The following is a 57,671-nucleotide window of genomic DNA, read 5'->3' as shown; positions in this document are numbered from 1 at the left end:
AGGGATGATCAGCAACAATCCGCGACTTAAAATAATAAAAACAGATTTTTTTGTTTGTCTTACGGATTGAAAATATTCCCCGTATACGATGTTATAACCTAAAAATACGTATTGCGTGAAGAATAAACTAATTCCTATTACCGTCATACTTAATAATTCTTCAGATTGAACGTCAAATAGACCGATAAGGTATTTCCCAAAGAATAAACCAATAAGTGTTGCAATAACACCGAGTACAACAGCTGTTTTAACTGCAATCTGTAACCCTTGTTTCAATCTTTCTGTTAAGTTTGCACCATAATGGAAGCTTGCGATAGGTTGCAGTGCTGCCCCAACGCCAAAAAATAAAAGTAACGTCATAGCATGAATACTGTTTACCATAGCATACGATGCAACGCCTTGTTCACCAGCATATTGAATAAAAGTGATATTAAATCCAATCGTTACAATCGCTACTGTAACCTCTGTCGTGAAACTCGGAAAACCAATGATCATAATTTGCTTTACAGTTTCCCATTCTAAATTGAGTTTCGTCCATTTTAAAATACTATTTTTTCTAAAGAAATGACTCAGTAGCACAAGAAAACCAATTGCCGCAGATAAAATAGTAGCAGATGCTGATCCTGTCACACCCCAACCTAGTACAAAGATAAACATGTAATTAAATGCAATATTTAATACCGCTGTGACAATAAGACCTGCCATAGCTAAATTTGGATTTCCATCATTTCGTATAAATGTACTCAAAATATTTTCTAATACATATATCATTCCAAATGTGAATAATACATGTAGATAATCTAATGAATACGGTAAAATGACATCATTTGCGCCAAATAAGTATGCTATATCTTCTATTTTCCATAAACAAATAATCATTAACATACTAACAATCGCAACAGCTACTGTCATAGATTGTGTGAAAATAGAGCGCGCTCGCTCTATTTTATTTTCTCCTAAAGCGATTGAATACAATGTAGCTCCGCCCATCCCAATCCACAATGAGATGGAGAAAAAGATAGAAAACGCAGGTACGGCAACATTTACTCCGGCCAATCCATTTGCTCCCACACCACGGCTCACCATAACTGCATCAATCATAATATTTACTGACATCAGTACCATTCCAAGTACCGCTGGAATTAAATAAGAAATAAATAAACTTTTCATCGGTTTTTTTCTCAAATTCTCAGTTGTTTCCATTACAAAACTCTCCTTTACGACTCTCTGTTCACATTGTAAACCTTCAAGTTACTTTAAGGTCAAGAGAGAAGTAAAAAATATATTTTGTTATGAATGGTGTTTTTATTTTTTTCTCACCACAGGAATCTGGATTTCTGTCACTTGCTCCTCTTGATTACTCGTTACAGACCAATCAATTAAAGCTAGTTCAATTGCATCACCACATATTTCATACCCATCCTTTTCAATAGCTAGTAGCAGCCTCTTGTAAGTCTTTCCCGTTTCTTCGTATGGTCCATGATGATACGCACACGCATATATTCCCTCCTCAATTACATCAGAAGTAGTAATTTGAAATGGCATGTAATCAAGAAGAATAAATACACGATTGTATGCTTGAAAATCATGTTGTAATAATGCATCTTTTGCTACCGTAACACCTATATCACCTGAAAATAAACTATCATCTACTTGTTTCATATTTTTTTGAAGTGAATGAATATAATATTCAAACATATCATCTGTTACATTTGGAGTAATAGGAAGAGCTGTAATTTTCCGGTTTGGTAATTTTGTAAAAATGACTGCATGATCATCTGTTTGTACAGCTTCTTTCATTAAATGAATTTTATGCTTTATTTTTGCTAACGTATATTCAATTTCCCTTTGTTTTTTCAGTAACATCTCTTCTTGTTTCTCCAATAAATCCAGCGCAAATGCTGGTGTTCTTTCATCTATATATCGTTTAATTTCTTTTAGCGGAATATTTAGCTGTCGCAAAAACTTAATTGTATCCAACATGGAAAATTGATCGATTGTATAGTAGCGATAATTTGTTTGCGAATCAACAATTGCTGGATGAAAGATTCCCTTTTCATCATAGTACCGCAATGTCGATTCAGGAATATTATGCATTTTCGCCATTTCTCCAATTGTAAAACGTTGATTTAATAACATATTTATGTCTCCGTTCGTTTCAAATTAACTATTCTAATAAAGTGAAACTTCCATCAGTGGGTTTTTTTTCATCCCCCACTGATGGTTAGTTGAACCAATCAGGCTTTTACGGGCAGTTATCCCCCACCTATCTTCTTCGATTCTCTCTCAATCTTGAGGTGGGGGTCTTATTGCCCACGAATAGCGGGATATAAAGCGAGCCTTTATCATTTTAGCCCGCTTTCTCATATTCATCGAATGCGTTCCATTGCTGCTTTCACTGTTTCTACAATAAACGTAATTTCTTCACTAGAAATTACGAGCGGTGGTGCTAACGTTAAAATGTTATTATAACCGGCTGTCGTCATACCGTTGCGGCCAATAAGTAGACCTTTCTCTTTACAAGCATTCACCACACTTGCAATTTTCTCTCCATCAATTGGCTCTTTCGTTTCTTTCTCATTTACAAGTTCAATTCCAATAAGTAATCCCTTCCCGCGAATATCACCTACGTATGGATGGTTACCAATTGCTTCTTTTAATTGTTCTAATAGGAGAGATCCCATCTGAGCAGAACGATCAATCAACCCTTCGTTCTCCATAATTTCTAAATTTTTAAGTGCTAAGGCACAAGCAGCTGGATTTCCTCCAAATGTATTTATATGGCGGAAAAATTCGTATTCTCCAGCCCCTTGGAACGCCTCGTAAATTTCTTTTTTCACTGCCGTTGCGGACAATGGTAAATATCCACTTGTAATTCCCTTTGCCATCGTAATAATATCTGGTTTTACATCATAATGCATAAATCCAAATGGTTTTCCTGTACGTCCAAAACCACAAATGACCTCATCACTAATAAGAAGTGTACCATGCTTTTTACACGTTTCATGAACAGCTTTCATATAATCTTGCGGCGGCATTAAAATACCTCCGCCTGTAATAATTGGCTCCATAATAAATGCAGCGATCGTTTCACTCAGTTCCCATGACATTACGCGGTCAATTTCCTTTACGCATTCCACCTCGTAAATATTTTCTTCTTCAATTCTCGGCATGCGATAACAGTCTGGTGGTGTGACATGTAAAAATCCTGCTACTAACGGTTCATATTGATATTTCCGCTGCGCTTGACCTGTTGCTGCCATCGCCGCCATTGTATTTCCGTGATAACCGCGGTAACGTGCCATAAATTTAAATCGATGCGTCTCCCCTTTATATGCATAATATTGACGAGCAATTTTAAATGCCGTCTCATTAGCCTCTGATCCACTGTTAGAGAAGAAAATAACGTATTCTCCTCCAAGCCACTCATTTAATTTTTCTGCTAATTGAATTGCCGGCTCATGTGACTGTGACATCGGAAAATAAGAAAGCTTTTTCAGCTGCTCATGTGCAGCATCAGCTAGTTCTTTTCTTCCATAACCACTATTCACACACCAAAGGCCACTCATTCCATCTAAATAGCGCTTTCCTTCACTATCCTCCACCCAACAGCCCTCTGCCTTTGTTCCAATCATTGTACTGCTCGGACTATACGGACGCATTCCATGCCATACATATTTTTCATCTTTAGCTAATAATTCTCCAATTTGCCTCGTTTTCACTATATATTCCACCTTCCATTACAACTTTTTATTTCTATAGCTGCTCGGTGCCTCATAATAGTTGAAACTTTTCTCTCACTAAACTTTCATTCCACAAAAATAATATAAATCCTACTGTATGAACAAAAAAATCCACAGTAAAAAATGATAAAGTGAAACTTCCATCAGTGGGGGTTTTTTCATCCCCCACTGATGGAAAGCCCGCCCAATCGGGCTTTTACGGGCAGTAAGACCCCCACAAATAGCGGGATAAATTTAATTAAGACGACAAATACAAATAGAAGTGCCTTCCCTTAGACGGAAAGCACTTCTGTTTCTTAATGTGCTGAAATATCACTAATACCATGTCCTGTATTCGATTTTACAAGTATTTCATCAAACTTCGCTGCATCTTCTTTCTTACTTGAGAGAACCGTTCCTAAATATGCTGCTAAAAATCCGAGTGGAATAGAAATGATTCCTGGTGTTGTATATGGAAATAATGGATCCCCAACAAAAATCGCTTTTCCAGCCACTGGATTCCATACATTCGGGCTCATTGCAACGAGGAGAATTGCAGAAGTTAAGCCAACAATCATACCACAAATGGCACCCGTCGTATTAAAGCGCTTCCAGTATATCGTAAATAAAATAACTGGTAAGTTCGCACTTGCCGCAACAGCAAATGCAAGCGATACAAGGAATGCTACATTTAACGTTTGTGCAAATAGTGCTAAAATAATGGAAAATACTGCAACTCCAACTGAAGCGTAACGTGCCATTTTTACTTGTTCTTTTTCCGTTGCTTTTCCGCGGCGTAAAATTTCATTATAGAAATCATGAGCAAACGCCGATGCTGCTGTTAAAACTAGTCCGGCTACTACAGCTAAAATTGTCGCAAAGGCTACTGCTGAAACGAAAGCAAATAAAAGATTTCCACCTAACGCTTTTGCTAACATTGGCGCTGCCATATTACCAGCTGCATTCGCTTTCACAATTGCTTCATTCCCAACAAATGCTGCTGCACCAAATCCTAAGAAAATTGTCATAATATAAAAAGCTCCGATTAGCCACGTTGCATATACAACAGATTGACGGGCTGTTTTTGCATCACGTACTGTAAAGAAACGAACGAGAATATGCGGCAAACCCGCTGTACCAAGAACAAGTCCTAAATTTAACGAAATTGTATCTAAACCATCTTTATACTTTACACCAGGATTTAAAAATGCTTCTTTCAATGGTGTTGCTGTCTTCATTTGTGCAAACATTTCTGTAATACTAAAGTTAAACTTCGCAAACACAATAACAGAAATAATAAAAGTACCAGCCATTAATAATACTGCTTTAACAATTTGTACCCAACTCGTTGCTGTCATTCCCCCAAAAATAACATATACAGTCATTAATGTCCCAACAATGAGTACAGCCGTTGTGTATTCGATTCCTAATAATAATTTAATAAGTGCTCCTGCTCCGACTAACTGTGCAATCATATAAAAAATGGAAATTGTCATCGTATTAAGCGCTGCTACTCCGCGTACTTTTCTAGCATCAAAACGCGCTGCAATCATATCTGCTAACGTAAACTTCCCGAGGTTTCGAAGCGGCTCTGCAACAAGATATAATACAACTAAATAGGCAACAAGAAAACCAATGCTATAAAAAAATCCATCAAACCCTGTTAATGCTATTGCTCCGGCAATCCCAAGAAAAGAAGCAGCGGACATGTAATCGCCCGCAATTGCCAAACCGTTTTGCCATCCTGTTAACCCACCGCCTGCTGTATAAAAATCACTTGCATTTTTTGTTTTTTTCGATGCATAGTACGTAATGACAAGCGTTCCAAGAACAATGACTAAAAATAAAGTAAAAGCTGTCGTATTCAATATTTATCCCCTCTCTTTATCCAAGTTTTCAAGAATTTGATTCGATAACCGATCAAATGATTCTGCTTTTTTACTGTAGATCATACACAATGTCCATGTCATAACGAACTGAGCAAATGCAAATATCCACGCCCATGTAATATCACCAAACGCTGATGTATTGAGCACCTTTGAATACGATGTTAAAATAGGCAAAGCAATAAAAAAACTGAAAAAGAAAATGCTCATCGGTACAATAAATTTTTTCTTTGCTTGTAACAAGTTTTGAAATTCGGCAGACTTCACTACGTTTGAGTAATTGATTTCACCATTCAATTTACGCGCAGATGTTTCTTGTTTCATTTCATACCTACTCCTTTCTTTTCAATCCAAATCTCTAAAAGCTTTCTTTCATAATTCAAAACACTAAATTTTATAAATATTCAGAAACTTAAGTTTATTTTAGACAATCTATTTTTGTAAGCAAAGATTTTTCGATAGACAAATTCTGTCATTTTTCTCCAAATTTCTAATATATTTTATTAAAATAAAAAGCAGTGCTTATCGCACCGCTTTTTCACCTTCTAAATTACGAGCTGTTTCGCTCGTTTCGACATCTTTTACTTCTTTATATGTCTTAAACAGAAAATCGTAAAATAGATTCGATACTCCAAACCAATAATTCTCATTTTTATAATGATGGAGTGTATGCTGCTTCTTTAGCCACCTTCCGTACGGAGTTAATGGGCGGATTGGCCTGTGAGCAATGTAATGTTTCCATTCATATACTAATAGCATAAAGATCATTCCAATTCCAAATGATAATGTCAGCGTAACGTTAGAAGTAATACCATATACAATACATAAATAGATCGCAAATCCAGGAAGACTATACCACACAGGTAAAAACAGTAGCTTTAAATCATTCGGGTATACATGATGATCATAATGAAGACGTTTTAACATTTTTAATAAAAATGGATTCTTTGGCGGTTTTAAATGGAATAAAAAACGATGTGTTACATATTCGTTAATTGTATAAAAGATAATACCTGCAATAACTGCAATAGCTGCAATCCATGTAAACAATTTCATGTTCAAAAACACGATAAAAGCAATTAAAACTCCAATCATAATGACAATATCGTGCTGAAAAAAATACTCTTTTATTACCCGTTTCATCCCCATTCCCCTCTCTCTTTTAGAAAGCGGCCGTAACGCATTGTTATGGCCGCTTTTTTATTTCTATTCTATTCCCATTACAAATTTGCTTGTTCCCTCATTTGGATAGAAAATATTGCTCGCACTGAATATATTCTGTTTTGGAATAATATGTTCCACTGCAAAAACTGTCACTTCTCCTCGTTGTACTTCTCCAATAATCAACCCTAATATTTCATGATTTACAGCAAATGTCGGTTGTTTTGTTTGAAGCAATCGTTCAGCTACTTGAAGAACAGCCTCGTATAATGGATTTCTGTCTGTTACTTCTTTACGTATTTTTGCTGCTAATGTAATAATAATTTCCTTTTCATTTACTGTGGTTCGATACATAGAAATCTCCCCTTCAATCTTATATAAACAATGGTAATGCTTTATATGCAATATTTACATTCCATAAAATAATTGTACTTCCATTACACCAAACCCAAAAACAAGGTTTGACGAATCAAAAACCTGCCATGAAGGATTGATGAAGTCCACCTATCTCTTCCTACCTTTATATTCGATATTTGAATGTAAAATTCCTTGTTTTACACTTTAAAATCCACAATAAAAATACAAATATTCTAAATATTTTTTAATCTATAAACATATAAAAACTATCTGAATTGACACCTTTCATTTTTAATTTTTCAACATATGCGTCGCTGCTATGTAGAACAAAACATGACCTGCTCTCGCCCATCTAAAAAAACTTTTTATTGATTTCTTAATTGCTATTCATATAGTGTAAAAAATTATTTAAAAATACAAAAATAAAACCGCTTACTTGACTAAAATCTCCCATTACATGTATATTTAAGATATTATTTAGCAGAATATTCGAGAATATAACAATTTCAATTTTATGAATTTGTAAATATTTTAGGTATCATTCACTAAATGAGAAAGTAATTATATTTAGGGGGCATTGTAGCATGCAAGGTAAAGTAAAATGGTTTAATAGCGAAAAAGGTTTTGGATTTATCGAAATTGAAGGTGCTGACGATGTATTCGTACACTTCTCTGCAATTCAAGGGGAAGGCTACAAATCTTTAGAAGAAGGTCAAGAAGTTTCTTTCGAAATCGCTGAAGGAAATCGTGGACCTCAAGCTGCTAACGTAGTAAAACTTTAATTTGATACATGATAGGAGGTTATCTATTGATAACCTCCTTTATTATTCTTCTGTATATTTCTTTTCCACAGAGCAAAAACTATGTGAAATGAGAAAATAAGGAGGAGAAAACAATGGGTTCACCTGTAAACGATTTTGAAGAAGTAAAATTCCGCGTTGAAACTGCTCAAAAGATGGTTGGTTCTGCGACGATCACAATGGACCCTGAATCATTGCAGCACGCTACAAATGCCGTTGAATCCGCTCGTCAGCAGCTCGAAACAATGAAAGAAGTAGCAACAGATTTAGATGCACCATTTTTGTTGGATCAAGAAGAACAATTAGAAAGATGCGAGCATCAATTGCAAGAAGCAAAGAATTAAAAAAACATCCAGAGAAGTTTTTAACGGGTTCACTTTTGAGGTGCAAAACGATAAAAAATGTACCATTTTTCATCGTAAATCGCAATTAAATATCAAGCGAATTTTCAGTATAAATCACAACAAAGAGCTTAGAAAATTCCCCTAAGCTTTTTGTCTATTTTTACTTATATTTATCTTCATCTAAATACCAAATTTAATTAATGGAGTAACTAAATTTCTTGAATCATTTCCACTCTGTTTCCGAATGGGTCTCTGAACTCAAAACGTTCAAAGCCTGGGATTGGTACTCCTTCAATTATCTGAATGTTATTTTGCTCTAACACATTTCTCCAGTACGATATATCCTCTACTTGATAAGCTATATGGGCTTTTGTTTTTAATCGATCAACACCTTCTTCTGTACCTATATGTACATCTCTATCTCCGACTTTTAACCAAAATCCTCCGCGTCCCTTTAGTGATTCGGGCTTTTCTTTCTCAGGTAGACCAAGAATTCCACAATAAAATTTTTTCCCCTCTTCTTCAGCACCTTTTGGAATAGTTATCTGAGCGTGATGCAAACCAAGAATCATAAAATCCACTCCCATTATCAATTGAAATTTGAATTCTTCTATAGCCAAATAATTTTTTTAACACTTTCTAAATCCTCTTTCATTTTATATCGCCAAATACAATAAGTGAAATATTGATTAATTATAATATTTGATAAGTATTACTTATGACTCTTTGGATTTTCAAAAAATATTTTTTCCAGAATACAACACTTATCATCAGTCTATCTTTTCTTGATAAAGTGAAACTTTAATCAGTGGGGGTTTTCTTCATCCCCCACTGATTATCAGCCCTCACCAATCGGGCTTTTACGGGCAGTTTATCTCCCGCCTAACTTCTTAAGAAAGGCGGAAGCGGCTCGCTCAGAATCGCAGGACGTTGGAGCACCCGACAGAGAGGCGCTTTTTGCCTCGTCCAAGGGAGCGAAACGACCGGAGATTCTAGCCACTGAAGCTGGACAATGTTTTCGCTGAATTTTGAGGCGGGAGTATTACTGCCCACAAATAGCGGGATAAAAAGTCGCCCCTTCAAAAGGCGGCTATTGTAATTGTTTTCCATACTCTTGTAACTTTTCTCCTATCGTACATTGCCGAATACAAAAGGAGTGAGCATAATATTTACTATGTTCTTTTCGAAAATGCTTTTGCAAAAAGCAACCATCGCAATATGTTTCTAATAAATCATTCACCTCAGTAATCAGTTGCTTACGATTCACTCCTTCTACACTCCTATTCGGTTATTTCTTTATGACTATCAATGTTCGTTCTTTCCAGTGCTTGTGTTGCTAATTGATGAGCTTCTTTATTTTGTTTCCTAGAAACCGGTTCACATACTAGTTTTATTTTCATCTGTTTTGCTTTTTGTTCAATCTGGTCTAAGTAATGAATTAAATGCTCCTCATAACATGGCCATTCACCCGCTAATTGTTGGAGAACTACTTGAGAATCACCATGCAGTATAACCGATTCATATTTAACCCCTAGCTCTTCTAATATGTTCATTCCATATAATAACGCTGCATATTCCGCTTCATTATTATCATCAATTCCTTCTATGTAAGCATTGCGGCGAATTCGATACAATTTTCCCTGTTTCTTATAATAAATACTTACCCCTACACCTGCTTCTTTTGTGTCAATATCATACCCTCCATCAAAATAAAGCGTAAGATCTTGCACTTCTTCTTCAACTTGTTTACTTAATTTCTTAACTTCTTTTAACGTCCATTCTACTCCCATCTCATCCTGAAATAACAATTCCTTCGCTCTCCCTGTTTTTTCAAAATCCGTTGCGAATTGTATTGCCTCTTCTAAACGAAGGAAATCTGTTTCCAAACTAGTCTCTAAACCATCTTTTGTTCGATATAACCAAGTAATTTTATATTTCATTTTGCTCCCCCCTTTTATATACAAAACCCATACACGTTCATACGAAATATTACACTTTCATTTTATCCTATTTTGTCTATCAGGACAGTATTCTATTCGAAATCCATAACGATCTCCGATATGAATTTATCTCTTTAAATCCCTCTTTTTTAGGCGGACATTACAAAAGGATGGTCATACACTATCCTTTTCTTTTTATGGAACGTATAATAAAAACATGAAAGATTTAGGAGGTTTATTCATGACAGCAACGATTCAAAACGAAAAAATGATCGTGTCCATTTCTGAAAAAGGTGCAGAACTGCAAAGCGTTCGTTTAAAAGAAGATCATACAGAATATATATGGCAAGGAGACTCAAAGTATTGGGGACGACGCGCTCCTATTTTATTCCCAATCGTGGGGAGATTAGTAGACAATACATATTATGTTAATGGTAAACCATATTCATTAACACAACATGGCTTTGCTCGTGATTTAACATTTACAATAAAAGAACAAAGTGAATCAAAAATTACATACGCAGTAACAAGTAATGAAGAAACTTTACAAAACTATCCGTTTGCATTTGAATTACTTGTTTCTTATGAATTAAATGAAACATCTGTATACGTAACATACGAAGTAATCAATTCTAATTCGAAAGAAATGTATTTTTCAATTGGAGGACACCCTGCTTTTAATTGTCCCTTATTACCAAATGAATCTTTCACAGACTACTACTTATCTTTCAGCACTCCAGAGCGCTTAGAAGCAAGTGTACTAGAAGGACCATTTCTTTCTAAAAATAAACTCGTAGTAGCCGAAGAAGCAACAAAGCTTCCACTTACATACGATTTATTTAAAAACGATGCACTTATATTTGAGAATATGAACAAAAATGAAATTACCATCCGTTCTCACAATCATAATAAGTTTGTCAAAGTATCATTTGCAGGATTCCCATTTGTCGGTGTATGGACACAAGGAAACGGTGCACCGTTCCTCTGTATTGAACCCTGGTATGGCATCGCCGATGAATTAGAACCCGCAAAAGACTTTAAAGAGAAAAAAGGAATTCAAATGTTAAAAGCGAATGAAACATTTACATGCTGCTATAGTATTACAATCGGTTAATTGGAGGGTTTCAGTTTGATTGAAGTGTACATTGATGGTGCATCAAAAGGAAACCCTGGCCCTTCCGGCGCTGGGGTTTTTATTAAAGGGGTTCAACCTCCTGTACAGCTCGCTGTCCCACTTGGGATTATGAGCAACCATGAAGCAGAGTATCATGCATTACTTGCTGCATTAAAATATTGCACCGAACATAATTATAAAATTGTATCGTTTCGAACAGATTCACAGCTTGTAGAACGAGCGCTTGAAAAACAATATGTAAAAAACCCATTATATGTACCACTTTTAGATGAGGCACTAAAAATGATCCAGCAATTTGATCTCTTTTTTATAAAGTGGATTCCAAGCAGCCAAAATAAAGCAGCCGATGAGTTAGCACGAAAAGCTATACAAAAAAATGAACGGAGGTAGTGTATTGAAAAAAGAGTGGATTGCTCCTCTCGCTTTATTGTTTGTTGCTTTCATTTGGGGAGCTACGTTTGTTGTCGTTCAAAATGCCATGTCATTTGTCGGGCCATTTTCTTTTAATGGTGTACGTTTTTTATTAGCCGGCATAATTTTATCCATGATTCAGCTCATTTCTATAAAAAAAATACCCATTAAACGCGCAGGATTTAGTAGCGGTGCTGGTATGATAGTAGGATTCTTTTTGTTTGTTGGGTATTTACTACAAACGTTTGGTTTATTATATACAACCTCTTCTAAAGCAGGATTTTTAACAGGGCTCAGCATTGTCATGGTACCCATTTTATCGTTTATCTTTTTAAAACAAAAAGCGAATCTATTTATCGTACTCGGAATTACAGCAGCTACAATCGGATTATTTTTATTAACAGCTGGAGACGCTTTTCAATTCAATACGGGAGATTTTCTTATCTTAGGTTGTGCTGTAGCATTTGCTGCTCACATCCTTGTAAATGGATTCTTTTCAAAAAAGATATCTCCGTTATTATTAAGTACTACACAAATATTAGCAGTAGGACTCTTCTCTTCTATTTGCGCTTTTCTGTTTGAAGATTGGGAGAAATTATTTTCGATGTCATTATGGACAAATCGCTCATTTTTATTTGCACTATTGCTAACATCACTTTTTGCCACTTCCCTTGCATTTTTTATTCAAACAACAGCGCAAAAATACACATCTCCTACCCGCGTTGCTATTATTTTTGCAATGGAACCCGTCTTTGCAGCAATAACAGGTGTTCTTGTTGCAAATGAGCAATTATCGATATCAGCTATCATTGGATGTATTTGCATTTTCTTAGGAATGATCTTTGTAGAACTACCAAATAAACGAAAAAAAGAAGTGCAGGCTGCATGAAGTTATGATTGTAACTTCTGCAAAAAAGCCATCGCGCTTTTTTTATCGGTAATTTCCTCTTCTTTTAATCGTTAAAATAAAGTGAAACTTCTTTCACGAATAGAAGTTCCACTTTATTTTTTAAGCACTCTTTACTCAATTACTCGCTGCTTTATATGATATATGTCTTTTTTCAATTTTTTCTTCAATTTCTCTTATATTTTCTTTATCATTCAATAATAATTGTTTATTTTCTATTAGTAACTGTTTAAAGGATTTTCTTATTTTTTTTCGCATCTTGATCTTCCTCCTTAATTATTACAAGCGAAACTTCCCTTAGTGAGAGTCCCTCGCCTATCTTCTTCGTTCTCTTTAAATCTTGAAACGGGTGATCACTGCTTGTTAATACGGGATACAAAATTTTATTTATATAAAAGATAAATAATTATCTGTATTGTATAATAATAAAAGATTCGTGTGAAATCCATTTGAAATTCAAATGAAAACTACGTATATTTTTACATAAGTTAGTATATATATCGTTCTACTAGTCAACTACCCACCACTTAAACGCTGGGCTTTTGCCCGTCACGCGCTTGAAGATGGGGACTTCTTTCGGAAATACGTTAAAACATAACTTTGCCAGCAGCTTGTTCACTATTCTTACTATCATTTTAAAGAAGTTAAATATTGCAGAAACCAGATATATAAATCCTTTTTATTTTTTCGACATCTAAGTCGCTGCTATGCAGAATACAACATGACCGCTACTTGTTTTCTCCCTTTGTTTTAAGCCTCGCATATGGCAGGAAAAGGCCCTGACCGCTTCTATGCATGGCCAGATGCTCTCGTCTCCCCCCAAAAAAAGGTTTTTTATGTCTTTTTATATAAATAATAACGCCCAATCAAACTCTTAATTTGATTGGGCGTTATCTATAGTCAAATATAAATCTTTTTCAAAAACCATTTTCTATAACATGTTTACAAACATTTCTGGTCTTCTCCAGTTCATTTGCTCACAAACGAATTGGATCTTTCCCTCATCAATTGTGTGAAAAGCTTCTTCTAATCGGCACGAAATTGGCACTTCACAATGAATTTGTGCAAGTTGTAGTGACATGTGCAAGTTGTCTAAGTCACTCTCAATTTTTGTACGCTGTGCTTTTGTTAATGATGTAATGTTTTCTAAGACACCTGCAACTGTTCCATGATCCTGTATAAGCTTATATGCTGTCTTTTCACCAATGCCTTTAACACCTGGATAGTTATCACTTGAATCACCCATAAATGCCTTTGCATGAACAATTTTCCACGGCTCTACGCCTTTTTCTTCCATAATTTTTTCAGGCGTGTAAAATTCATAGTTTCCAATTCCTTTTCGAAGAAGCATGACTGTAATTTTTGTATCAACTAGCTGTAGCAAATCTGTATCACCTGTTAAAATAAACACTTCTGCTTCATGTTGATACACTTTTGCTAATGTCCCGATACAGTCATCAGCTTCATATCCTTTCATACCAATAACCGGGATAGATAAATGTGCAGTCATTTCTTGCACTAAATCAAATTGTGGAATTAACTCTTCTGGCGGTGCTCCTCGATTCGCCTTATAGTTTGAAAACGCTTCTGTTCGAAATGTTGTACTCCCCATATCCCAGCACGTTACGATATGAGTCGGTTCAATTGTACTAGCTGCTGTTAATAAGTGCTTCATATAACCATGTATTCCGTTTGTTGGAATACCATCTTGTCTTTTCATAAATTGCCCATACACACTTGTTGCATAAAAGGCACGAAATAATAGTGCCATACCATCTACTAATAATACTTTTTTCATAATTCCTCTCCTAATGACAAAAAATAAAAACCTCACGTCATGACGCAAGGTTATATAATCAAATAATGATTGTAATTGTTATTATACAATGATTTGCTTTATTTAGCATCCATAAAGATTACTTACAACATTGATGTAATAATTCCACATACGTATTATTTCCAGTGGAAACAACAACTGCTTTTGCTGTTCCGCTAACAATGTGAGTACCTTGATAGCATAAATTTTCAAGATAAAGTGGATTATAATCTTTTATGCGTTTTAGCGGCATAAATCTTTTTTTCTCAATGTGATAGCAGCTTTCATACTTTTCTACAAGCATCTCTTTTCCCGTTAAAGGAGATTCATCAACTAATACATCTTTTGCGTAAATAATCCGGGCGTCAGCTGGTACAGTATCACCTGCAGAAAGACAAATCACATCTCCTGGGACCAATTCTTCTATTGGAATATTCATCATTTCAGAATCTGTATCTATCCCATTCACTTTATCATTTACTACTCTTAAAACAGCAACTGTTTTTGATGTTGTTACGTTCGTTTGATTCGCTTCCTTTTCGAACAGATTTACTTTTCCCATCAACTTCATCATAATATGAGTCAGCATAACTTTTTTATTCACATATCGTTCATTTTTCCCATATTGTACAATACGTCTTTTTGCCTCTTTAACAGAAAGGCCATTTCTTGTTGTTTTAAAATAAGCATACACAGATTTTACATCTCGAATCGCAACTTCCATCAGCATTTCATTATTCTGCTGTAAAATCTCTTGTACTTTTATCGTTTTTTTATGAGTTATATTATTTATAATTCCTTCTCGTTTGTTTACATATAACATCGTCCGTCTCCTCCCTCACACATGCAGGAAGAAACTCATTGTTTCTCAATTTATCCATTTACAGATATAGAGGGAGGAACAAGTCGTTTCCTACCTACATCACACATTCTATTTTCGAAATACCTGGGTAACGGAACCGAGTCCGAAGCTGACATTGCTCCTCACCTCCTCATATAATTATTTTTAGCTATGTATATTTAACATAAACCTGAATTAAAAAGACCTTTACCCGAGAGCGGGTAAAGGTCTGAACATACATAAATAAGCGATGTTTAGTTTCATACAACTACGTTTCAGTAGCCTATATTAAACACAATCGCACCTCTCCCTCGCCGAGCTTTAGCACTGTATAGCATAGGTTCTTAACCAGCTACATTAAAAAAGACCTTAATTCGATCATTCTTGTTGACCCATTGGCGTCTCTCGACATTTTTGGGCAGTAGCATTTCTCTATACAGGAGCCTCACCTAACAGAGACATATTTTATTACATATAAAATGTTACTCCTATTTAAAATAGATGTCAACACTTTGAATTCAAACTTTTCCTTATTACAACAAATATTTCCTAGAAAATGATTTAGGCCAGGAACTATTTCCTAAAGTAATGGACAGACTTATTGATTATGTATCAGAAGGATTAACGAATGAAAAATAAAAACCTTACGTATAAAACGTGAGGTTTTTAATATGTTAAACACCCAGCAATCACAATTCCGATAGAAATTGATAAAAACATAAGGAAAAGTCCGACGGCTTGGTTATCTTCTTCAATGCTTTGATTAATATTAAAACGCGGTGTGCACAATTCGGCTAAATAAAACACAACGATTTGTGCTAAAACTCCAATCGCTCCCCATAAAACCATATCCATTAGTGAAACAGAATGAGCAGCAGTAGAATACAAGACGACAGCAAGACCAAGAAGTCTTCCTCCAAGTGAGTAGCTTGCTGCTCGATTCCCTTTCGCCATTAGCGCAAATTCCTTTACTTTTGTTGTTACTTCCATAAGAAACAGACCAATACATAAAAGACCGAGCGAAACTGCTAAATAAAGTAAAAAGTTCATCATTTATAATCCTCCTTTTTAATCCCTACAGGTAAATAATAAGATTCATTCCCTGTAATTTTTTCACCAGCGCGTATACCAATACTACTTGGTTTCCCAGCAATTAAAAACGATCCAAACACATACGATAGCTCCTCGTTCCCTTTTTCAGTCTCAAGAGAAACAGCTGGAAGCTTTATGTATTTTTGAAACACAGGAAGTTCTTTTTTATACGTTTGATATGAATTTTGAATCACAATATTCGTGTCTTTGTCACGAATTGTAACCGTGTCACCTTCTCTACCGAACGAAGGTTTTTGCACAAAAGAACTTTCCCCTAAAAATAGATCTGGTTCTAAGTAAGTAGGAAGCATATATTCCTTAATCCATTGACGTTCCTCATTTGTATAAAAAGCGCCTATCTCAGCTAATCCCCAAATCAAGCATTGTATCGATTTCGGCTGAAGTAGAAAAGATGAAATAGGATTTATAATAAAGAGCTTTCCTTTGTTTACAAGTTGCAGTAACTCAATCCCTACAAAATCTCCAGTTTTAGGATCCCGGTCCTCAACTAAATCTTCAATTGGATATGTTTGACGATACAAAATATCAATTGGCACACCGTCTCTGTCGATCAAAGCATCTTCAGTAATTCTGAGTTCTGACATTGACATCATTTTGTTTTCAACCTGACATAGCTGACTCAAATACCTAGTAGTATTCCAATCTTCTATATGTTCATGATGGGCTGTGAAGACAACATTTGGCATTTCTATTCCTTTAGCAGCTTCCATTACAGCTTTTGTGATACCAGAAGACAGAAGACGTTCCTGATTCTCGTTTGGGTCATGATAATTTAATTCCTTGCATACTTTTCCATTCATTTGAAAGCATTCCACAATAAAAGTTGGGGTATCACTATTAAATTCCAGCATTTTGATAACACCATCTGTCACAGCAAAATCAAACCGTGAAATAACAGATTCAGGAAATAAGGATTTCATTCTAATAAAAGGTAGACTTGAAGATGGAAAACCAAGTTCAAGAAGCTGATCATCTGGCAAAGTCCGAAGAAGACTAGCAGTCTTAAAAAATACTTTTCCCATTCGTTCTGTTGCTAATTGCAAATGCCTAATCGTTTGTTCTGTTACTTCAAAAGCATGAAAAAGGCTATACTCACTCCCATATAAGTCAGACCAAAAGTGAGGGAACCTTGAATAAAATTGACTTCGTTCCTTTATGTAAAACGGCATGATTTAACCTCCGGATCCGCCCGTTGAACCGCTTCCAATTCCCCCTTTAAAATTAGACGAAGCTTGATAGGACTTAAATTCAGGGGAATTTTTGAAAGTTGATTTATCTTGATAATAGTTACTACTATAATAATAATGCCCATGATAACTCGAATGATTGTCATCACATCGCCACACTCCAAGTTCATCATCCCAATCCCAATCAGAACAACTCTTATTATTTGGTTTTGGAGGGAGATCTTTTGTACAACCAGATAAAGTGCTGGCCATGAAAGAAGTAAGAGCACCTGTTACTAACCATTTCGTTTTTGTCACCTTCCTACACTCCTTTATAAATTATAATTTTATTATAATAGAATTCATGATAAAATAGAATAAAAAGGAAGAGGGATTACTATTGCGGTTAGAATATCGGCTCAATGATGAAGCTAAACAATATCCTGCCTTATGGAACTATGCAGATATTTCGATCGCCGAAGCGGTCGCAAGAATGACTTGTGAGTATTTCGTTAAAGAAGAGGATACGTATGTTGTAACAGCGACCGCGATGGACTCTGACGGAACAGCAGTATTATATGTGGAAAAAGAAAAGTTCTTCGATGATTCCTCAGAAAAAACATATTCCCATATAGGTTTTGAGATTAGAGAACTACAAGGAATAAATTCGATTTTGATAGAAAGTAAAGATGTATGGAACCATGAAGAAATCTTAACGTATCTCCATTCAGATATTTTGTACGTTCAAAGAGAAGGGTTATTAATGGAATTTGCCCTAGACTCTAGGGAGATTGATGAAGATCGAAAGTGCTATGTTTATTATGGTGAATTTACTGGCGAATACAGATAACACGAAAAGTCCTATACAACCTTTCTAAACAAAATAAAAACCTTACGTATAAAACGTAAGGTTTTTTATATAGCCCCACATATGCCGTTCTCTTCTAGATGTCCAAAAACCCGCTCTCGCAGGTGGATGTCCTCAAAAATGCTTTCATCTTCCTTCTTAAAAAGATGGCTTGATGGCTACATTTTAATATTGAACTTCCGTATTACTATCATTGGTTTTAGACATACACAAGCTACGTACATCGCAGGAAGTTATTAATCGTAAGTATAAATAGAACCCCCGCACGTGCCGTCCCTCGTAAATGTCCAAAAACCCGCTACTCGCAGGTGGATGTTCTCACAGTTGCCTTTCATCTTCCTTCTCAAAGAAAGGCATGATGTTGGCCTCTAAATATCGAACTTCCGTATTACTATCATCGGTTTTAGACATAAATAAGTTACGCACACCGCAGGATGTTTTATTTATTTGTCGCTATCTTATCACATTGTTCGCAACGTGTAAAATATATTATTTTTTAGTATTTCTTGTTTGTGTCCCTATTGTAATACAAATTTTTTTAAGGTGCAATAGGCTACTGTTTTTCTTTCACAATTATATTTTCAGGATAAGAAATCCAATCACTCCAGCTACCTACATATAATTTTACATTTGTAAAACCAATCATTTTTAGTGTTAATACGTTTGGACACGCCGTTACACCAGATCCGCAATAAACAATCGTTTCGTTCTCTTTATCGAGATGGATAAAACGATCTTCTTGTGCCTCCTTCTCCTTCAAAGCACCAGACTCTGTTACACCATCTTTCCAAAAATAATTTTGCGCAGTTGGAATGTGACCAGCTGCTTTATCAACTAATTCTTCTAATCCTGCATAACGCTTTGGTTCTCGCGAGTCAATCAGTGTTATATCAGCATGTTTGCTAATTTTCGCTTGCAACTCTTCCATCGTTACGACAGTATCATGTTGTATAGATGGAACGAACGTCTTCGGTGCAAATACCGGTATCTCATTCACTATTTCAAAATTTCGTTCCTTCCACGCTGGGAAACCGCCATTTAGCACATATGCTTTATTATGCCCAAGATATGTTAAAAGCCACCATAGACGAGAAGCCATTGCTCCTCCTTGGCTATCATATACCACAACTGTCGTATGTTCATCAATCCCAGCTTGTGAAAGCTTTTGTACAAACTCTTCTATACTTGGAAGCGGATGACGCCCCCCATGCTTTGTAACCGGACTTGATAAATCTTTATTTAAATCAAAATAGAGCGCAGACGGAATATGTGCTTCATTATATTGTTCTCTTCCCCAATTTGGATTTGCTAAGTCAAAACGGCAATCGATAATTCTAACATGCTCATCTTGTATATGTTCATGTAACCATTCGACTGTAACAATCATACTTAACGACCTTCTTTCTCTTTTAAACGGCCTACGTATTCCATTACCATTTCTTCTGTTACAATCTTACGCTGCTGTGCAATGCCGTTCTTTGCAAGATCATTAATTTGTTTTGTTACCATATTAATTACATCAACAGAGAAAGGTTTCCCATTTGACGCAAGTGATACAGCTGCTTCAATCGCCGCTTCACGCTGTGCTTCTAACTGTAGAAATGCTTTCACCACTTCATTTTGTTTACGAGAATGTGCTGTAATTGCTTCATGTACTTCCATGTCCTCTTCCTCCTAATGCAAGTCCATTGTAAGCCGAATCATATCACGACATACAATGCCATTTTCAATAATCTCTTCTTCATAATGCTTTGAAAAGTAATCAAAATCAATAGAAAAAATACGAAATCCACATTTTTGATACAAAGCAAGCTGTGAAACGCTAGAATTGCCTGTCCCAATTTCAAGCGTGTGCATGTTTTGTTCTTTTGCAGTTATCATCGCATGCTGTAGCAACTGCTTTCCGATGCCTTTTCCCTGTTCTTTGTCAGAAACAGCAATATTCATGATTTCCATTGTATTTGGGCGCGTTTCTAACAACACATATACACCAATCACACGTTCAAGACGCTTTGCGGTATAAATGATGCCCCTATGAAGATACGATCTCAATTGTCGTTCGCTTGGATCGGCAAGTAATAATAACGAAAGCGGTGCTTCATTTGGTGAAACACGTTCAATTACTAATTCTCTCATAAAAATTCTCTCTCCTCTTTGTTCTAAACCATACTTGTCTTCCATAAGTAATACAAAGGAGGTCATCACTATGGACAACAATGAAAAGAAGTGCAATATAATCTCCATTGATGAGAAGAAAAAGAAAAACGGTACGTATTCCTATCCAAAATTAGTGATAGAAGGAAAACCATATGAGTTCACTTCCTTCGTCTTATGCGGCGAAACGCCAGATGGAAGACGTCTCGTCTTAACTCATATGGTTTCCTCAGATGAATTTGCTGGATTTGTAAAATCATTAGATACTGTACTACAAAAACGTATTGAACGTATTTTTTTCTCTTAATCCTTATAATCCTTCTACTTCATGTTCTATTTTTAGTAACTGCTTTTCTAATTCTTCTTTTCGCTGTTCGTATACAGAAACATCAATTGTTTCCAATAAAGCAAATAATAAACTTTCATAGTATTGTGCTATATCTTGCATTATAGTTGTTTTCACAAGTTCCCATCTATGAAGCCATTCTTGTTTATAATGATTAACAAATAGGTGTTGTTCTTCTGTTACGTAATCTGCTACAAACGGTTCTAACGTTTGCTTCATTTCTTCTTGCATCAATGCTTTATCATTTTTCTCAAAGAAATTTTTCTCGCTTTTAAAATGAGATAATGCTTTTTTAAATTGTATTGCTTCTATAGTTGGAAATGGGTTTTCATTCATAAGAACGCGATAATCATATGTTACATCTGTATGGATTACGAGCTGTTCATTCCTTGTAACACATTGCTCTGCTACACCTTCTTGCACATGTCTCATCGTTTCATTTATCCATTTTTCAAGACGCAGCGAAGTTGCACGCATTTCTTGCAATAAGTCATGTTGTAAGAAAGCTATTAACTCCATCATGCATTCTTGTAATTTTTCTTTCACATTCCCTTGTGTTCGCAAGGAAGCTGGATTAATAAATTCTGTAAACACATCATTGTATCGTAAAAATAAACGTTGCTTTACATAATATAAAAGTTCTTTCACTTCATTTTCCAACGCCTTTTCTTCTGTTAGAACGCTGTGCGAAGAGATCATGTGAAGCAGTTCTTCACGTTCTGCTTCATATTTTTGTCGTTTTTGTTCTTTTTCTTCATTTCCTTGCATTGCACTTTCAATCATATTTGCAAGAAGCTTATAACCATTTTGAAGTGCTCCGTATAAAGAATGAACTGATACAAGCATTAAATCTTTCATAATAAAGGAAGTGAAAGATTGTTCAAATTGCGCAAGGCCAGATTGTTGTAAAATGCCATACGCTTCTTTCGAAATATCTTTTCCTTGTTTTTCTTCCAATGCAAATAAACTAGATATTGCGAACAAACGCGGATTACGAATTCCGTACTGTAATAATTGATCGCTAATATATCCTTTTACTGTTTGCAACTCCTCTTCGGACTGTGCTAAATCAGCCGCATTAATTAAGAAGAACATTTTATCAAGTGCAAATGTATCTTTCACACGGCCAAGTTGAATTAAAAATTCTCGATCTGCTCGTGAAAACACGTGGTTATAATATGTTACAAATAAAATTGCATCTGCATTCTTTATATATTGGAACGCTACGTCTGTATGGCGAGCGTTAACAGAGTCTGCCCCCGGCGTATCCACAAGTGCAATGCCCTGTCTTGTTAACTCACAATCAAAATAAAGCTCCATATACTCTACAAAACATGATTTTTCTTCATTGGCAACATAATCAGCGAATTCAGCTAACGTTACCCGAGATTGTTCTCCTAACCGATGCTTTACTTCCGTATATCCATGCTGCACAGCGCGTAAAAAACTAAACGTTGTTTTTTGTCTACCGCTTGGTTCTGGATATTGCAGTACATCATCAATTTGCAGAAGCGCTTCTTCCAAGGAAGTAATATCACGATAAAATAATTTATAAACGGCCTTTAAATCCTCAAAAAGTGCCGTTTCTGATTTAAACTGTACAATTACCGTGCCATGCGGTTTCTCATCTGTTACTGGTAAAATTTGATTAATCGTTGCTGTTGTAGGATTAGGTGATACCGGTAATACCTTTTCTCCTAATAACGCGTTAGCAAAGGAAGATTTCCCGGCACTAAACGCTCCAAATAGCGCCACTGTAAACTGTTTCGCTTCCACACGTTTCCTTTTCTCCATGATTTCTTGTTGTACATGTTTAAGAGCTGGAATTTGCTGCAAAACATCTTCTGCACCCTTAACATGATCTATAATCTGGGCAATATTAAGCTTTGTTTCCATTATTGGTTCGGACTCATTGTCAATGAGTTCACCCGCTACTTCGCTTTGTGATTGTAATTGAAACTTTTCGTTTGTTACTTTCTTTGTTTGTTGTAAAGCTTTTTCTATATCTATACTTTGTGGAATAGAAAAACGATCGTGCCATATATCTTGTAAGTATGTTTGATAATGATCATACTCTTGCATGTACTGTAATTTTATTTCCCTAGCTTCTTTTACAGCTTCATATTGTGCTATTTCTTCTCGAATATGTTGGATATCTACTTGTACTTTACTGTGCAAGAGTGGCAAACTTTTTTCAAGTATATTCTGTGCTTCATGGCGATAACGTTTCTTCAGTTCATTTGCAACATCTTCTGTATAACGAAGTAAATAATCTCCAGTAAATCCAGCTCCTTGTTTAATAGTTGCTTCCAGTAATGCCGGACCAAAGTCTGCATTTAAATCATATATTACTTTTCCAAGTTCTTCTGTGAATAGCTCTTCTTGCTTTAAAAAAGATACAACGTACTCTTTCATATGAAAATCAAGCTGCGTCTCTACTGTTTTCTGTAGTGTTTCATAAAACGCTTCTAAACGACGCTGTTTTTCTTGCTCTGTTTTTCCTTTCGAAAACAGTAAACCAACTTTAAATTTTGTGAGCTTCGTCTCTAAATATTGATTTGCTAAATCACGCATTTCAAACGGCATTAAATATGCATTGTCTAAAATATTTTGCAAGCCGCTAAAATACTGATCTCTCATTTGCGTTTCTGCATTTGTAATATGCTTTTCTTTTTCTGCAAGCTGTTCTAAAATCGCCGTCACATCTTGCAGCGATAACATCGATGCTAACTCTTGTTGAAACGGTTCCAATTGTTTTTCATATTGTGAAAGTAGAAATGAGAAATGTTCTTGTAATAAATAAGATACTTCTCCCTCCATTCCTCTTTTCACATACACACTTTTTTCCTTTACTATCGAGGAAAGGAGTTGCTCTAGTTGACCTAATTCGTTATGTGAGTGATTCTGCATACGTAAAGACGTATAAAATATACCATCAACTTCTATATTCCAATTTAAAAATGATTGTGCTACGCTGTTTTGATATACCTCGAATGGTAATTCATTTTCTTTATGTTTATCAATTTGATTCACAACAAGATAAACGGTTTTGTTACGCTGTTTTAACTCTTTAACAAACTGTAAATTCACTTCCGATTGCACATGATTATAATCCATCATATAAAAAATAACATCAGCAAGATGCAATGTAGATTCTGTTGCAAGTTGATGGGCGTCATCAGTTGAATCAATACCAGGAGTGTCAACAAGAACAACGTCTTCTGGAAGCGGTGCATCAGTGCGATAAATATGAATACCGATTACTTCATCACCATTTTTGCAAAGTTCTTTCAACTCTTCTGCCGTATACATACCGTCATACTCGTATTTCTGTCCTGATTTTAAGATAACAACAACGCGATTCTGTCCTTTTTCTATCTTTACAACATTCGCGCTCGTTGGAATCGGACTTGTTGGCAGCAATTGATCTTTATATAAATAATTCATCATTGTTGATTTTCCAGCAGAGAAATGCCCGCAAAATGCAATCATAAGCTGCTCTTCTTTATATTTCCGTATAACTTCAAGCAACTTCTCACTATGTTCTATATCACCTTTTTTCTGCCATTCTTCATAATAACAAACCAGCTTTTGTATACTGTTTGTTTGCAATGTTTTTGTCATCCCCTCGTGCCCCTTTATTCCATGATGTTTCCATCTTATATATTACTAAATTTTCAGCATCTTCACAGTAAAAAAATAAAAAAATCCTTTTCATTCTCCGTGGGAACGAAAAGGATTTCTATGTATTATAGTTCATTATTTAGTTGCTCCTACTCGATGTAACACATGCTTTGCTACAACTGTATATAAAACAATTGTTCCTCCTAAAAATGCATATACCATATTTATCACACCTTTTTTTGATAATGATTATCAACCTTAAACATATTGTATCATTAAAGAGAATGGTTATCAATATATATTCCAAAAAGAAAAGCTCTCTTTCAGAGAGCTTTCATACTGCCTGTTTGAAAGGAGTCGTATATAGTTGTGCATTCTTATTATAACTCACAGTCAAATTGTTAACAGTTGAAAAATTTTGGAAATACATATATACAAGTTAAAAAACGCTATCCCCCCTTTTGCTTTGTAGAAGAACGAGAGCATTTGGCCGCACATAGAAATGGTCAGGACCTTTTCCTACCACATGCAAAGTTTAAAACAAAAGGAGTAAGCAAGTAGCGGTCATGCTGGATCCTGTACAGCAGCGACTTACAAAGACAAGCGGAAGCGGCTCGCTCAGAACAAGAGGGGGATGGTGCTTCTGACATAGAGGCGCTTTTTGCCTCGGCGGAAGACGCGAAGCCATCGACTGTTCTAGCCGCTGGAGCTGGATCATAAAGAAAAGCGAAGCCGACTGTTTAGGCAGAGTTAGACAAAGATGCCGAAAAATTAAAATGGATATATTTACCTTACAATTCATACTGTAATATACTTAAAGAAATATATATAAGGAGATGAAGTATGAACAGTATTTCACAAAACGAAAGAATTCATTCTATTGATATTATACGAGGGATTGCCATCTTTGGTATTTTCCTTGTAAATTGGCCCGTATTAGCTGGAGTCGATTCTCGAGATTTAACGACTGTTTACGAAGGATTTGATCGTTACATTCGATTATTTTATGATCTGTTTGTCCAAACAAAGTTTTACACCATTTTTTCCTTTTTGTTTGGTCTTAGTTTTTATATTTTTATGGAGCGTGCAGAACAAAAGGCACATCATCCAAAATTATTATTTATACGGAGACTACTTATTTTATTCTTATTCGGATTTTTACATTATGTACTACTTTGGGACGGCGACATTTTACATGATTATGCAATAAGTGGATTCGTGCTGCTTTTATTTTATAAAAAACAACCAAAAACTTTATTAATTTGGTCTCTTATTTTGTTAAGTATTTGGCAACTTTTTGTGTTGCTTATAAATGTTGTAATGCTGATTATTCCCCATGAAACACTTAACGCTTTTTCTGCTCCTGTCGTTCCATTGTTAGATTGGAGCTTGGAAGTCCAAAATCGCTTCACTGCTTTTTATTCAGAAGCAATTAGCTCCTCTCTTATCATGCTCCCTGAAACAGTTGGTCTCTTTTTACTCGGTCTGTATGCCGGAAAAAAAGAAATGTTTCGCCGCGTAAATGAGATTGATGCAAAGCTAAAGAAATGGCAAATCATTACCTTCCTTTCTACTTTGCCAATATGGGGGATTATTATTACCTACTTTACTATAAACAATCTATACGTATCGTTTTCAATGATTGCGTTTATAACGCTAAGCGGAAAGACTCTATTCATTTTCTATATTTTTACACTTATGCGTCTATTACAGCATACGAAATGGCAAAACATCTTCCGCCCTTTTCAATATGTCGGCCGTATGGCATTAACGAACTATATCTCGCAAACGATCGTCACGTTATTCGTATTTGGATTACTATTTAAAATGAATATCATGTTCCCACTATGGGGCGGTATACTTTTTTGCATTAGCTTCTATATCATTCAAATCTTTATTAGCCGCTGGTGGCTCTCTCGTTATCAATATGGACCGCTTGAATATATTTGGCGTCTTGGTACATATGGAAAAAGCATGCCACTAAAAAAACAAAGCAGTGTCTCATCTTAAGACACTGCTTTCTCTTACGCTTCAAAAACAGTACTTTGTATTGAAATCTGCTCCTCTTTTACTTTCGTTTGCCTTTGCGGAATCATATTAAACACAATATTTAAAAGCACTGCTGATGCACTTCCTAATACAATTCCGTTATCTGTTAAAATACGAACGCTCTCTGGAAGCTGTGAGAATAATGTTGGTACAACTGTTACACCAAGACCCATTCCAACAGAGCACGCAACGATTAATAAGTTTTCTTGTTTTGCAAAATTAACGTCGCTTAACATTTTAATGCCATATGCCATAACCATTCCGAACATAGCGAGCATAGCACCGCCTAGTACTGACTTTGGAATAATTGTTGTTACTGCTGCAATCTTTGGAATAAATCCAAGGACGATCAGCATACCGCCGCATGTGTAAATGACAACACGATTGCGTACACCAGTTAGTTGCACAAGACCTACATTTTGTGAATATGTCGTGTACGGAAATGCGTTAAAAATACCACCTAACACCATTGCAATCCCTTCTGCACGGTATCCCTTCGCTAATTCTTTTTCACCAATTTCTTTGTTACAAATATCAGAAAGCGCAAAATACACACCTGTTGCTTCAACAATTCCTACGCAAGCAACGAGAATCATTGTAATGACCGGCGTTAATTCAAATGTCGGTGTACCGAAGTAAAATGGCTGCACGCCATGAAACCAGTCTGCTTGTGCTACAGCTTGTAGGCTTACCTTTCCCATGAACGCAGCAATTGCTGTACCAAATAATAATCCTAATAGGATAGAAATAGAACGAATGAAACCATCAAAAAAACGGTACATGATGATAATAAATAACAATACTCCGAATGCTAATGCTAAATTAGATACACTACCGAAGTCTTTACTTCCTACACCACCAGCCATATCGTTAATTGCAACTGGAACTAATGTAACTCCAATAACCGTTACAACTGAACCGGTAACAACTGGTGGAAACAGTTTTACGAGTTTTCCAAACACACGAGCAAATAACACCACGAAAAGTCCTGCTGCAATAATAGAGCCGTATACAGCAGATACCCCGTACTGCTTACCAATTGCAATCATTGGTCCAACTGCCGTGAAAGTGCAGCCTAACACTACTGGAAGTCCAATACCAAAGAAACGATTTGTTAACGCTTGTAAAATTGTCGCAATGCCGCACATTAATAAATCAATTGATACTAAATACGTAAGCTCACGCTGATTCAATCCAAGTCCACCGCCAACAATAAGCGGAACGATAATTGCCCCGGCATACATCGCCAGCATATGTTGAATACCAAGAGACGCAATTTTAAGAGGATGTTGTTTCATCATTCTACCTCCGCTACCGCACGTTCCACAAAACGAACTGTCCCGTTATCAAGCGATGCAATTTCCGCAAGCGATTCTACATGAACACCGCTCTCACGTAATTTACTTCCTCCATCTTGAAATGCTTTTTCAATTACAATTCCGATACCTGCTACCGTTGCTCCAGCTTGCTCTACTAAATTCATTAAGCCAAGTGCTGCCTGACCATTTGCTAAAAAGTCATCAATAATAAGAACACGATCGTCTTCATGTATATATTGTTTCGATATAGAGATTTCGTTCGTTTCTTGCTTTGTATAGGAATATACTTTTGCAGTATACATATTATCTTGTAATGTTAACGATTTACGCTTTCTTGCAAAAACAACCGTTACACCAAATTGCAATGCAGCCATCACAGCTGGAGCAATTCCTGAAGACTCAATCGTCACGATTTTGGTAATCTTATCGTCTTTAAAACGCTTCGCAAACTCTTTTCCGATTTCTTGCATAAGCACTGGATCAATTTGATGATTTAAAAATGCATCTACTTTTAACACATCATCTGATAATACTTTTCCTTCACTCATAATTTTCTCTTGTAATAATTTCATAGTTTGTTCCTCCTCTTATGCAAATAAAAAACTCCAAAAGCAGCCTTCACCCAATACAAGTGAGGGACGTGCTTTTGGAGCTTTGCAAAAAAAGAATGCAACTATAGCAATATATTCGTCCTCACTCATAGTCGAAGCATTTACGGTGCCTCGGTAGAAACTTGCAGGCCATATCCCTGCGATTATATGAGTGTTGCTAACTTATTTATTTTATAGAAGGATTATAACGTACTTTTTTCACTTTGAAAAGCATCTCCTGAAAAAACACGTACAAATTTCACAAAAACACCTTTTTTGTTCGAGTTTTGAAAACTCTTACATTCTGTATTTTCCTGCTAAAGACTCGTTAAAATAATCGGCCCATCATTTGTAATTGCTATTGTATGCTCGTACTGTGCTGATAGCTTTCCATCCATTGTCCGTGCAGTCCAGCCGTTTACATCCACTTTCGCATACCGCATACCTACATTTACAATTGGTTCAATCGTTATTACCATCCCTTCTTGTAACACTGGTCCTTGCCCTTGCTTTCCAAAATGAAAAATCGCTGGTTCCTCATGGATTTCTTTACCAATTCCATGCCCTGTAAAGTCCCTTGCGATAGAGAATCCTTCAGAAGCTACATAACTTTCAATTGCATAGCCAATATCCCCAACATGATTTCCTGCTATCGCTTGTTCAATCCCTTTATATAAAGCATTTTCTGTTACTAGTAATAAATTTTCTGCCTCATGGGAAATATCTCCTACTTTATAACTCCATGCAGAATCAGCGAGTGCACCATTTAAATTTACTACCATATCAATTGTAACAATATCTCCTTCCTTTAAGGCCTGATCAGTCGGGAAGCCATGGCACATCTCATCGTTCACAGATGCGCATATTGCATATGGATAATCGTTATATCCTTTTTGTTCAGGCGTTGCACCATACTTTGCTAAATATGTTTCAACAAATGTATCAATTTCCAATGCTGTGATACCTGGTCGCAGCATCTTTGCAATTTCTTGATGACACGAAGCTAGCAATTTCCCAGATTCGCGCATCAAATCTATCTCTCTTCTCGTTTTTATCATATTCATACACTCTCTCCTCGTTCATCCTTCTATCCATAGGCTGTAAACTTCCATTAATAAAAGCTATCTAAATCCCATCATACACACCCTTCTCCATAATTTCAAAAAAGCTCTCACTTCACATTTTTTTCACAAATTCACATTCCAAAACTTGCAAGAATCCGCGATTTTACGTGTTCTCATCATAAGCATAGTTTTAATTGTATTAATGAACAATTTTTGAAAGCACCGCCCTCTATGTAGAAATTGTCAAAATATTTTGTATGATAGAAATGTAAAATTTACTTTCTCGAGGAGGGAGAAAAATGGGAGAGCGTAAACTACAGCCAGCCGAAAACAAACAACAAAAGAAAAATTCATTAAAAGGAACATTAATTTCTGTTTTTTTGCTCGGCTTCTTTTTAATCTTCACATGGTTTAGTGTATACCAAATTTTTTTAAATCGATTGTAACGTCATTGGTAAACAAAGGGGAGATTAGATATGCACTTGCATAAGTACGAAAAAATTTGGCTCATTTTCGGTGTTGGTTCATTATTTGTATTTTTAGCTGTAATTGGAGTCAGCGCGTTTTATATGGGAAACCAGCCGCCTAGCTGCTTAACGACAATCGATCCAGAAAAAGTTCATGCGACTGCTCCTTTTGATCATCCTGGTGTAAAACAAGTCGGTAAAGATCATTATCAAGTAACAATTGTCTCACAAGCATTTTCCTTTACACCAAATGTCATTAAAGTACCTAAAGGCGCCAAAGTTGACTTTGTTGTCGCAACGAAAGATGTTGTACACGGCTTTGAAATTGCGGGAACAAATGTGAATATGATGATTGAGCCCGGCTATGTGAGCACAGCTTCTCAAGTGTTTCAAAAAGCTGGTGAGTATTTAATCGTGTGTAATGAATATTGCGGAACAGGCCATCATATGATGAGCGCGAAAGTAGAGGTGACTGACAAATGATCGCACTGCAAGATAAAATAAGTAAACGAGATGCAAAATTAGCAATGGCTCATATACATGTTGCATTTATCGCTCTATTCTTAGGAGGATTATGCGGGCTATTGCAAGTACTTGTCCGATCTGGAAAGTTTAATCTTCCAGCTGGAATCGGTTATTATCAAGTGTTAACAACACATGGCGTATTACTAGGGCTCGTATTAACAACGTTTTTTATTATCGGCTTTTTATTTGCCTGTATGAGCAAAACAACGGGTACTCTTTCAAAAGGAGTGCGCAGAACAGGTTGGATTGGTTTTTGGCTTATGACAATCGGGACCGCCATTACTGCTGTTTTTATACTATTAAATAAGGCTACCGTTCTCTACACATTTTATGCTCCGTTAAAAGCTCATCCTGGTTTTTACATCGGTCTTACCCTCGTTATTGTCGGTAGTTGGTTTAGCGGTTTTGCAATGTTTGCTCACTATCACACATGGAAAAAACATAATAAAGGAAAGGTTGGTCCCTTACTGAGCTTTATGGCTGTTATTACAATGCTACTTTGGCTCGTTGCAACTCTTGGCGTTGCTGCAACAGCACTCGTACAATTCATTCCATGGAGCTTAGGCATTGTTAATAAAATTGATGTTCTTGTCAGCAGAACATTATTCTGGTACTTCGGCCATCCACTCGTCTATTTTTGGCTTCTTCCTGCTTACATGGCATGGTATGTCATTATCCCAAAAATTATTGGCGGAAAAATTTTTAGTGATTCTCTCGCTCGTTTATCATTTATTTTATTCTTATTATTTTCCGTTCCAGTTGGATTTCATCACCAATTAACAGAACCAGGTATTGACCCAGGGTGGAAATACTTACAAGTTGTTTTAACATTCATGGTTATCATCCCATCATTAATGACTGCATTCTCTCTATTTGCATCATTTGAACAATATGGACGTTCAAAAGGAGCAACTGGCCTATTCGGCTGGCTACGTATGCTTCCATGGTCCGACGCGAGGTTCTTTGCACCGTTCGTTGGAATGCTTATGTTTATTCCAGCAGGAGCAGGCGGGCTAGTGAATGCAAGTCATCAATTAAACCAAGTGGTTCACAATACAATTTGGATAACAGGACATTTTCATTTAACGTTAGCCACATCTGTCGTACTAACATTCTTCGGCATTGGCTATTGGCTGATCCCCCACTTAACAGGACGTGTTATGACAAAAGAAATAAATCGCCTTGCGATGATTCAAACTTGCATATGGACACTTGGAATGCTATTCATGTCCGCTGGGATGCACTTCGCTGGATTATTAGGAGCTCCGCGCCGCTCTTCTTTTTCCACATACGGCAATGCACCGCAAGCAGTTGAATGGATACCATATCAAATTGCCCAAGCAGTTGGCGGTACGATTTTATTTATCGGCATTATTTTAGCTATCATTATTTTCCTAGATCTTGCTTTCTTCGCACCAAAAGGCCATACTGAATTTCCAGTTGCAGAAGTATCTGATGCATCTGATCAACCACCAGTAGTCTTCGAAAATTGGAAACTATGGCTCGGTATTACAGCACTGCTTATTTTATTCGCATACACGATTCCGTTTATAGATATGATCCAAAATGCCCCGCCTGGTTCGAAAGGATTTAAATTGTGGTAAACAAAAAGCAGAGGGGTATCCCTCTGCTTCATTTCAAGCATAACGATTTCATCTCTGTACCTGATTATGAATTAACTCAACTACGAATGATAAGTCATTCATTTTTTGATTTCTCATCAATCATTCACTTCACACATTTATCCCGCATTAACGGGCAGTAATACTCCCACCTCAAAATTCAGCGAAAGCATTGTCCAGCTCTAGCGGCTAGAATCTCCGGTCGTTTCGCCCCCTCGGACGAGGCAGAAAGCGCCTCTCTGTCAGGGGCTCCAACGTCCTGCGATTCTGAGCGAGCCGCTTCCGCCTTTCTTAAGAAGTTAGGTGGGAGATAAACTGCCCGTAAAAGCCCGATTGGTGAGGGCTGATAATCAGTGGGGGATGAAGAAAACCCCCACTGATTAAAGTTTCACTTTATCCCGCAATATCAGCCGAAGTGAGAACCCCATCAACATTTCCGTCTACAATGATACAATGCCCCAAAAACATATCTCCATCAAAGAAGAACATCTCAAAATCACCTTCCGGATAAACACTTATGCTGTCTAGTTTCATTAAATCCATAAACATTTCTTTTGTAATCTCATTGATCTCTTCCTCATCATAATCCTGTAGCCAATCATTTGCTAATTCCACTAGTTCTTCTGAAGCATACATTTTAATTTTCTTGTTCCATTCATCCTGCTCCTTGAAAAGTGCATATGCTGTTTCCAACGCAGACTTCATATTATGCTGATCTTCATCCCAATCAAAATACAAATTACATTCTTCACCAGCCCAAGAAATTCTCTTTTCAAAAACTTTAACTCTTTTATTTAGTAAAAATTCGCCAAACATCTCATCATTATAGTAAACCGGCTTCATCGAATCTTGTAATATGATCTCCAACTCATCATCTCTATATAGTGTTTCCAGAACCTTGACAAGCATCATCGAATTTTCTGCTCTACGTACCTGTAATCTCACAACTGCATTCTTTTTTAAAACTTCTCTTGATTGTTTCAATTCTTCATCATCAACTAACCATTCAAGTCGTAGCTCTTCTTTTATAACAGTTTCATTGTTATATAAATCTTTCCACGCAATCAAATTAATTGACGCAGTCCATAAAATGTCGCTACCTGCTTTTCCCGCACCAATTCCCGATGCCCCTGTGACAACCGCCACTTCAATAACATTTTCTGTAAATTTTTTCTCGAATCTACTTTTTTCACTTAATTTACTCAATTTATCACACAATCCCTTCATCACGCTCAAGCACAAATCGTATTGAAAGTACTTTACGAGTTTTCCTGTTTTATTTTAATTGTACATTTAGAAACATATTCGATATATGTAAACTGGTCCCTGTACGTTAAAGAATCTCTTATTTATTTTACTATCTTTTTATTTTTAACTTGATGGACATGAGATCGAATAAAGTGAAACTTCCGTCAGTGGAGAGTTTTTTCATCTCCTGCTGATGGTTAGTTGAACCAATCCGGCTTTTACGGGCAGTTATCCCCCACCTATCTTCCTCGTTTCTCTCTGAATCTTAAGGTGGGGGTCTTACTGCCCACGAATAGCGGGATAAATCATTCTAAGAAACTCAAAGCAACTACCATTTGTCTCTTGAACAAATGTACCAACCGCTCCAAATCCCGCCTTTTTATATACTTTAATCGCTCTTTCATTAAATGTCGCAACTGATAGCGTTATATATTTAGGTTGATATTTTTTTACGCAAAACTCTAGACCTGCCTTTATAAAGGTCAAACCCAAGCCCTTTCCAGTCAAGTTTGGTTCCATTCCCAGCCCAATATCCACTGTATGTATATCTATTTTATTAAAACTAAAAAATCCAACTATTTCATTATTCTCACAAACAGTAAATGTGGTTTCTCCACGCTCTTTAGGATCTAAAAACTCAGCCAAATCCTCTTGATCAGCTTCCATATCATAAAAAGAATAATTGTCCCTATAGTGCCAATTATACGCAATTTCTTCTGCTTGCTCTTGTGTCATCACTTCAAAAATATAATTCACCTCTATACCTCCTTAAGCAACGCACATACAGTAAAATGCTAATTCATAAAAAAGAGCCACATATATGCAGCTCCTTTTCCTTTTTATAATTCATAAATCTCTTTATACTTCGCTTCTAAATAATCCGCTAAATAGTTCGCATTTAATCCTTCACCCGTTACATCTTGTAAAATTTCTAGCGGTTTTTTCATTTTCCCATATTGGTGAATGTTTTTAGTTAACCATTCACGAATCGGTGTCACGTTTCCTTCCGCTAGCAATGCATCGAAGTTCGGAATTTCTTCTAGCATCTTATGTTTAAATTGCGCTGCGTACATATAACCAAGTGCATAAGATGGGAAGTAGCCAAACGATCCATCTGACCAATGCACATCTTGCAGTACACCCTGCGCATCCGTTTCTGGACGTATACCTAAATAACTTTCCATTTTATCATTCCATGCTGCCGGCAAGTCTTTTACTTCTAATGTTCCATCAAACAATTCTTTCTCTAGCTCATAACGCACCATAACATGGAGCGGATACGTAAGTTCATCCGCTTCAATCCGAATAAAGGAAGGTTTTGACTCATTGATTGCATCATAGAATTCATCTACTGATACATCTTCAAATTGTCCATCACTAAATTGTTTCAATACATCATAATTTTTCTTCCAGAATGATTTATTCCGGCCAATAAAGTTTTCAAAAAATAGAGACTGTGACTCGTGAATTCCCATTGATGTACCACTGCAAAGCGGTGTTCCTTCTAATTTTTCTGAAATATTTTGTTCATATACAGCATGTCCACATTCATGAATTGTTCCGAAAACTGCCATGCGGAAGTCATTCTCATCATAACGAGTCGTAATGCGAACATCCCCTCTATTTAATGTAATTTCAAAAGGATGTATCGTTTCATCTAGACGACCGGCCTCGAAATTATAATTTAATTGTTTTAGTAACCCTAAAGTGAAATTCTTTTGTTGTTCTTTTGAAAAATGTTCAAATAAAGCATTTGTTTTTAATTCTTTATCGGACTTGGAAATTTCTTTTACAAGCGGAACAATACGCTCACGTAGTTGTCCAAATACATGATCTAACACTTCTACCGTAATACCTGGCTCATACATATCTAAAAGCGTATTATATTTACAAGTTTCATAATCCCAATATGTAATAAATTTCTTCTTATATTCAACAATTTTTTCTAAGTATGGTCGAAACATTTCAAAATCAGATTTTTCACGAGCTTCTCCCCAAACACTTTCCGATTTTGCTTGTAATTTGACAAACTCTTCATACTCGGCCTGTGGAATTTTTTTATTTCGATCATACTCTTTGCGGCACTCTTCTACAATTTTCTTCGTTGTTTCAGAAATTTTATTATCTGCAATTAGCTGTTCTAATTCATTTAAATATCTTCCCATCTCATCAGAAGTCGATAATGAAAACACCTCTGATGAAAGCATTCCTATTACTTCCGAACGTTGATCGACACCTTTCTTCGGTGCCCCTGTTCGTAAATCCCAAAATATTAGGCTTAATGCTTCCCCATAATTTTCTATCTTTTTCACATATGCTAAAAATTCCTTTTCTACTTCATATGCAGCAATCGTCATATTATAAAAACCTCCTTTTTCTACCTCAACTTTATTTCGACATAAACATATAAATTCCTTTTCAACTAGAAAAAAAAGCTTGGCAATCGCCAAGCTTTTTCCGATTAAAAAGAGAAAGATGTCATTCTATCCCGCATTAACGGGCAGTAAGACCCCGATTGGTTCAACTAACCATCAGTTGGGATGAAGAAAATCCCAACTGATGGAAGTTTCACTTTATAGCACTGTACCTTCTACTGGAAGTACTTTTTTCACAACCTCTATCACTTTTTCATTTTCATTATCTGACAAGAATAACGAAATCGCACCCTTATCTTCACTCGTACGAATTAAACGACCAATTCCTTGACGAAGACGTAAAATCATATACGGTACATCAACCTCCCAGAATGGATCATTTACGTGCTTACGCTTCGCTTCAAATACAGGATCATTTGGAGGGAATGGGAGCGACCAAATAATAACATGAGATAAGGATGAACCTGGAATATCTAAACCTTCCCATAAATGAACCGCACAAAGCACAGTCTCTTCTTCATTTTGGAAACGCGAAACAAGCTGACTAATTTCCTGGTCTCCTTCATATAAGAACGGAACAGACATTTGCTCTTTATTCACATATTCTTTGAATGCCGCAAGCTCTTGTGTTGTACGGAATAATACAAGCGTGCGTCCATTTGTTTTTTGAATATTCTCAAGTGTATACTGGCATTTTCGTTCCCATTCATTTTCCTTCGTATACGACGGTAAGTACACTTTCATTTGTTCTTCATAATCAAACGGAGAAGCAACTGAGAACGACAAATAATCTTTTACCCCTAAACTATTTGCAGTAAATGCAAATGAATTATTTTCTGATAATGTTGCAGATGAGAAGATATACGGAATTTTTTTGGAGAATACTTTTTCTTGTAGTACTTCCTCTACAGCACGAGGCATAATCACAAGCGTAAAGTCGCCATCGCTTTCTTCTCCCCACGTAATTACATTTTTCTCATGCATAAACAAACGTAATGAGTGCTCTAATACATCTAAATGCTCATCAACAATATTTAAATCATATGTGTTTACTGTGTACATTTCACTTTCAAAAACTAGCGCATCGCCGACTTCAGAGATTTTTGCATATAGACGTTTTGCTTCTTTCATGACTTTTTCTGTTAATTGAATTTCTAAACGATTAGAACCAGCAATTTCCTTCTTACTTTCTTTGAGCGTTTCAAAAAACTGCTCTGTTTGCCAAATTGTTTCTTCTACTAAGTAAGCAAACTCTTCGCGAACATCATTTTGCAGTAATCTTGTTAAAAGTTGTTCCATCATCGTTTGTTTTAAGCGATATGTCAGTGCTTTTTGCGCTGCATATTCTACAAGATGACCTTCATCAAAGACAACGCAGCTACTTTCTGGCAACAATGGCATTTGCCCTTCACGTTTACGTGCTTCATATGTCCAAATATGATCCATATAGAAATCTTGCGAACAAATAATTAAATCTGCTGCTTTACGATAATGTTCACGAGATAATGTTTGTCCGCAGCGATGACGGGATTCACATGTAAAACAATCTTGGAAATAATCCCACGATACTTTAGACCATTCTTCGTCGTTTAATAGCGGAAATTCTTTTCGATCGCCGTAATGAGTAAAGTTTTGCATCGTTCCATGATCAAATACGAATTGCGGCAATTCATAATATAAATCTTCAATTACTTCCGGAGCTCGTCCACTCATTACATCTTCAAGTTTACGTAAACATAGATAATTTTCCATTGATTTAGCTAGACGTACATCAACTGATAACCCTAATGCTTCTGATAATTTCGCAATGTCCCCTTCTTCTTTTACTAGCTGTTCAATTAATGTTTCATCTGCACAAGCAATAACAGCTGGCTTTCCTGTATAGCGTGCATAACAAATTGCATAAAGAAGGTATACAATCGTTTTCCCTGTTCCAACACCCGCTTCAGCAAACATTACCTTCTTCTCTTGAAATGCTCGTTCTAGTTGAAACGCCATAAAAATTTGCTCGTCGCGCTCTTCAAATCCCTTTTCTGGTAAAACGTCGTAAAAAACGTCTCCAATCCATTCATTTAACTTGTCGAAAAAATTATCTTGCTTTCCCACTTCAAATGGCAGCTTCTGCTTCGTAAACATGCTATTCCTCCAACTACATAATTTCTATATAAAAAGACAGAGCAACCACTCATAAAAAGAGCAGTTGCTGTTTTCTTGTTGCTTGGATAAAGTGAAACTTCCATCAGTGAACGTTTTTCTCACTGATGGAAAGCCCGCCCAATCGGGCTTTTACGGGCAGTTATCCCCCACCAATCTTCTTTAGAAAAGCGAAAGCGGCTCGCTCAGAATCGCAGGACGTTGGAGCTCCCGAAAGAGAGGTGCTTTTTGCCTCGTCCGAGGGGGCGAAACGACCGGAGATTCTAGCCGCTAGAGCCGGACAACGCTTCTCTCTCAATCTTAAGGTGGGAGTCTTACTGCCCACGAATAGCGGGATAACAAATGATTGAAAAAAGTTTTCCTATATGCAGGAAAACTTTTCACCCTATCAATGATTTTAAATACCGTTTATCAATTAAAGTTTCATGTGATAAAGCTGATAAAAACTCTTCACGTGCTCTTTGTAATTCATGATCCGCTACGCCGTGAAGGTTTACTTCTTTTTCTAATTCATCATGCGTTCGATGAATAGCCTTTTGAATCATAGAAAATTGCAAACCATCCATTAGCGCTTCCTCCTTTAGATTATCGCATAATAGCAAGTATATGCGTTCTAAAGAAGTTTTATACTAATCGCGCGGCGGGCGTTTACCGAAGTACTGATAGTAATCCGTACGAATAAATCCATTAAATAACTTTCGTTTCTTTGATGCATCTTTACCATACCATTTCTCAAATTCTGGATGGCTTGTTAATACATATAAGGACCAAGTATCTAGCGGCCTAAATGCCTGTCCCATCTCCGCATACATTTTTTCAACAAGCGGCTTTTCACTTAAACGCTCTCCGTATGGAGGATTCGTCACAACGTAACCATATTCCTCTTTTGTTGTAAAATCTTTTACTTGCATTTGTTTAAATGTAATAAGATCACCAAGTCCTACTTCATCAGCATTATCTTGTGCAACCTTTACCATACGATGATCAATGTCTGATCCGATAATTTGAAGTGGTTGATCGTAGTTTGCTAAGTCTTCTACTTCTTCACGAGCTTTGCGCCAGTTGTCTTTACCAACCCAACCCCAACCATCAGAAGCAAAATCACGGTTAAAGCCTGGAGCAATATTTTGACCAATTAACGCTGCTTCCATTGGAATTGTTCCAGAACCGCAAAAAGGATCTACAAATGGGCGATCTGGCTTCCAGTTTGTTAGCATAACTAACGAAGCTGCCAACGTTTCTTTTAACGGTGCATCCCCTTGTCCAACGCGGTATCCACGCTTATGAAGACCAACACCACTTGCATCAATTGTTAACGTTGCCACATCTTTTAATAATGCAACTTCAATCCGAAATAGCGGGCCGTTCTCTTCGAACCATGTTGTACGTCTATATGTACTTTTCAATTTTTCAACGACTGCTTTTTTTACGATACTTTGACAGTCCGGCACACTAAATAATGTAGATTTGATCGATTTACCGATAACAGGGAATTCTCCATTTTCCGGAATATAATCGCCCCAATTTAGCGCCTTTGTTTTTTCAAATAATTCATCAAATGTTGTGGCCTTAAATTCACCAACTTTAATTTTCACACGATCCGCTGTACGGAGCCATAAATTACTGCGACAAATAGCCTTTTCGTCTGCTTCAAATATTACTTTTCCATTATCTACCTGGCATTCATAACCGAGATTGCGAACTTCCCTTGCAACAAGTGCTTCAATCCCCATTGCAGCAGTTGCAATTAAAGTAACTTTTCCCATCTTCATTCTCCTCATTAAGTAAAGTAAAACTACTTTTCGTGAACGCTCTTCTCACAAAAAGTTAGTTGAACCAATCGGGTTCATATAGAAGGTTTCATAAAGTGAAACTTTAATCAGTGGGGGTTTTCTTCATCCCCCACTGATTATCAGCCCTCACCAATCGGGCTTTTACGGGCAGTTTATCTCCCGCCTAACTTCTTAAGAAAAGCGGAAGCGGCTCGCTCAGAATCGCAGGACGTTGGAGCACAAGGCGGAGAGGCGCTCTTTGCCTCGTCCGAGGGGGGCGAAACGACCGGAGATTCTAGCCGCTAAAGCTGGACAATGCTTTTGCTGAATTTTGAGGCGGGAGTATTACTGCCCACGAATAGCGGGATAAAATACAAAAAATACCGCCTATTTGAGCGGATTAACCTTCTTTACCATTTTAACTCATACTAGAACACTTCATACAAATAAAAAGCTCTCCTCTTACAAAGGAGAGCTGAACAAACTCATGATTGGTTCATAACGTTCTGTAAGCCATGTTCTGTACCTTTGTACTGCAAACGGCCCACGCCTCGTACTCCGGTGGCAATCATCTATCTACAGAGCAATTGCATCTGTCCTTTCCCATCGTTCATTTCCTTAGGAAAGGTTCCCCTACCAATATTTGGGTTTCTCGCTCGTGGGGTTTACCTCGTTCCACTCCCATCATTTCTTCTGGGACTCCGTCACTGTGGCACTTTAAAGGTAGTCAAACCATATCCCATGGACTTAGGTTCTTTCCCTGCCGTTAATCCAGCTTTACGCCAAATTACCCTAGCTTATGACTTCGCTAGGCACGAACACTACGACCATCTCAGGTCGTGCGAGCATGGACTTTCCTCTACAACAAAGCGTTGCAGCGATTACCCAAACGTTATGACATGAATTAGTATAGTGGAAACATAAACATTTTGCAACGTTTTTTATACGGAAAGTGTTGCAAACTTACTTATTCTCTTCCATTACTCGTACAATTTACTTCCAAATACAGCTTTCTCCAAATTCGACAGACGTTTTAAAATGTCTGTGTTTGTATTGTTATATACTGGTTGCGGAGTAGCAATTGGAGATGGTGCTGGTTGTACTGGCACATTCAATGCTTTTTGTTTTTGTTCTTCCAATTCTTGTTGTAAACGTGCATTCTGCTGCTTTAATTGCTCAACTTCCTTATGAAATGCCTCATAGTCCTTAATAATTAAGTCTAAAAACTTATCAACTTCTTCTTGTTGATATCCTCGCATTCCCGTTTTAAACTCTTTTTCTAAAATATCTTTTGCTGTTAACTTAATTTTATCAGAAATCATTCATTCCACCTCAAGTCTCTTTACCAAAACTTTCATTACTTAAATTTTTTCAGAAACAGTCCATTTTGTCAATCATATATCTTTATTCCACTGCTCTTCTTCTATTATATCTTGTAAATCAGAAAAAAGTATGAAATAACATTGATAATTTTGAGTTTCTGCTTTTTTTCTTCCTATTTCCACCATATACTTAGGACTTCCTGGTTTTTCTTCATCATACATAGCAAGCAAGGCATCACTTTTTTCAATAAAAAATTGATTTTTTAAACGGAATTGCTCTGGGCTTTCATATTTTCGCTTCGTTATACTATCTACATGATCCGCTTGCGAAAGAATGAATTCATAATATTCCCTATTGTTTTCTTTCCAATTTTCTTCCTGCTCTAAAAAGGGGGTAAATATAGCTAATTTTAAATCCGGGTATTCCAATTGCAAATCAAAGACTACTTCAGCTGTCCATAACTCTACTCCTAATTGCCCACTAATAATAACCCATTCTAATCCTTCTTCTAGCAAAGAAAGTAATCTTTTTCGCACAGCTTTTTTTATGTATTCCACACCAGGATGTTCATTTGAAAAAAGACCCATTTCAAATGGTTTATATCCTGTAACAGCTACAACTTTCAATATAAAACGCCCCTTTTCTTTTCAAAAAAAGAACTAGCAATTTGCTAGTTCTAGCATAACACTTACTTTTTAAACATGCCACCTACATTTGGTCCCATGTTAGGTGCTGGTGATACAGCTGGACTCACATTCGGACCAAATGGTGATACTTGACCGCATGGGGCACATCCGCCGAATCCGCCAACTCCAGGGCCAAATCCGCCAACTCCTCCAACTCCAGGGCCGAATCCGCCAACTCCTCCAACTCCAGGACCGAATCCGCCAACTCCTCCAACTCCAGGACCAGGTCCACCAAATCCTCCAACTACAGTTGGCGGAGCAGGTTGTATAACATTCACGCTAGAGTTTGTTTGTGGGAAATAATGCTGCGACTGTACTACTTGGTGGTGAACGTGTTTCATATGCGTTGGATGGATATGAGGTACAACCGTTTTTGAAAATGTGTGTGTTTCACAACATTTTGTTGGATGCACAATTGGAGGTGTTGTTGAAACTGGGCTCAGTCCTCCAAAACAAGGATGACAATGATACATAGTTTTTCTCTCCTCTCACAGTTTGAAAATAACCTTACATCTTACAATATGTGAAAAGAGTAAAAGCCGTTTGTTACAAACACCTATTTCTATATTGGAAATTTGTCTATAAAAATTGTTTAAAGTTTGTGAAAATAAAAACAGTTAATGTAATCATAACAAAAAACAAAAGTAAAATAACTTTCTTCACATTCGTCCTCTCCATATGCGATATTTTTAATGCTACTGTCATTGTAAAATGGATAAGAGGACCGAACAACTCTTTTTCATGATATTTCATATGCAAAATTTGGATATTGATTAGTTCCGTATATCAAAATATCTTAAGACATTCCCCCTTTAACCTTTTATCCCGCATTAACGGGCAGTAAGACCCCCACCTCAAGGTTAAGAGAGAAACGAAGAAGATAGGTGGGGGTCTTACTGCCCGTAAAAGCCCGATTGGTTCACCTAACCATCAGTGGGGGATGAAGAAAACCCACACTGATGGAAGTTTCACTTTATACATATCTTCCTATATAAAGGACTCAAAAAAACTACCCGTATGAGCCCGATTTGTTCAACTAACCTTTCATGAGAAAAACGTCTATGAAAGATTCATTTCATTTCATAAAAAATCCCCCTACTTGTTTAACGATACCGGTAATTTGGTTCATTGTATTCATCATTTGGCCTGCAGTACCCATCATTTTATTAATGTCATAATTTCCGTCAGATGTTTTAAACTGCGACATCAAACTAGAAAATTGACTTGGCTGTTGTTTTGTATAGTTTTGTTTATTCATCATTGGATATGGTGTATGTGGATAAAAAGAAGATTGAATAGGTTGTTTCGGTGGATAAAACATTGGCTGATTCATCTGCGGAAGTTGAAAAGGTTGAAAATAATTATTGTAATTCATATAGTAAGGCCTAAAAGGATACATATTATAACGTAAGTATGGGTCTTGTTCATTCTGATACATATTAGAACTTAAGTATGGGTCCTGTTCATTCTGATACATATTAGAACTTAAGTATGGGTCTTGTTCATTCTGATACATGTTAGAACGTTGAAACATGCATTCTCCCCCCTCTAATGGTTTTCTGTATAGTTTAGAATATGAAATCAAAAAGAAAATGTGTAATTGTCCTATAAGTTGCAAAATTTGATGTGAAGTGCTTTATCTACCGATGAGAAAATCTTTCACCATCCGGACACATGTCAGTAGTTATTCTCTGCTTCTTTTTTCTTTCACTAAAAGTTTAAAATTTGGTGCTTACTGCCATGAGTAGCGAGATAAAGTAATACAAACTCTAATTTTTAAGAAATTTAAATTTTCGAAAAATAAAAAAGTAAGCGTTTGTATGCTACCATTATATAGAAAAGATTCTTATGGGGAGGAATCAACATGGTGTTAGGGGACTTAAAACAAGAATTCGTCATAAAAAAGGGGTATGAACCTGAAGATTTGAATGAGTTACTTGATTTCGCAAGACATTCTTACCTACAAGGAAAAATTTGTTTATCAGAGTATAGAAGTGTAATACGTGAATTAGAAGCAATAGGGGCTACAAAACCAACTTACGAAACAGAAAAAGATATTATAACAGAAGCATAAAAATAAGAGGGGCTTTCCCCTCTTATTACTTACATTGTTCTAAAATATTTTGTAATGTATAATGAATTGCTTGATGCGTTTCAAAAAAACGTTTTCCATTCATTTTCTTCGCAAAGCACTGTAAAGAATTATTTTGTAAATTTGTACATACTTGTTCAATTTGCTGTACATGTATGTATTTAGGCTTTGTACGTTGCAACCAATCCAAAACGAGTTGCTTCCACTCTTCTAAGTTTTGATCCACTACAGATACGAATGGCTTTATATCATGATAAAAGTCAAATTCACATTCTTCACTTTCTCTTTTTTTTATAATTGTTTCATCGTTATACTCAATTAGTTTTTTTGTTAATTCAATCAATGTTGTATATTCCACTATTCCCACCCACTTATATACTAACGGCTACTATTTGAAACGTCTGTACCCAGTTACCTTTCTCTTCATGATTCAATAATTTCGTTTCCATATGCTTCATATGCATTTCCATTACCTCTACTTTATTAACTACAAATTCTCTTTTATCCTTAAGCGCATGATCAACCCTAAGCGACACGTTCATTTCAAGCAAATCAAGAGTATTTAATATCTGATCCATTTTTTTCATTACATCTTCTTTCTGAACCATTTTCATTTTCAACACGCCTCCCTCTTTGCTTTTTCCTTGTCATGTTAATTCGCCAGCTCTGTTTTTACTCCCTGCATGCTTGACAAAACTAGTTGTAATTCGGCAAAGAAAGTGATTTTTTGTATGAAGTTTATGAAAGTGGCAACAATACGAAAGGGAGGTGTCGACATTGGCTAAAAACAAAAATGAAAACAATAAAAAACAACCTCAAAACAAGCAAAATAAACCAGAAACAGGAAATCCAAAATTAGACGGCCCAAATTTCCCTGCAACATAAAGTGAAACTTCCATCAGTGAACGTTTTCCTCACTGATGGAAAGCCCGCCCAACCGGGCTCTTACGGGTGGTTTGATTTCCTCCCCGCTCACACTTCTTACCAACCGTTTGAGCGGGGTAAAGTGAAACTTCCATCAGTGAACGTTTTCCTCACTGATGGTTAGTTGAATCAATCGGGCTCTTACGGGTGGTTTGATTTCCTTCCTGCTCACACTTCTTACCAACCGTTTGAGCGGGGTAAAGTGAAACTTCCATCAGTGAATGTTTTCCTCACTGATGGAAAGCCCGCCCAACCGAGCTTTTACGGGTGGTTTGGTTTATCCCGCTTTCAGCAAAGCGGGATTTTTTTTATTATATCATGAATAGTAAACTCCTCACTTACTTTATTGAAATGCAGGAATTCTGCGCTATTACTTCTAAAATATCTCCTGTTAAAAGAGGCTACTTAATGAAGCAAAGAAATGTAATTGCTTCTGTTTTTGTAAAAACCATTCCGTCATTTCAACTTCTTCTTTCGGTTCTTCAAATAAAAATAGCTTTTCAACATCAACTCCTGGCTGAAACCAATCTTTCTCTGCCTTACGGTGATGGGAAACAACCGAAAATACATCACGAAGCGGCGGCGTATTTGATTCCTTAGATAAAACGAAATATTGTTCATAATCGAATCTTGATCCCGTGTGAACTGTTTGAGAAGAAAATGTATAAAATAACTCCTTAAAAGTTGGATGAAACAACAACCATGCTAATCGTTTTCCTAATTCAATTCTCTTTGTTAATGTTTCAAATTGATGTACAGAAAAACCGTATAATTCCCCAGTTATTGTCGGAAATATTACTGCACTAAAATGAAATAACTCTTGAAATTTAAACATTAATGTTTGAAAAATATGCTTTTGATAAAAAGGATGCTCAATTATCGGTTCTTGAATGATACATTGTTCATTAATAATAAGAGCTGTCATAAGTCGTTCTTCATTTTTTTGATGCCAAAAATGAGACCATTCCCCTTCCATAAATACAGAAACAGAAAACATTTGTAATAAATGAAACAATGACTTTTTCATTCGTTTGCTATATTCGTACAATAACAACTGTGGATACGCATCTAAAAAAATTAGCCAATTTGCACGTTCATATGTAAGAAATAATTGTTTACGCATCTCCTTAGATAAAACTTTCGGATAATATTTTCCTTCTAAATCTGTCATATTCCAGCCTGCATTTCGAGACACCATACTAGCTAAAAACGACCAGCGAATTTCTTTATTACGCTCATAATATTCCTTATAAGCATGCGTACGCGAAATGTTATCAGCATTCGCAAGAAGCGTTTGTTGCTGAATATAATTTACAAGCTCTTTTTCTTCATCCGTATAATAAGAAATCTTCCTTTTATTTTTTATTTCTTCATATTTACTTTGTGCAAACACAACTCTTTCACCTCATATCTATCTAAAAAAATAGCCTATTTTTTATTTTTTTTGATATAATCACCTTTGTAAGTGATTCTATGCAATTTGGAGTGGACAAACTATGACCATTCGTTACCCAAACGGAAGAAAGTATACTCATGCTCAACCAACTCATAACCTGTCACCTATAAGAAAAGATACTTATAGTAACAGAGGGATGTCTCTTGAAGAGGAGCTGAATGAAACAAATCAATATTATTTAACTCACAATATTGCTTGTGTGCATAAAAAGCCGACTCCTCTTCAAATCGTAAAGGTCGATTATCCAAAACGAAGCGCTGCCGTAATTAAAGAAGCGTACTTTAAACAACCTTCTACAACTGATTACAACGGTGTATACAAAGGCAAGTACATTGATTTTGAAGCGAAAGAAACGAAAAATAAAACGAGCTTTCCTTTGCAAAATTTCCATCTTCATCAAATCAAGCATATGAAGGAAGTATTAGCTCATAGCGGAATTGTATTTGTTATTATTAAATTTACTCTTTACGATGAATTTTATTTATTGGAGGCAGAACATATCATTACATTTTGGAATCGACAAGAAGCTGGTGGACGTAAATCCATTACAAAAGAAGAAATAGAAGAGTATGGATACTTATTACAATGCGGTTATCATCCTCGCATTGATTATATTCGCACACTAGACACACTTTATTTTTCGTGATAGAGTCAACAATAAGGCTCATTTTTCGACTTTTGGGGAGAAAATGAAAGGTAGGAGAAAGTATAATGTCAGAAAATTATCGTTCTCGTGAAGAACGAAAACAAGTTCAAAAACAGAAACAAGAACATTCTAAAAAAGAGAAACCAAAGAAAAAGAGTTCTTTTCTACGTAAGTTTCTAATCACTTGCTTATTAATCGGCATTGTGACACTAGTAGCTGGAGTTTCTACTTTCTTTGCTATGGTAAAAGATGCTCCAAAACTAGATAAAGCAAAACTTGTAAATCCATTATCAACAAAAATTTATGATAAAGACAAAAATTTCATATATGAATACGGTGCTGAGAAGCGAACGAATGTCACATATGATCAAGTTCCAAAAGTAGTAGAAAATGCCTTCCTAGCTACAGAAGATTCACGCTTTTACGAGCACAATGGGATTGATTTTAAACGGACTGCGAAAGCGATCTTCGAAAACGTAACAGGTGATTTTGGTTCTCAAGGCGGTAGTACGATTACACAGCAAGTTATTAAAAACTATTTCTTGACAAGAAAAAAAACAGCAGAACGTAAAGTACAAGAGTGGTATTTAGCTTACAAGCTAGAGCAGCAATATTCAAAACATGAAATTCTAGAAATGTACTTAAACAAAATTAACTTAGGTAACCGTTCTTACGGAATTGCAACTGCTGCACAAAATTATTACGGGAAAGAATTAAAAGATTTAAAATTAAACGAAGCAGCGATGCTTGCAGGATTACCACAAGGCCCTAATAATTATGATCCTACAAAACCAGAAAATGTAAAACACGCAACTGAACGACGCGACACAGTATTATATTTAATGAACAGACATGGCTATATTACGAAGCAAGAGATGGACGATGCAAAGAAAATCCCGGTAACAGAAGGTCTTAAGCCATCTCAAGAAGCAACGCAAATGCCATACCAAGGATTTATAGATGCTGCTGTAAAAGAAGTTGAAGCAGAAATTAAAGATGTGAACATTGGTTCTGACGGTCTTAGTATCTATACAACATTAGATCCAAAAGCTCAGGATTATGCGGATAAAATATTGAACACAGAAGAAATCATTAACTACCCGGATGAAAAATTCCAAGGGGCATTCGTATTTATGGATACGGAAACAAGTGAAGTTCGTGCACTGGGCGGCGGACGCGGTGAAAATAAAGCAACATTTAAAGGTCACAATTTGGCTGTTGACTCAGAACGTCAAGTAGGTTCTACAATGAAGCCAATTTTTGACTATGGTCCTGCTATTGAATACCAACAATGGTCCACATATCATCAAGTTGACGATTCACCTTATAAATATTCAGGAGGACAAGAGGTTCGAAATTTTGACAACGGTCATAAAGGCATGATGTCGATGCGTGATGCATTATCACAGTCTCGTAACGTACCTGCTGTAAAAACGGCTAAAGATGTCGGTTTAGATAAAGCAAAAGATTTTGCTGAAGGACTTGGTATAAAATTTGGAAAAGATGGTGTAGTTGAATCAACAGCAATCGGAAGTAATTATGCATCCCCTCTTGATATTGCTGGTGCATATGCATCATTCGCAAGTGGTGGTGTATATCATAAACCACATTTCGTCACAAAAGTTGTATATCCTGACGGGAAAGAAGTAAACTTTACACCAAAAGGAAAACGAGTGATGAAAGATTCTACGGCATATATGATTACGGATATGATGCGTAGTGTTGTATCATCTGGTACTGGTAAAGCAGCAAATATCCCTTCATTAGACGTTGCAGGTAAAACAGGAACAACAAACTATGATGCGAAAAAATTACGTGAATATGGTTTCCCTGAAACCGCAAGCCCTGATAGTTGGTTTGCAGGTTATACACCACAATATACGATGGCTGTATGGACAGGATATAATAAACAAAGTGAAGGCTATATTGACAAAAATTCATCACCTATCGCACAGCGTATGTTTAAAGCGATGATGAGTAAATTTGGAAGTGATACATCTCGCTTTGAAATGCCAAGTAGTGTAGATCGCATAGGTAACGAACTTTATGTTAAAGGTGCGAAAAAAGATGATGTTCCAAAAATTAATGTAGATGCACCAGCTGGAATCACTCCATCGTATGATGCTGCATCGCAGACTATATCATTAAGTTGGTCTGCTTCATCTGATTCAGACGTATCATACTCTCTAAGCTATAAAGGTAGTGACGGGTCTAGCGGCAGTCCAAAAATAAGTGGTACAAGCGCAACCATTAGCGGCGCAAAACCTGGTGTTACTTATACAATCACTCTTGTTTCGAAAAAGAGCGGTAGCTCTAGTGATCCCGTAACAGTAACGTATGTAGTGCCTGGCGGCGATGCGAAGAAACAAACTGATGAAGACACAGCTAAGAAAAAGGCTGAAGATGACGCTAAGAAAAAAGCTGAAGATGATGCTAAGAAAGCTGAAGATGCAGCTAAGAAAGCTGAAGATGATGCTAAGAAAGCTGAAGATGACGCTAAGAAAAAAGCTGAAGATGATGCTAAGAAGAAAGCTGAACAAGATAAACAAAATCAAAACCAAAATAACGGAAATACCACACCGGGAGGAGGAACCACTCCAAATCCTCCGAATCCGAACCCAAATCCACCAGGTACACATTAATAAAAAAGAAGCCATTTTCTCTACCGAGAAGATGGCTTCTTTTGCATAATGAGTACTCTTACATATAATTTTTCCAATTCTTCATATAACTGTGTCAGCTGAATAAAAGAATGATAATGATCTGGCTGTTTCATAATAAACAAAAAACGCTCCATAAAGTTAACTGGCTTTTGTTCTAGCCTTTCTATTTGTTCCTTCATATTCTGTAAACTGACAACAGGTGTTCCATTCATCCAGTGTAAAATAGATAAAAGATGTCCTGCAAATCGCACCATCGGATCTTTCGCTTCTTTTTTGTTTCGATTTCGAAATAACATAGAAATCTCTTCTTTTTGTTCTTTCCATAAGCCTAACACAGTAGGAATGCTCATTTCTATCTCATTCCATGGCTTATATCCCTGCTCAATATCAAAGAAAAAGCACGTCTCTTCTAAAAGCTCTCCAAATGATTTCTCTGCATTGTATTCAATAACAGTCTCTTCTTCAAAGAAAGGTCTGCACTGAAAATGATTCGGTATTTCAAGTACTTTCTTCATTTCTTTTCCTTCTCCCTCATGCGCTTCTTACCTTCACGGCATAAATCTAGCAACTTGCATTCTTCGCACTGAGGACGCTGTGCTTTACAATGATAACGTCCAAAGAAAATCATACGATGATGTGTCACACCCCACTCTTCCATCGGTACTTTCTTCATGAGCGTCTTCTCTACTTCTAACACTGAATCTTTCCATTTACAAAGAGCAAGTCGTTTACTAACGCGCTCTACGTGCGTATCAACGGCAATTGCTGGAACACCAAATGCAACAGAGACAACAACGTTTGCTGTTTTTCGGCCTACACCTGGTAAATTCGTTAATTCATCTCGATCTTGCGGCACCTCTCCGTCATATTCATCAATAAGCATACGACATAACTTTTGAATATTTTTCGCTTTATTTCTGTACAAACCAATAGAACGAATATCTTGCTGCAATTCTTCTAAAGACACCTTTAAATAATCTTCTGGTGTTTTATATTTCTGAAATAAACTTTTTGTCACTTTATTTACAAGAACATCTGTGCATTGTGCAGATAAGGCAACCGCAATAACAAGTTCAAATGCGTTATCATGATTCAATTCACAATGCGCTTCTGGATACATCTCTCCCATTACATCGAGACAATGTCTAATTTGTGTTTTATTTAGCATTATTTCCTCCTGCCATTACTGCTCAAGCCAATTATAAAATGGTACTTTTCCAGTATACTTCGTTTCTTGACGTGATACTTGCGGATTCCGCTGTTGATTTTCTCTAAATTTCCGCCCTTGATTCTGTGCTTGATCCACCGTTTTAATTCCGTTCTTCTTCCATTCAAACAATATACGATCAATATAACGAAAGTTCAATTTTCCGCTCATAACGGCTTCACGAAGGGCAGTTTGAATTAAAAGTGGATCGTGATGATCTTGATCTTGCCACATCGCTAACGTCTCACACTCAAATGGAGATAAGGGTCTGCCAAATTCATGCTCAAATACTGTATATAAGTTGATTTGTAATTGTTTTTGTTCTCGCTCTTCCTCTTCAATATTTTCACTCATTAAAAAATGTAATATTTTTTCCCAAAGAGGCTGTAGTGAGTAACTTTCACAAATCATTGCCGCAGATTTCTGCCCTCCTTCTAACGCTAAAAAACCTTTTTGAATTAACGCTTGAATAATTTCCATACACTTTGTTTGTGTAATGGTCATCCGCTCTGCAATTTCTCCTGGTGTCGGGAAAGAGTTTCCTGATTCTAAAAATGTATGGACATGCAACAGTACCATAAACTCAATTTCATTTAAACCAAGTTTTTTGTAATGCATCATTAATAATTTTGGAATCGCAATACTACCTTGTTCAAACCACTCCAACATGATTTTCTTCTTCATACTCAAACACCTCAATTTCTAGTATAACACACCTTCTTATATTTCTTTTTGACACAATTCGTCAAAAAAACCTCCCTTTTACATAGGGAGGTATCATTTGAACTATCTACTCGTATCGAGTAAACAGTTGGCAGAAGTTGAAATGAAAGAACTACACTTAGCCTTTCATTTTGTTATTCATAAATGTATGGATACGTTCTAATGCTTTCTCCAATTGTTCAAGTGAAGTCGCATATGATAAACGAACGTTGTTCGGTGCACCGAATCCTGTTCCTGGAACGAGAGCAACTTTTTCTTCTTCTAACAATGCTTTTGCCCATTCATCAACTGTTTCATAACCAGCTAATGCGACTGCTTCTTTTACATTTGGGAATAAATAGAACGCTCCTTGTGGTTTAATACAAGAGAACCCAGGAATTTGAATCAACTTGTCATACACAATATTTAATCGCTCTTCAAATGCTCTGCGCATCATTTCTACAGGTTGTTGATCACCAGCATAAGCAGCAATCGTTCCGTACTGCGCAATTGAAGTAGGGTTTGACGTACTGTGACTCGCTAAGTTCGTCATTGCCTTAATAAGTTCTTTATTACCTGCTGCATAGCCAATGCGCCATCCTGTCATCGAATGCGATTTTGATACACCGTTAATAATAAGCGTTTGTTCTTGTAATTCGTTAGAAAGCTGAGCAATTGATGTATACTCTGCATCGCCATAAATTAATTTCTCATAAATTTCATCAGAAACGATTAAAATGTCATGCGCTAAGCATACTTGCCCAAGCTGCTGCAACTCATCTTTACTATAAATCATCCCTGTTGGGTTGCTAGGTGAGTTAATAATTACTGCTTTCGTTTTCTCTGTAATTACTTGACGTAATTGCTCAGGTGTAATTTTGTAATGATTTTCTTCCAATCCATCTACATATATCGGCTCACCACCTGCAAGCTTTACTTGCTCTGGATAGCTTACCCAGTACGGAGTTGGAATAATAACTTCATCACCTTCATCAAGTAACACTTGAAACAACGTATATAAAGCGTGTTTTGCACCGTTACAAACAATAATTTGAGATGGTTCATAAGATATGCCTTGGTCACGCTCAAATTTTTTGATAATTTCTTGCTTTAGCGCAGCTAATCCACCTGTAGGTGTATATTTCGTATAACCTTCTAACATTGCTTTATAAGCAGCATCTATAATATGCGCTGGCGTATTAAAGTCAGGCTCTCCTGCTCCTAAGCCAATCACATCATGTCCTTCCGCTTTTAACGCTTGTGCCTTTGCTGTAATTTCTAACGTTGAAGATGGTGTTAGAGTAGCTACTCGCTTCGCTAATTTCATCCTGAGTTCCCCCTGCACTTATTTTTCAATACTATATCGTTTTAAAAACTTACCATCTTGAAAGGCAAGATAATAGTAAGTATAACGATTTTCATCATCAATATATGTAACTTCCCATAATGGAACATTGTTTTCAGCGCCTAATTTTGCTTTGACGAATTCCTTTGGCTTTCGTTCTTTTGCAACAATTTGCAATGCTTCTTTTTCAGAGATACCTTCGCTCGCTTTTTGCACCAAAATATCTCCTTTTTTCTCAGGCACCCAAACGATATATTGTTCTCCTTTTTCATTCACACCTTGTACAACTTCATATGGAGTTTGACCGTTATAATAATCGATTTTTGTTACTTTTGTGAGTTTTGCTTTTTCCTTTGCAACCTCAACTGTTTTCGATTCTTTCGGAATTTTTTTCTCCATAGTCGTACTATAAATGTGCCCCCCGTATAAAACAACTGCAACGATTACAATGAAAATTGACAAAATCCACTTTTTCATGTTATCACTACGTTCTGTAAATCGTAAATATTGCTGTCTCTTTTTCATTTTCGTCTAATGCTAATCCGAACATCAGATCTTTTTCTTTTAATGTTCGATTTAAACTATCAACAACCTTATATAAATCCGACGTGTATGCCAGACGCGTCGTTGATAGTACTTCGATTTTCTTCTCCATGAAAACTCCTCCGTTACACAAAATTTCTAATTATAGAAGAACGCATTGCGGTTACAATAAGGGTACATTCTTTCAAACCCCTGCTTCATCACCCATCTATTATAGCAGGACATGTTCTTCAAAAAAAGAGCTGAAGTCGAAAACCAATGTATTTCTATATTTAATGTAAGAAAAAACAAAAATTCCTCCTACCCACATATTACGCCTGAAGCAAATTTGCTTCAGGCGTTAACTTTTACTCATAACTTTATCCCAGGCCCCTCTACTGATGGAAATTCCACTCTTACTCCATTTTTTTGATTAAATCGTCTAATGGTCCTTCATACAGCGGGATGCTTGGAATCGATTGAAGAAATCGTTTTCCGTAAAAAGATGCAGTAAGACGACGATCTAGCACAAACACTGTTCCTGTATCCGCCGTTGTACGAATAAGACGTCCGAACCCTTGTTTAAAACGAAGAATTGCTTGCGGCAGAGCAAGTTGTGTAAATGGATCTTCTCCCTTTTCTTTTAATCGCTCACTTTTCGCTTGCATCATTGGTTGATGCGGTGATGTGAACGGAAGACGTACAATGACAAGACAACTTAACGCTTCTCCTGGTATGTCAATCCCTTCCCAAAAACTGCTTGTCCCTAATAAAATCGCCTTTTCAAACTCTTGAAACTTTCGAATCATTCGGCTGCGACTACGGTTATGAACACTTTGTGTTAGTAACAAAAATTCTTCTAATTCATCTTCCTTCTTCAATACTTCAAATACATCTTTTAACATTTCATATGATGTAAATAAAACAAGCATTCGACCATTTGTAGTTTTTGCAATTTTCATAATATGTTCAGAAACTGCTCTTACATACTCTGCTTCACTCACATGTTTAATATGGGGAACATCTGTTGAAATCATTAACTTTACTTTCTCTTCATAATGAAATGGTGATGGAATCGCTACTGTATTTGGTGTAAAGTCCTCTAACCCAAGCTCTGCTTCTATATAATCAAACGTATCATTTACAGTTAAAGTGGCTGAAGTAAAAATTACGCTTCGTTTCCGTGCCAAAAATTGATCAGCAAATAAATCACTGATATTTACTGGCTGTGCGTATAGAATAGTCGAATGAATGGTTCCTTTCGTTTCAGCCTCCATCCATGTCACATAACTCATTTCTTCTAAAATAAGCGTACGTAAAGATTGGGTCATTTTAGAAAGAGCTTCAGTAAGGTGCACAAACTCTCCCGTAATCATATGCATTTCCCATTCACTTTGGTTTTGCAACATCTCACCCTGTTTTTCTAATAACATAAGTACTCGCCCTAACTGGTGTACAAAGCGGTCTGTTAATTCAACAATACTGCGCCAAAGCTTTCCTCTTTCTTTATTCGCATGATAACGATACATAAGCGGTATATTTCCAGCGGCATGTTCCTGCTTTGTTTTTTGAAATATAAACGTACGCAGCATATGAAAGAGCTCATCTGCATCAAATTTTATTTCTTTTAACATATGATTAATCGTTTGAAAAGTAGAGCGTACAGCAATTTGCGATTGCTTCATCATGTCATACACTTTCGTTAACACATTAGATGTTTCTAACGTACCAAGTCGGGATAAGACGAGTTGAAAATACATACAAGAAAATTGCTCTCCTAACGCTTTACTTGCCGTTTCTTCAAGATGGTGCGCTTCATCAAAAATAATATGTTCACATGAAGCAAGCAATGGTTCGCTACTTACAAAATCCTGAAATAACAAAGTGTGATTTGTGACTACAACATCTGCAAATAACGCTTTGTTTTTTGCACGTTGATAAAAACAGCGACTAAACCAAGTACTTTGCATCCTACTTGGACTATGAGCATCACTACAAATTCGCTCCCACAATAGCTTCCCGCCAGCTGGAATATTCAGCTCATCTCGATCTCCTGTTTCTGTATCAAGGAGCCATACTAAAATTTTCGCTTTCGTTAATGCATTATCATAATTGTTTTCCATTTCACCCAATGCATGCTCAAATTTATGTAGACACAAATAATGCTTTCTTCCTTTTAACATTGCTACTTCAAACGGAAACGAAAGTATTGTTTTCAGCAATGGGATTTCCTTTGCTAAAATTTGTTGCTGCAGCTGCACAGTTTGTGTACTTATGACTACCGGCTGCTCTTTTTCTTTCGCATAAAAAATACTAGGGAGTAAATATGCTAATGTTTTCCCCGTACCTGTTCCCGCTTCAATTAACGAAAAACGGGAGTCTTGAAGCGCTTCGTAAACCTCATTTATCATCACTTGCTGCCCTTCTCTTTTTTCAAAAGACGGCATTACTTCCCTTAAACGGTTCATTGTTTCTGTTAGAAAAGAAGAAAAATCAGTAGGAGAATCATCTCCAATCTGCAATGTATAATTACGTTTACCTAAAGCAATATTTCTATGAATGTCATATTGTTTCTCATCATCTGACCCATGTATCATTTTATTCAAAATACACGCAGACATAATATCTCCAATGTTACTTTGAAACATATCACTCAACTCATATAGCGATTGCAACGTAACGAGTGGCAAGCTTTCCATTTTAGAAAGTAATTGTAAAAATATCTCTGCTGTTACCATTGCATCACTATCAGCACGATGGGGCTGATCATGGTCAAAACCATATCTTTTTGCTAAATCACGTAATTTATAACTATCAGCTGTCGGCAATAAAATATGTGCCAGTTCAACTGTATCAATTTTCGAACATGTTACTTCTGAGAATCCAGCTTGCCGTAATTCCTCTTCCAAAAAATTCCAATCGAAATGAACGTTATGCGCAACAAAGTACGCACCTTGTAATAGTTCCATAATCATCGGCGCCACATCTCGGAATAACGGAGCTTGTTTCACAAGTGTTTCATCAATCCCCGTCAATTCTGTAATAAATGGCGGAATGTCCCGTTCGGGGTTTACAAAAGAAGAGAAAATTTCAAGAATTTCTCCATCCTCTACAACAACTGCTGCAATTTGAGTAATTCTATCTTTCCCATCTTTCCAGGCATTCCCTGTCGTTTCTAAATCGACTACGACATAACGCTTACTCATCAATGACACCTCAATTTCTTACCTTTGCACAACAAAATTTCTATAGTGTTACTATACCACGTTTTCCTTCATCTTAATGAAAAGATACGAAAAATGAAATGATTTTGCTTTACCATAAGAAAAGCTATCTCTTTTGCAGAGATAGCTTTTCTTATACATTATAAAATCGTGCCTGCTTTTTCCGCTCCAAGCATTTCCACAATTTGATTATTATCATCTAAAACAGCAATTTTCGGGATGTGTGTTAGTACCTTCTCTTCTGAAACGAGTCCGTAACAAATAATAATAACTTTATCCCCTGGTTGAACAAGGCGGGCCGCTGCACCATTTAAACAAATGACACCCGTACCGCGTTCTCCTTTTATAACATATGTTTCTAAACGTGCACCATTATTATTGTTCACAATTTGTACTTTCTCATTTTCCACAATCCCTACTGCGTCCATTAAATCTTCGTCAATTGTAATACTTCCTACATAATTTAAATTTGCTTCTGTTACTGTACCACGGTGTAACTTCGCTCTCATCATTGTGCGAAACATCGTTGCTCCCCCTTATTGAACCGTAAATGTAATATTATCAATTAGTCGTGCATTTTCAAACTTTACAGCAATTGCAATAATCATGCGTCCGTTTATTCGCTGGGCCTCAGTTAAATCTGGATACGCATATATATCAGCATAATCGACAACACCATGTGTATTCATTTCAATATATTCCTTAATGAAGTTCGTAATCTTTTCTGGACTACGTTCTCCTTTAGCAATTTGCTCTTTTGCCATACATAAACTTTTATATAAATGCGGTGCTTCTTGGCGTTCCCTTTCTGATAAGTAAACGTTACGAGAACTGCGTGCTAATCCATCCTCTTCCCTTACAATATCCACTGACACAATTGTAACAGGAACATTATAATCACCAACAAATCCCTCAATAACTGCTACTTGCTGTGCGTCTTTCATCCCAAAATAGGCATGATTTGGCATTGTAATATTGAAAAGTTTCATCAATACCGTTACAACGCCAGCAAAATGACCAGGTCGCTGCTTTCCGCATAAAACATCTGTGCGCTTCATGACTTCAATATTCGTTGTTCGCTCTGCTGGATACATTTCTTCAACAC

At 36.5% G+C, this 57,671-nt stretch carries 59 protein-coding genes, 3 other RNA genes and 2 riboswitches (2 of these 64 running past the window's edge); of the genes, 14 read left to right on the top strand and 48 right to left on the bottom strand.

What is annotated here, in order from left to right; all coding sequences use genetic code 11:
* From MR076_RS03320 to MR076_RS03290, 7 genes are all read right to left on the bottom strand, one after another.
* Positions 1 to 1,203 carry the 5' portion of an MATE family efflux transporter gene (locus MR076_RS03320; RefSeq protein WP_242217544.1) on the bottom strand. 150 nt of this gene lie to the left of the window's left edge, so only the first 1,203 of its 1,353 coding nucleotides appear in the window; the start codon lies at positions 1,201 to 1,203; its stop codon lies beyond the left edge, outside the window.
* A gap of 102 nt (positions 1,204 to 1,305) precedes the next feature.
* Positions 1,306 to 2,139, bottom strand: coding sequence for a MerR family transcriptional regulator (locus MR076_RS03315; protein WP_242217542.1), 834 nt, complete (start codon positions 2,137 to 2,139; stop codon positions 1,306 to 1,308).
* Positions 2,140 to 2,369: 230 nt separating this feature from the next.
* Positions 2,370 to 3,722, bottom strand: coding sequence for an aspartate aminotransferase family protein (locus MR076_RS03310; RefSeq protein ID WP_242217540.1), 1,353 nt, complete (start codon positions 3,720 to 3,722; stop codon positions 2,370 to 2,372).
* A gap of 317 nt (positions 3,723 to 4,039) precedes the next feature.
* On the bottom strand, positions 4,040 to 5,590 hold the full coding sequence (locus MR076_RS03305) for a solute symporter family protein (RefSeq protein WP_242217537.1): 1,551 nt from the start codon (positions 5,588 to 5,590) through the stop codon (positions 4,040 to 4,042).
* 3 nt (positions 5,591 to 5,593) lie between these two features.
* On the bottom strand, positions 5,594 to 5,932 hold the full coding sequence (locus MR076_RS03300) for a DUF485 domain-containing protein (protein WP_242217535.1): 339 nt from the start codon (positions 5,930 to 5,932) through the stop codon (positions 5,594 to 5,596).
* A 198-nt stretch (positions 5,933 to 6,130) separates the two neighbouring features.
* On the bottom strand, positions 6,131 to 6,751 hold the full coding sequence (locus MR076_RS03295) for a sterol desaturase family protein (protein ID WP_242217533.1): 621 nt from the start codon (positions 6,749 to 6,751) through the stop codon (positions 6,131 to 6,133).
* A gap of 63 nt (positions 6,752 to 6,814) precedes the next feature.
* Positions 6,815 to 7,123 carry a cytoplasmic protein gene (locus MR076_RS03290; RefSeq protein WP_242217528.1) on the bottom strand — a complete coding sequence of 103 codons (309 nt, stop codon included), beginning with the start codon at positions 7,121 to 7,123 and terminating at the stop codon, positions 6,815 to 6,817.
* A 587-nt stretch (positions 7,124 to 7,710) separates the two neighbouring features.
* On the opposite strand from MR076_RS03290, the gene cspD reads away from it, so the two are divergent.
* Entirely contained in the window at positions 7,711 to 7,908 is a 198-nt protein-coding gene (gene cspD, locus MR076_RS03285; protein WP_242217526.1) for a cold-shock protein CspD, read from the top strand.
* A gap of 113 nt (positions 7,909 to 8,021) precedes the next feature.
* Positions 8,022 to 8,270, top strand: a complete 249-nt coding sequence (locus tag MR076_RS03280; RefSeq protein WP_242217524.1) for a DUF2564 family protein — start codon at positions 8,022 to 8,024, stop codon at positions 8,268 to 8,270.
* Between the two features lie 209 nt (positions 8,271 to 8,479).
* Here MR076_RS03280 and MR076_RS03275 read toward each other — a convergent pair whose 3' ends face one another.
* From MR076_RS03275 to MR076_RS03265, 3 genes are all read right to left on the bottom strand, one after another.
* Entirely contained in the window at positions 8,480 to 8,842 is a 363-nt protein-coding gene (locus MR076_RS03275) for a VOC family protein (RefSeq protein ID WP_090912348.1), read from the bottom strand.
* A 518-nt stretch (positions 8,843 to 9,360) separates the two neighbouring features.
* Complete coding sequence (locus MR076_RS03270; protein ID WP_090912350.1) at positions 9,361 to 9,537, bottom strand: zinc-finger domain-containing protein; 177 nt, start codon at positions 9,535 to 9,537, stop codon at positions 9,361 to 9,363.
* 13 nt (positions 9,538 to 9,550) lie between these two features.
* Positions 9,551 to 10,210 carry a ribonuclease H family protein gene (locus MR076_RS03265; RefSeq protein WP_242217521.1) on the bottom strand — a complete coding sequence of 220 codons (660 nt, stop codon included), beginning with the start codon at positions 10,208 to 10,210 and terminating at the stop codon, positions 9,551 to 9,553.
* 241 nt (positions 10,211 to 10,451) lie between these two features.
* On the opposite strand from MR076_RS03265, the gene MR076_RS03260 reads away from it, so the two are divergent.
* The 3 genes from MR076_RS03260 to MR076_RS03250 are packed head-to-tail and all read left to right on the top strand — an operon-like array spanning position 10,452 to position 12,645.
* Positions 10,452 to 11,324 carry an aldose 1-epimerase family protein gene (locus tag MR076_RS03260; protein ID WP_242217519.1) on the top strand — a complete coding sequence of 291 codons (873 nt, stop codon included), beginning with the start codon at positions 10,452 to 10,454 and terminating at the stop codon, positions 11,322 to 11,324.
* A gap of 15 nt (positions 11,325 to 11,339) precedes the next feature.
* Positions 11,340 to 11,735: a reverse transcriptase-like protein gene (locus MR076_RS03255; RefSeq protein WP_242217517.1), complete on the top strand. Its 396-nt coding sequence runs from the start codon at positions 11,340 to 11,342 to the stop codon at positions 11,733 to 11,735.
* A gap of 4 nt (positions 11,736 to 11,739) precedes the next feature.
* Positions 11,740 to 12,645 carry a DMT family transporter gene (locus MR076_RS03250; protein WP_242217515.1) on the top strand — a complete coding sequence of 302 codons (906 nt, stop codon included), beginning with the start codon at positions 11,740 to 11,742 and terminating at the stop codon, positions 12,643 to 12,645.
* Between the two features lie 135 nt (positions 12,646 to 12,780).
* Here the strand turns inward: MR076_RS03250 and MR076_RS03245 are convergent, their stop codons facing one another.
* The 6 genes from MR076_RS03245 to MR076_RS03220 all read right to left on the bottom strand — a co-directional run bounded on the left by MR076_RS03245 (position 12,781) and on the right by MR076_RS03220 (position 17,917).
* Complete coding sequence (locus MR076_RS03245) at positions 12,781 to 12,921, bottom strand: FbpB family small basic protein (RefSeq protein ID WP_242217514.1); 141 nt, start codon at positions 12,919 to 12,921, stop codon at positions 12,781 to 12,783.
* Between the two features lie 673 nt (positions 12,922 to 13,594).
* Complete coding sequence (locus MR076_RS03240; RefSeq protein ID WP_242217512.1) at positions 13,595 to 14,461, bottom strand: 5'-3' exonuclease; 867 nt, start codon at positions 14,459 to 14,461, stop codon at positions 13,595 to 13,597.
* Positions 14,462 to 14,579: 118 nt separating this feature from the next.
* Positions 14,580 to 15,302, bottom strand: coding sequence for a P-type ATPase actuator domain-containing protein (locus MR076_RS03235; protein WP_242217510.1), 723 nt, complete (start codon positions 15,300 to 15,302; stop codon positions 14,580 to 14,582).
* 316 nt (positions 15,303 to 15,618) lie between these two features.
* Positions 15,619 to 15,784, bottom strand: a riboswitch (M-box (ykoK) riboswitch).
* Positions 15,785 to 15,986: 202 nt separating this feature from the next.
* A complete protein-coding gene (locus MR076_RS03230) occupies positions 15,987 to 16,373 on the bottom strand; it encodes a DUF350 domain-containing protein (RefSeq protein ID WP_242217508.1) in 387 nt (128 codons plus the stop codon).
* On the bottom strand, positions 16,370 to 17,602 hold the full coding sequence (locus tag MR076_RS03225; RefSeq protein ID WP_242217507.1) for a glutathionylspermidine synthase family protein: 1,233 nt from the start codon (positions 17,600 to 17,602) through the stop codon (positions 16,370 to 16,372). The genes MR076_RS03230 and MR076_RS03225 overlap by 4 nt, the downstream gene beginning before the upstream one ends.
* Positions 17,603 to 17,605: 3 nt before the next feature.
* Positions 17,606 to 17,917, bottom strand: coding sequence for a hypothetical protein (locus MR076_RS03220; RefSeq protein WP_242217505.1), 312 nt, complete (start codon positions 17,915 to 17,917; stop codon positions 17,606 to 17,608).
* An 82-nt stretch (positions 17,918 to 17,999) separates the two neighbouring features.
* Between MR076_RS03220 and MR076_RS03215 the strand changes: the two genes are divergently transcribed.
* A complete protein-coding gene (locus MR076_RS03215) occupies positions 18,000 to 18,449 on the top strand; it encodes a hypothetical protein (RefSeq protein WP_242217503.1) in 450 nt (149 codons plus the stop codon).
* A 68-nt stretch (positions 18,450 to 18,517) separates the two neighbouring features.
* Here the strand turns inward: MR076_RS03215 and ssrS (MR076_RS03210) are convergent.
* From ssrS (MR076_RS03210) to MR076_RS03190, 5 genes are all read right to left on the bottom strand, one after another.
* A non-coding RNA gene (gene ssrS / locus MR076_RS03210) (6S RNA) lies at positions 18,518 to 18,702 on the bottom strand.
* A gap of 19 nt (positions 18,703 to 18,721) precedes the next feature.
* A non-coding RNA gene (ssrS, locus tag MR076_RS03205) (6S RNA) lies at positions 18,722 to 18,906 on the bottom strand.
* Between the two features lie 114 nt (positions 18,907 to 19,020).
* Positions 19,021 to 19,854 carry a sulfurtransferase gene (locus tag MR076_RS03200; RefSeq protein WP_242217501.1) on the bottom strand — a complete coding sequence of 278 codons (834 nt, stop codon included), beginning with the start codon at positions 19,852 to 19,854 and terminating at the stop codon, positions 19,021 to 19,023.
* Between the two features lie 2 nt (positions 19,855 to 19,856).
* Positions 19,857 to 20,129, bottom strand: a complete 273-nt coding sequence (locus tag MR076_RS03195) for a YpbS family protein (RefSeq protein ID WP_242217499.1) — start codon at positions 20,127 to 20,129, stop codon at positions 19,857 to 19,859.
* Positions 20,130 to 20,141: 12 nt separating this feature from the next.
* Positions 20,142 to 20,603, bottom strand: a complete 462-nt coding sequence (locus MR076_RS03190; RefSeq protein WP_242217497.1) for a GNAT family N-acetyltransferase — start codon at positions 20,601 to 20,603, stop codon at positions 20,142 to 20,144.
* 70 nt (positions 20,604 to 20,673) lie between these two features.
* On the opposite strand from MR076_RS03190, the gene MR076_RS03185 reads away from it, so the two are divergent.
* On the top strand, positions 20,674 to 20,928 hold the full coding sequence (locus MR076_RS03185) for a DUF3931 domain-containing protein (RefSeq protein ID WP_020059547.1): 255 nt from the start codon (positions 20,674 to 20,676) through the stop codon (positions 20,926 to 20,928).
* A 3-nt stretch (positions 20,929 to 20,931) separates the two neighbouring features.
* On the opposite strand, the gene MR076_RS03180 is transcribed toward MR076_RS03185, so the two are convergent.
* Positions 20,932 to 24,591: a dynamin family protein gene (locus tag MR076_RS03180; RefSeq protein ID WP_242217494.1), complete on the bottom strand. Its 3,660-nt coding sequence runs from the start codon at positions 24,589 to 24,591 to the stop codon at positions 20,932 to 20,934.
* An 843-nt stretch (positions 24,592 to 25,434) separates the two neighbouring features.
* On the opposite strand from MR076_RS03180, the gene MR076_RS03175 reads away from it, so the two are divergent.
* Positions 25,435 to 26,601 carry a DUF418 domain-containing protein gene (locus tag MR076_RS03175; RefSeq protein ID WP_242217492.1) on the top strand — a complete coding sequence of 389 codons (1,167 nt, stop codon included), beginning with the start codon at positions 25,435 to 25,437 and terminating at the stop codon, positions 26,599 to 26,601.
* 14 nt (positions 26,602 to 26,615) lie between these two features.
* On the opposite strand, the gene pbuX is transcribed toward MR076_RS03175, so the two are convergent.
* The 3 genes from pbuX to MR076_RS03160 all read right to left on the bottom strand — a co-directional run bounded on the left by pbuX (position 26,616) and on the right by MR076_RS03160 (position 29,613).
* Complete coding sequence (gene pbuX / locus MR076_RS03170) at positions 26,616 to 27,938, bottom strand: xanthine permease PbuX (RefSeq protein WP_242217490.1); 1,323 nt, start codon at positions 27,936 to 27,938, stop codon at positions 26,616 to 26,618.
* Entirely contained in the window at positions 27,938 to 28,531 is a 594-nt protein-coding gene (locus tag MR076_RS03165; RefSeq protein WP_242217488.1) for a xanthine phosphoribosyltransferase, read from the bottom strand. Before MR076_RS03165 ends, pbuX begins: the two co-directional genes overlap by 1 nt.
* Before the next feature lie 108 nt (positions 28,532 to 28,639).
* A riboswitch (purine riboswitch) is annotated at positions 28,640 to 28,741 on the bottom strand.
* Between the two features lie 125 nt (positions 28,742 to 28,866).
* Entirely contained in the window at positions 28,867 to 29,613 is a 747-nt protein-coding gene (locus MR076_RS03160; RefSeq protein WP_242217486.1) for a type I methionyl aminopeptidase, read from the bottom strand.
* 299 nt (positions 29,614 to 29,912) lie between these two features.
* Here MR076_RS03160 and MR076_RS03155 point away from each other — a divergent pair, with 299 nt between their 5' ends.
* The 3 genes from MR076_RS03155 to MR076_RS03145 are packed head-to-tail and all read left to right on the top strand — an operon-like array spanning position 29,913 to position 32,209.
* A complete protein-coding gene (locus MR076_RS03155) occupies positions 29,913 to 30,059 on the top strand; it encodes a cytochrome c oxidase subunit 2A (protein WP_242217485.1) in 147 nt (48 codons plus the stop codon).
* 30 nt (positions 30,060 to 30,089) lie between these two features.
* Positions 30,090 to 30,563, top strand: a complete 474-nt coding sequence (locus tag MR076_RS03150) for a cytochrome c oxidase subunit II (RefSeq protein WP_242217483.1) — start codon at positions 30,090 to 30,092, stop codon at positions 30,561 to 30,563.
* Positions 30,560 to 32,209, top strand: a complete 1,650-nt coding sequence (locus MR076_RS03145; protein WP_242217481.1) for a b(o/a)3-type cytochrome-c oxidase subunit 1 — start codon at positions 30,560 to 30,562, stop codon at positions 32,207 to 32,209. Before MR076_RS03150 ends, MR076_RS03145 begins: the two co-directional genes overlap by 4 nt.
* A 411-nt stretch (positions 32,210 to 32,620) precedes the next feature.
* Here the strand turns inward: MR076_RS03145 and MR076_RS03140 are convergent, their stop codons facing one another.
* The 11 genes from MR076_RS03140 to MR076_RS03090 form a co-directional block, all read right to left on the bottom strand.
* Entirely contained in the window at positions 32,621 to 33,454 is an 834-nt protein-coding gene (locus MR076_RS03140) for a DUF2262 domain-containing protein (RefSeq protein WP_242217479.1), read from the bottom strand.
* A 300-nt stretch (positions 33,455 to 33,754) separates the two neighbouring features.
* Positions 33,755 to 34,231 carry a GNAT family N-acetyltransferase gene (locus tag MR076_RS03135; protein WP_242217475.1) on the bottom strand — a complete coding sequence of 159 codons (477 nt, stop codon included), beginning with the start codon at positions 34,229 to 34,231 and terminating at the stop codon, positions 33,755 to 33,757.
* An 83-nt stretch (positions 34,232 to 34,314) separates the two neighbouring features.
* On the bottom strand, positions 34,315 to 35,832 hold the full coding sequence (locus MR076_RS03130) for a carboxypeptidase M32 (protein ID WP_242217473.1): 1,518 nt from the start codon (positions 35,830 to 35,832) through the stop codon (positions 34,315 to 34,317).
* 216 nt (positions 35,833 to 36,048) lie between these two features.
* Complete coding sequence (locus tag MR076_RS03125) at positions 36,049 to 37,986, bottom strand: ATP-dependent DNA helicase (protein ID WP_242217471.1); 1,938 nt, start codon at positions 37,984 to 37,986, stop codon at positions 36,049 to 36,051.
* A 398-nt stretch (positions 37,987 to 38,384) separates the two neighbouring features.
* Positions 38,385 to 38,570, bottom strand: coding sequence for a DUF3921 family protein (locus tag MR076_RS03120; protein WP_242217469.1), 186 nt, complete (start codon positions 38,568 to 38,570; stop codon positions 38,385 to 38,387).
* Positions 38,571 to 38,633: 63 nt separating this feature from the next.
* Positions 38,634 to 39,770, bottom strand: a complete 1,137-nt coding sequence (locus MR076_RS03115; protein WP_242217467.1) for a THUMP domain-containing class I SAM-dependent RNA methyltransferase — start codon at positions 39,768 to 39,770, stop codon at positions 38,634 to 38,636.
* A 510-nt stretch (positions 39,771 to 40,280) separates the two neighbouring features.
* Positions 40,281 to 40,669: RNase P RNA component class B (gene rnpB, locus MR076_RS03110), an RNA gene on the bottom strand.
* Positions 40,670 to 40,756: 87 nt separating this feature from the next.
* Positions 40,757 to 41,098, bottom strand: coding sequence for a cell division regulator GpsB (gene gpsB / locus MR076_RS03105; protein ID WP_242217465.1), 342 nt, complete (start codon positions 41,096 to 41,098; stop codon positions 40,757 to 40,759).
* Between the two features lie 72 nt (positions 41,099 to 41,170).
* Entirely contained in the window at positions 41,171 to 41,725 is a 555-nt protein-coding gene (locus MR076_RS03100) for an SLOG family protein (protein WP_242217463.1), read from the bottom strand.
* A 62-nt stretch (positions 41,726 to 41,787) separates the two neighbouring features.
* Positions 41,788 to 42,258, bottom strand: coding sequence for a CotD family spore coat protein (locus MR076_RS03095; RefSeq protein WP_242217461.1), 471 nt, complete (start codon positions 42,256 to 42,258; stop codon positions 41,788 to 41,790).
* A gap of 602 nt (positions 42,259 to 42,860) precedes the next feature.
* Positions 42,861 to 43,319, bottom strand: coding sequence for a YppG family protein (locus MR076_RS03090; protein WP_396021642.1), 459 nt, complete (start codon positions 43,317 to 43,319; stop codon positions 42,861 to 42,863).
* Between the two features lie 330 nt (positions 43,320 to 43,649).
* Here MR076_RS03090 and MR076_RS03085 point away from each other — a divergent pair, with 330 nt between their 5' ends.
* Entirely contained in the window at positions 43,650 to 43,859 is a 210-nt protein-coding gene (locus MR076_RS03085; protein ID WP_242217459.1) for a YppF family protein, read from the top strand.
* Between the two features lie 25 nt (positions 43,860 to 43,884).
* On the opposite strand, the gene MR076_RS03080 is transcribed toward MR076_RS03085, so the two are convergent.
* From MR076_RS03080 to MR076_RS03070, 3 genes are all read right to left on the bottom strand, one after another.
* Positions 43,885 to 44,235: a YppE family protein gene (locus MR076_RS03080; RefSeq protein ID WP_242217457.1), complete on the bottom strand. Its 351-nt coding sequence runs from the start codon at positions 44,233 to 44,235 to the stop codon at positions 43,885 to 43,887.
* 13 nt (positions 44,236 to 44,248) lie between these two features.
* A complete protein-coding gene (locus MR076_RS03075; RefSeq protein ID WP_242217455.1) occupies positions 44,249 to 44,491 on the bottom strand; it encodes a hypothetical protein in 243 nt (80 codons plus the stop codon).
* Between the two features lie 701 nt (positions 44,492 to 45,192).
* On the bottom strand, positions 45,193 to 46,194 hold the full coding sequence (locus MR076_RS03070) for a DUF2515 domain-containing protein (protein WP_242217453.1): 1,002 nt from the start codon (positions 46,192 to 46,194) through the stop codon (positions 45,193 to 45,195).
* A 103-nt stretch (positions 46,195 to 46,297) separates the two neighbouring features.
* Between MR076_RS03070 and recU the strand changes: the two genes are divergently transcribed.
* Positions 46,298 to 46,903, top strand: a complete 606-nt coding sequence (gene recU / locus MR076_RS03065; RefSeq protein ID WP_242217451.1) for a Holliday junction resolvase RecU — start codon at positions 46,298 to 46,300, stop codon at positions 46,901 to 46,903.
* Positions 46,904 to 46,968: 65 nt separating this feature from the next.
* On the top strand, positions 46,969 to 49,545 hold the full coding sequence (locus MR076_RS03060) for a transglycosylase domain-containing protein (protein WP_242217449.1): 2,577 nt from the start codon (positions 46,969 to 46,971) through the stop codon (positions 49,543 to 49,545).
* A gap of 20 nt (positions 49,546 to 49,565) precedes the next feature.
* Here the strand turns inward: MR076_RS03060 and MR076_RS03055 are convergent, their stop codons facing one another.
* From MR076_RS03055 to panC, 9 genes are all read right to left on the bottom strand, one after another.
* Positions 49,566 to 50,081: a YpoC family protein gene (locus MR076_RS03055; RefSeq protein ID WP_242217447.1), complete on the bottom strand. Its 516-nt coding sequence runs from the start codon at positions 50,079 to 50,081 to the stop codon at positions 49,566 to 49,568.
* Entirely contained in the window at positions 50,078 to 50,734 is a 657-nt protein-coding gene (gene nth, locus MR076_RS03050) for an endonuclease III (protein WP_242217445.1), read from the bottom strand. Before nth ends, MR076_RS03055 begins: the two co-directional genes overlap by 4 nt.
* Positions 50,735 to 50,749: 15 nt before the next feature.
* Positions 50,750 to 51,457, bottom strand: a complete 708-nt coding sequence (dnaD, locus tag MR076_RS03045) for a DNA replication protein DnaD (RefSeq protein WP_242217444.1) — start codon at positions 51,455 to 51,457, stop codon at positions 50,750 to 50,752.
* Between the two features lie 157 nt (positions 51,458 to 51,614).
* A complete protein-coding gene (locus tag MR076_RS03040) occupies positions 51,615 to 52,802 on the bottom strand; it encodes a pyridoxal phosphate-dependent aminotransferase (RefSeq protein ID WP_242217442.1) in 1,188 nt (395 codons plus the stop codon).
* A gap of 18 nt (positions 52,803 to 52,820) precedes the next feature.
* The gene (locus MR076_RS03035) at positions 52,821 to 53,297 is read right to left on the bottom strand and encodes a cell wall elongation regulator TseB-like domain-containing protein (protein WP_242217440.1); all 477 of its coding nucleotides are present in this window, start codon (positions 53,295 to 53,297) and stop codon (positions 52,821 to 52,823) included.
* 7 nt (positions 53,298 to 53,304) lie between these two features.
* Positions 53,305 to 53,475 (bottom strand): YpmA family protein, encoded by a 171-nt coding sequence (locus MR076_RS03030; protein WP_020059573.1) that lies wholly within the window; start codon positions 53,473 to 53,475, stop codon positions 53,305 to 53,307.
* 283 nt (positions 53,476 to 53,758) lie between these two features.
* Positions 53,759 to 56,548, bottom strand: a complete 2,790-nt coding sequence (gene dinG / locus MR076_RS03025; protein WP_242217438.1) for an ATP-dependent DNA helicase DinG — start codon at positions 56,546 to 56,548, stop codon at positions 53,759 to 53,761.
* 158 nt (positions 56,549 to 56,706) lie between these two features.
* Complete coding sequence (panD, locus tag MR076_RS03020; protein ID WP_020059575.1) at positions 56,707 to 57,090, bottom strand: aspartate 1-decarboxylase; 384 nt, start codon at positions 57,088 to 57,090, stop codon at positions 56,707 to 56,709.
* 12 nt (positions 57,091 to 57,102) lie between these two features.
* On the bottom strand, positions 57,103 to 57,671 hold the 3' portion of the coding sequence (gene panC / locus MR076_RS03015; protein ID WP_242217435.1) for a pantoate--beta-alanine ligase. Its footprint extends 280 nt past the window's final position; 569 of the gene's 849 nt are visible here — the last part of the coding sequence; its start codon lies beyond the right edge, outside the window; it ends in the stop codon at positions 57,103 to 57,105.

This window comes from Bacillus cereus group sp. BfR-BA-01380 (genome assembly GCF_022663535.1).
Taxonomy (GTDB): Bacteria; Bacillota; Bacilli; order Bacillales; family Bacillaceae_G; genus Bacillus_A; species Bacillus_A cereus_BB.
Note: the sequence above shows the minus strand (reverse complement) of the source record. Positions and strands in the feature narration are given on the sequence as shown.

What these genes read in the sequence shown, in the direction of transcription:
- gpsB (WP_242217465.1), bottom strand. Translation starts at nt 41,098, where the DNA reads ATGATTTCTGATAAAATTAAGTTAACAGCAAAAGATATTTTAGAAAAA.
- MR076_RS03165 (WP_242217488.1), bottom strand. Translation starts at nt 28,531, where the DNA reads ATGAAATTATTACAAGAGAAAATTATGAGTGAAGGAAAAGTATTATCA.
- MR076_RS03260 (WP_242217519.1), top strand. Translation starts at nt 10,452, where the DNA reads ATGACAGCAACGATTCAAAACGAAAAAATGATCGTGTCCATTTCTGAA.
- dinG (WP_242217438.1), bottom strand. Translation starts at nt 56,548, where the DNA reads ATGAGTAAGCGTTATGTCGTAGTCGATTTAGAAACGACAGGGAATGCC.
- MR076_RS03030 (WP_020059573.1), bottom strand. Translation starts at nt 53,475, where the DNA reads ATGGAGAAGAAAATCGAAGTACTATCAACGACGCGTCTGGCATACACG.
- MR076_RS03150 (WP_242217483.1), top strand. Translation starts at nt 30,090, where the DNA reads ATGCACTTGCATAAGTACGAAAAAATTTGGCTCATTTTCGGTGTTGGT.
- MR076_RS03125 (WP_242217471.1), bottom strand. Translation starts at nt 37,986, where the DNA reads ATGTTTACGAAGCAGAAGCTGCCATTTGAAGTGGGAAAGCAAGATAAT.
- MR076_RS03195 (WP_242217499.1), bottom strand. Translation starts at nt 20,129, where the DNA reads ATGGAAGTACATGAAGCAATTACAGCACATTCTCGTAAACAAAATGAA.
- MR076_RS03225 (WP_242217507.1), bottom strand. Translation starts at nt 17,602, where the DNA reads ATGCCGTTTTACATAAAGGAACGAAGTCAATTTTATTCAAGGTTCCCT.
- panD (WP_020059575.1), bottom strand. Translation starts at nt 57,090, where the DNA reads ATGTTTCGCACAATGATGAGAGCGAAGTTACACCGTGGTACAGTAACA.
- MR076_RS03130 (WP_242217473.1), bottom strand. Translation starts at nt 35,832, where the DNA reads ATGACGATTGCTGCATATGAAGTAGAAAAGGAATTTTTAGCATATGTG.
- MR076_RS03095 (WP_242217461.1), bottom strand. Translation starts at nt 42,258, where the DNA reads ATGTATCATTGTCATCCTTGTTTTGGAGGACTGAGCCCAGTTTCAACA.
- MR076_RS03275 (WP_090912348.1), bottom strand. Translation starts at nt 8,842, where the DNA reads ATGATTCTTGGTTTGCATCACGCTCAGATAACTATTCCAAAAGGTGCT.
- MR076_RS03185 (WP_020059547.1), top strand. Translation starts at nt 20,674, where the DNA reads ATGGACAACAATGAAAAGAAGTGCAATATAATCTCCATTGATGAGAAG.
- MR076_RS03055 (WP_242217447.1), bottom strand. Translation starts at nt 50,081, where the DNA reads ATGAAGAAAGTACTTGAAATACCGAATCATTTTCAGTGCAGACCTTTC.
- MR076_RS03280 (WP_242217524.1), top strand. Translation starts at nt 8,022, where the DNA reads ATGGGTTCACCTGTAAACGATTTTGAAGAAGTAAAATTCCGCGTTGAA.
- MR076_RS03035 (WP_242217440.1), bottom strand. Translation starts at nt 53,297, where the DNA reads ATGAAAAAGTGGATTTTGTCAATTTTCATTGTAATCGTTGCAGTTGTT.
- MR076_RS03295 (WP_242217533.1), bottom strand. Translation starts at nt 6,751, where the DNA reads ATGAAACGGGTAATAAAAGAGTATTTTTTTCAGCACGATATTGTCATT.
- MR076_RS03145 (WP_242217481.1), top strand. Translation starts at nt 30,560, where the DNA reads ATGATCGCACTGCAAGATAAAATAAGTAAACGAGATGCAAAATTAGCA.
- MR076_RS03180 (WP_242217494.1), bottom strand. Translation starts at nt 24,591, where the DNA reads ATGACAAAAACATTGCAAACAAACAGTATACAAAAGCTGGTTTGTTAT.
- pbuX (WP_242217490.1), bottom strand. Translation starts at nt 27,938, where the DNA reads ATGAAACAACATCCTCTTAAAATTGCGTCTCTTGGTATTCAACATATG.
- MR076_RS03190 (WP_242217497.1), bottom strand. Translation starts at nt 20,603, where the DNA reads ATGAGAGAATTAGTAATTGAACGTGTTTCACCAAATGAAGCACCGCTT.
- dnaD (WP_242217444.1), bottom strand. Translation starts at nt 51,457, where the DNA reads ATGAAGAAGAAAATCATGTTGGAGTGGTTTGAACAAGGTAGTATTGCG.
- MR076_RS03140 (WP_242217479.1), bottom strand. Translation starts at nt 33,454, where the DNA reads ATGAAGGGATTGTGTGATAAATTGAGTAAATTAAGTGAAAAAAGTAGA.
- MR076_RS03160 (WP_242217486.1), bottom strand. Translation starts at nt 29,613, where the DNA reads ATGAATATGATAAAAACGAGAAGAGAGATAGATTTGATGCGCGAATCT.
- cspD (WP_242217526.1), top strand. Translation starts at nt 7,711, where the DNA reads ATGCAAGGTAAAGTAAAATGGTTTAATAGCGAAAAAGGTTTTGGATTT.
- MR076_RS03155 (WP_242217485.1), top strand. Translation starts at nt 29,913, where the DNA reads ATGGGAGAGCGTAAACTACAGCCAGCCGAAAACAAACAACAAAAGAAA.
- MR076_RS03235 (WP_242217510.1), bottom strand. Translation starts at nt 15,302, where the DNA reads ATGTTATATGTAAACAAACGAGAAGGAATTATAAATAATATAACTCAT.
- MR076_RS03300 (WP_242217535.1), bottom strand. Translation starts at nt 5,932, where the DNA reads ATGAAACAAGAAACATCTGCGCGTAAATTGAATGGTGAAATCAATTAC.
- recU (WP_242217451.1), top strand. Translation starts at nt 46,298, where the DNA reads ATGACCATTCGTTACCCAAACGGAAGAAAGTATACTCATGCTCAACCA.
- MR076_RS03060 (WP_242217449.1), top strand. Translation starts at nt 46,969, where the DNA reads ATGTCAGAAAATTATCGTTCTCGTGAAGAACGAAAACAAGTTCAAAAA.
- MR076_RS03230 (WP_242217508.1), bottom strand. Translation starts at nt 16,373, where the DNA reads ATGATGAACTTTTTACTTTATTTAGCAGTTTCGCTCGGTCTTTTATGT.
- MR076_RS03290 (WP_242217528.1), bottom strand. Translation starts at nt 7,123, where the DNA reads ATGTATCGAACCACAGTAAATGAAAAGGAAATTATTATTACATTAGCA.
- MR076_RS03085 (WP_242217459.1), top strand. Translation starts at nt 43,650, where the DNA reads ATGGTGTTAGGGGACTTAAAACAAGAATTCGTCATAAAAAAGGGGTAT.
- MR076_RS03265 (WP_242217521.1), bottom strand. Translation starts at nt 10,210, where the DNA reads ATGAAATATAAAATTACTTGGTTATATCGAACAAAAGATGGTTTAGAG.
- MR076_RS03120 (WP_242217469.1), bottom strand. Translation starts at nt 38,570, where the DNA reads ATGGATGGTTTGCAATTTTCTATGATTCAAAAGGCTATTCATCGAACG.
- MR076_RS03115 (WP_242217467.1), bottom strand. Translation starts at nt 39,770, where the DNA reads ATGGGAAAAGTTACTTTAATTGCAACTGCTGCAATGGGGATTGAAGCA.
- MR076_RS03090 (WP_396021642.1), bottom strand. Translation starts at nt 43,319, where the DNA reads ATGTTTCAACGTTCTAACATGTATCAGAATGAACAAGACCCATACTTA.
- MR076_RS03245 (WP_242217514.1), bottom strand. Translation starts at nt 12,921, where the DNA reads ATGCGAAAAAAAATAAGAAAATCCTTTAAACAGTTACTAATAGAAAAT.
- MR076_RS03315 (WP_242217542.1), bottom strand. Translation starts at nt 2,139, where the DNA reads ATGTTATTAAATCAACGTTTTACAATTGGAGAAATGGCGAAAATGCAT.
- MR076_RS03200 (WP_242217501.1), bottom strand. Translation starts at nt 19,854, where the DNA reads ATGATTGTTACAGTCGAATGGTTACATGAACATATACAAGATGAGCAT.
- MR076_RS03075 (WP_242217455.1), bottom strand. Translation starts at nt 44,491, where the DNA reads ATGAAAATGGTTCAGAAAGAAGATGTAATGAAAAAAATGGATCAGATA.
- nth (WP_242217445.1), bottom strand. Translation starts at nt 50,734, where the DNA reads ATGCTAAATAAAACACAAATTAGACATTGTCTCGATGTAATGGGAGAG.
- MR076_RS03175 (WP_242217492.1), top strand. Translation starts at nt 25,435, where the DNA reads ATGAACAGTATTTCACAAAACGAAAGAATTCATTCTATTGATATTATA.
- MR076_RS03240 (WP_242217512.1), bottom strand. Translation starts at nt 14,461, where the DNA reads ATGAAAAAAGTATTATTAGTAGATGGTATGGCACTATTATTTCGTGCC.
- MR076_RS03040 (WP_242217442.1), bottom strand. Translation starts at nt 52,802, where the DNA reads ATGAAATTAGCGAAGCGAGTAGCTACTCTAACACCATCTTCAACGTTA.